We start from the raw sequence: 55,428 nt of genomic DNA, 5'->3' as shown, positions 1-55,428 counted from the left end.
TATTGGCGGGCTTGACGAAGCTGGCGCCCTGACTGGAAAGCTGTTCGCGTACCTTGTCGACGATGTGGGCGCCGATAGGGATGGCCGAGGTCGCGGCAGGAGAAGGCGCGTTACACACGCTGATGCTGCGTTTGGTGTTCACGAACAGGAAGTCGTCGATCAACTTGCCATCCAGCGAAACGGCCTGCGCGCGCACACCGGCCGGGTAGGCGGTAAGGTCGCTCTTGACGATGCTCGGGCAGTACTTCTGTACTTCTTTCAGGTAGCCACCCTTGAACATCGAGTTCTTCATCTCGATCAGGCCCGGGCGCAGGTTCTTCATCAGTACCTTGAGGATGCCCGGGGTCGTCAGGGTTTCGAACAGGTCGGGAATCGAAATGTCGGTCTTGCGATAGCCTTCGCGCTTCATCGCCAGCACCGCGTTCGGCCCGACAGTGACGGTGCCATCGATCATCCGGGTCAGGTGTACGCCGAGGAACGGCATGGACGGGTCCGGGATCGGGTAGATCAGGTGGTTGACGATCTGGTTGTGCTGCTTGGGCAGCAGGTAGTACTCGCCACGGAACGGGCAGATGATGAAGTTCGGCTTGACCCCCAGCATGCGCACCACGCGGTCGGCCATCAGGCCCGAGCAGGTGATCAGGAAGCGTCCGTGGTACTCGTGGCCGTCGGTGCGCACCAGCACTTCATCCGCACGTTCGTCGATGCCGTTCACTTCACTGTTGTAGCGAATTTCGCCACCGGCTGCTTCGAACTCGCGCCCCATGGCAGCGGTCACTTGTGCGTAGTTCACGATGCCGCTGGACGGCACGAAGATACCACCCATGCCGACAATGTTCGGCTCGCGCTCGCGCAGCTCGTCAGCACTCAACCACTCGCGTTTCAAGCCATTGGCTTCGGTGCGGTCCCACAGCGCACTCATGCGCTGCATTTCCAGCTCGTTGGTTGCCACCAGCAGCTTGCCGCACTCGTCATAGCGGATGCCGTGCTTGTCGCAGAACGCCTTGGTGGCCTTGTTGCCTTCCAGGCAGAAGCGCGCCTTCAGGCTGCCGGGGGTGTAATAGACACCGGCATGAATCACGCCACTGTTATGGCCGGTCTGGTGTTTGGCCGGGCCGGATTCTTTTTCCAGCAAAAGGATTTTTGCGTCGGGGTAAACCTGGATCAGTTGCATGGCCGTGGACATACCCACGATGCCGCCACCGATGATAATGAAGTCGTACATAGCCATTAGCCTGCACCCACCTGAATTAGGTTTATTGGAGAGACGACGAAGGCCACCCGGTGGTGGCCTCGTCGCTTCAGCGTGTTGCGCGCATTATTGGCCGCGCTTGTACAGGGTCTTCTGATAGCTGATGTAGCCGCGCTGACGCATCAGCTCACGACGCAGTTCCGGGTGCGGGGTGAAACGATCACGACCGTGCAGCCAGAACATGTTGTTGATCAGTACGAAGCTGCCAACCGGTACCGGTACCGAAAGCTTCTTCTGGCTACCTTCGATCGACTCGGACATGGCGTTCAGCCAGATGCCTTCCTCGAAGTCCTGCGGCTGCACGAACTGGTCGATGTAGCGCATGGTTGGACGGCCCTGGTCGTCATTGTCAAACACCGGGTGGAAGACATCTTCACGCACGTTCTTGCTCGGTGGTGCGGTGAAACGCATCTCACGGCGCGCCAGTGGGTGAGAGAAGTAGTGGTCGATGTCTTCCCAGTCGTCCAGGTGCAGCAGCAGGGTGTTGCCACCGACCATGTTCTGCTCGTCGATCTTCATCATCAGCACGTAGTCGGTGTGCTCTTTGACGAAGGTGCCGTCGTTGTGCAGTTCCATTACACGGTGAGGCTGACGCAGGTAGCTGTCGGAGTTGTCGGTGTTGACTACCACGAAGCGGGCATAGAACTGACCGCTCATGGCATCGAAGTTCGAGCGACCGATCAGGTGCGCGATGGCCGAGGAGAACTTGACCATGTCGTCGGCCTGGGTCACGTCACACAGGCCCTGCGGGGTGACCAGCATGCCGCCGGTAGCGCGGTCCAGGATGGTGTTCAGCAGTACCGGACGCAGTGTGCCTTCACACAGTTCGTCGAGGATCTGGCCGACGCGGAAACGCAGGAACGACTTGTACTCCAGCGCCTGTACCGGCCATTGGGCTACGGCGCTGACGAAGGCATCGACGACTTCCTTGCTGAAGGTCAGTTCCAGCAGGCGTGGGGACTGCTTGGACGGGCTGACGGTAAAGCCCTTGGTCTCTACCGGAAGCGGCATAACGGGGTCTTGAATGTGAGTGAAGGCGTTCATGGAGGCTCCTGGCAGAGGTAGTAAAAGGCGTCTTCCAGCAATGATCTGGATCAGGCAGGAGTAAAATATCGCTACAAATTAAAAATGTCTACATTTTTCAATTTGAGCGACAGAAAATCTTTTTGTCTAATGTTTTTCCGCTGCAAGCGGTTTGGGTATGATTGATTTTTTTGAGTTCAGGAGCAGTACCTTGGAAAGCCTCGCCCCCAGGCATAACTCTGCATTCAGTGGGTACGAGCGGCTTAAGCACGACATCATTCGCGGCGTATTCAAACCAGGTGAAAAGCTGCTAATGAGCGGGCTCAAGGAGCGCTATGACCTGGGCGTCGGCCCGCTACGCGAGGCGCTGTCGCAGCTCGTGGCAGAGCATCTGGTGGTGGTCATCAGCCAGAAGGGCTATCGGGTTGCGTCCATGTCGCTGCAGGAGCTTCAGGATATTTATGATGCTCGCGCGAACCTTGAAGCCATGATCGTGGGCCTCGCCATCGAGCGCGGCGATGATGCGTGGGAAGCGCAGGTCGTGGCCCAGTCCCATACCTTGTCCAAAGTGATGGATGTACAAACCCGCGAAAAAGTCCTCGATGTCTGGGATATGCGGCACAAGGCTTTTCATAGCGCCATCGCCGCAGGCTGCGGTTCCAAGCATTTGTTGCAGGTGCGCACCTACCTGTTCGATCAGGCCGAGCGCTACCGCCATCTGTGGTTGACCCAGACGGTGTTCTCGGAGGAAGCGTTGGAGATCAAGCGCAAGGAGCATGCCGCGCTGGTTGAAGCGATCCTGGCGCGGGACACGGAGCGCGCGACGACCATGATGCGTAACCACCTGATGTCGCCCGTGCCGATCATTCTTGAGGTCATGCAGCGTGAAGGGTTGGGGAAGGCGGTATCGCTTGTCCCGGCGTCCTGACACGCTCGGGCAGTGATGCAGGGGCGCATAGGCGCCCCTGTCGATCAGATGCGGAAGCTGTCCACCAGGCTCTTCAGGCGTTCGGCCTGTTCGTCTAGCGCCTTGCAGGCTTGCAACGTTGCATTGAGGTTGGAGATGCCTTGTTGGTTGAGGCTGTTGATCTCGATGATGTCGACGTTCAGTGACTCGATGACCGAGGTCTGCTCCTCTGTTGCCGCCGCGACGGACTGGTTCATCCCGTCGATTTCCACGATGCGGCCGGTTACGCCATTCAGGTGTTCGCCCGCCTGATTGGCAATCGTCACACTTTCCTCACTGTGTTGCTGGCTTTCCGTCATGGTTGCCACGGCTTCGCGTGCGCCGACCTGCAACTCTTGAATCATCGTCTGGATTTCCTGTGCGGACTCCTGGGTACGATGTGCCAGGCTGCGTACTTCGTCCGCCACCACGGCAAAGCCACGTCCTGCCTCACCCGCCCGAGCCGCTTCGATGGCCGCGTTCAGGGCCAGCAAATTGGTCTGTTCGGAAATGCCCTTGATCACCTCGAGGATTCGACCGATGTCGACGGTACGGTTGTTCAGGGTTTCGATATTGAGGCACGACGCACTGATCTTCGAGGACAACTCGCTCATGGCCTGGAGGGTTCGGGCCACGACCTGGCCGCCGTCCTCGGCTTGCAGGCTGGCACCTGACGCCTGGCGTGACGCATCTGCCGCGTTGCGCGCAATCTCCTGGGCTGCGGCGCCCAGTTCGTTGATGGCCGCGGCGACACTGTTGGTGCGTTGGCTTTGCTCGTCAGAACTGCTCATCGACGACTCTGACGATCGGATCACTTGCTTGACGACGTTGTTGACCTGAGCCGTGGTAGACGCCACCTCGCGGATAGACCCATGGATGCGCTCAACGAAGCGGTTGAAGGCGATGGCCAGTTGGCCGAATTCATCGCGCGATTGCACATCGATTCGCCGGGTCAGGTCGCCTTCGCCTTGGGCAATGTTTTCCATTGCGCGAGAAAGGTTGTTCAGGGGTTTCATGAGCACCTGGATCAGCATCCCCAGCAGGGCGATGATCACCACGACCGCCACAATGCTGGCGATCAGTGCGCTGGCACGAAACTCTCGTTGTTGGCTGTAAGCCATGTCTTTGTCGATTGACAGGCCAATGTACCAGTCGACTGAGGGCAGGCCCTTGATGGGCGTGAAGCTGACGATGCGGGGTTTGCCATTCTCTTCAGCTTCGGCGAAGCGCTGGTCGATACCCGGGGTATGGTTCGGGTACAGATCCTTCAGCGATTTCATGACCAGTTTGCGGTCCTGGTGGACCAGAATCGTACCGTCCCTGCTGACCAGGAAGGCATAGCCGGTGCCATTGAAGTCGAGGGCATTGATCATGTCCGTCATGGTCTTCAGGCTGAGGTCTACACCGGTGATACCGGCCAGGCGCCCGTCGTGCCGCACAGGTGCGGTGATCGACATCACCAGCTCATTGCTCACCAGGTCCATGTAGGGGTTGGTCAGTATGGCCTGGCCTGCAGTCTCGGCCTCTTTGTACCAAGGGCGGACCCGTGGGTCATAGTCTTTGCCCAGGTCCGTCGGCTTGTTGGCCAGGAAGCGGCCATCTGCCTGGGTTCCGATGTAGGCCAGTTCGAATGCCTGACGGATGGCTTTCAATGACATGGCTGCGGTGATTGAGTCATCGCTCAGGTCGCGCTCGATGTTTTGCTGCATCGACTCAAGCAGGGCGACGCGTCCGGAGAGCCAGCTCTGGATGTTCTGTGCGGTGAGTGTTCCGTTGTTCTGCAGGTCACCCCGCAGTTCGTTCTCGATGTAGGCGCCTTGGCGAACATCGTTGTAAACCGAGAACAGCGAGAGAATGGCGATCACCACCAATGAGGCAGCGATCAGGATCTTGTGGCTGAATTTCAGGTTTTGCAGCACGGCGTTTAGTCTCCGACTAAGACCCTGGTGGTGTGAAATGCACGCAGCGAGGCTTTTTATAATGTGTGGTCTGTCAGCGCTTGAGCGAGACAGGGGGCCTGATGTGGCTGGCAGAACTTCGGCATGGCGACGACGGATCAGCAGTTCAGGTCGCCAAGCGGTTAAAAGTATCGCTAAAAGCTAAAAATATCTACGTTTTTGATGGGCGCTGCTGAGGTTTGCGCGTGGCACGCAGCTGCAACGCCTTTGGCAGGCATGAACAAGCACCGTACGTGGGTTCAGGAGATACTCTTGCAGTCACTTGGGAGAGGTCCCTCGGTGGCGACGGCACTATCTTCATTGCGCTATGTTTAGCCGCCAGCCTGGTCGCTGGCGGCTTTTTTTATGTCGGTGACTCGAGGTGTTTGAAACAGGTTGCGCTTCAGCGAAGCACAGCCAGTTTGATGCCAAATCCCAACAGGCATGCGCCTGCCAATTTTTCCAAGGCACTGGATACCTTCGGATTTGCACGCAAACGCTCGGCCAGAAAGTGAGTCAGCAGCACCGCTATCAGGCCATACAGAAACGTGAGCACCGCGATTGTCACGGCCATGAAGGCAAACGTCACCAGCCCTTGGTGGCGTACCGGATCGACGAACAGCGGAAAAAACGCCATGTAGAAGACGATGGCCTTGGGGTTAAGCAGCGTGATCATCAGGGTTTGGCGCAGGTAACGGTTGGGCTTCATCTGCCGGAGAGGGGCTGTACCCGGTTTTGCCAGCAGCATCCGTGCGCCCAGCCAGGCCAGGTAGGCCGCACCGAGCCACTGCACCAGATGGAAGGCTGCCGGGTAGGTGTTCAACAGTGCCGCAACGCCAGCGACCGCCAGCCACAACAACACCTGGTCACCGAAGATGACGCCGAATGTAGCCGCGAGCCCGCCTTTGATTCCGCCCTTGCCGGTCGACGTGATCAAGGCGAAGTTGCCTGGGCCGGGGATGGCCAGCAAGATAATGAAGGCAATGACAAAAGCGCTGTAGTCCGTTACACCAAGCATGAAAATCTCCATCGGTATCTGCCGGCCAGAACAGTGTCTGGTTCAAAAACAGGATACGCCTGTTGGGGGGGTTAATCTGGCTTGCCCCGTACGATTTTTCCTTCTTTGATCTCGTCTGCATAGGCCTTCAGCCTGTCTGAATCCTTGTACAGACGATTCATCAAGTGCAGTACCGCCACGACATCGACGTCTTTGACCCGCTCGGCGAGTTTGCTGATTTCCCCGGCGGTTCGTTCCAGGTTTGATGCAACCGCTTTCAGGTCGCGTTTCAGTTCACTGGTTGATTTCTTGGTGCCCATTCCTACCTCTCAAAACATCGTCAGGTGCTGTCACCTGGCGCTTGCTGGCAGCGGAGTGCCGCCGGTCAGAATACTCAGTCAGGTTTGAATTTTCATCTTCACTTTTGCATCCGCCAGAACAACCCCATTGCTTTGATCGCCTGATGGGATCAGTCCGTCGTTGAACCCTCATTGGGTGTGACGGGCAGCGGTTTCAGATGAAATGTGCACACTGTTGCCCCTCGAACCATGCACGTCAGGTGTTCAACCGTGCTGTGTCCCAGGCTGCCGATCAATGCCAGATCCAGTTCGCAGACCTCGGGGTGGGTTGCGGCCAGGTGATGGAAGACACAGTTGTGCGCGACAATTTCTTTTTCGCCACCGGAACGGAAAAAGACGTTGGCTTCATAGCCTGTGTTGTTCATGTGTTCGACGATTTTTTCTTCTTTAATCGCCTGTTGTTCAAGGTCGGCTGCCATCCTGCTACCCAGATTGCGCATAAGGGTGATCAGGCCGTCATGGCCGACGAGCTTGGCAACCTCACCAATGACCAAGCTGGCCAGCAGGTGGTACTGGCGGGGAAACAGCTCCTTGCCCCGGTCAGTCAGTTGGTGCAACTGCTCGGGTCTTCTGCCGGTTGGTCGCGTTTGCCCGCGTGCGACCAGGCCGTCGCGCTCCAGTGCGGCCAAGTGCTGACGTACTGCGGTGCGTGTGATCGTCAGGGCATGCGCCAGCTCATCGATGCTCATGCCGGAAGGCTGATAGAGCAGGGCGCTGAGCAGGTCCTGTTGGGTGCGGCCCAATCCTTGAAGCATTTAGTTGGATCTCCACTCGATAAGTTCGCGCGAGGCGCCAGAGACACCCCGCGCGGCTTGCTCAGAACTTGTCCGGGAACTGTTTGACCAGTGCAGCGGTGAGGGTGTCGGCCAATGTCAGGATATGTTCGCGCATTGCCATCCAGGTCTTGGCTTCGGCAGCGTAGTCCTTCATGGCCAATTGATCGATCTGGGCTACATGATGCCCGCCATGAGCGCTGAGCATGGCCACCAACGACGCTTCAGGCAGGTTGGGGTTGGCCTTTGCCAGGAACGCGGCGATCGCTTTGGCATTGCTGGTGAGCTCGTTTACGGCGGAGTCCTTGCCCGCGGCATTCTTGCTTATCGTTGCGTCACTGTAGTGTTTCACTGCCCCCCAGTGCCCGGCCAGCAGTTTGAGCAACTGATCAGCGGCGTGTTGGCCGTAGAGCGGTGCCAGGCTGTTGGCAATACGGGTAGCATTTGCGACGACTTCTGTACTGGCGACTGTGGCTTGCTTGTTGTCGCCGGTCTGGTTGGCAATCGCGTAGTTTCTGATCCAGAAGATATGTTCGACCCACAAGTCCCGCAATGCCAAGCGTGTGCTAAGCGCAGCGGGCTCACTGGCGACAGGTTTTGCAGTGTGGTTGGTAGGTTCACCGTATGACGCACTCCAGGCGGGTTGTACGCAGAGCGCGAGCAACAGCATTGCCAGAATCTTGATGTTCATGACGGAGTCCTCGTGGCATGGATGACCTTGCAATATCAATTAAAGCATAAAAATATGCCATTAATAGGTCGAGTGCATTTTTTCCAGCAGGCGCACATTCAGGCAGGATTCTTTTGGGCGGGCAGGCATAAAAAAACCCGCACTGGGCGGGCCAAGGGAGATTCTGTAGGAGCATTGCCAGAATAGGGCGCTCGACGTGAACTGTTTGTGAAGAGGGTGTCGAGAAAATGCAAAACCCGGCGCCAGACCGGGTTTGTGTCACGAGGGATCAATCGTGCTTATGGTGACGCTTGTGCTTGTGTCGCTTGCCACCATCGTTGTTGTCGCCATCGTCACCCAGATGGTTACCCAGTGCGCCACCCGCTGCGCCACCGAGGCCTGCGCCGATAGTGGAACCGGTGGAGCCGCCGATCTGGTGACCGATGATCGAGCCGCCCGCAGAACCGAGCCCACCACCCAGAGCAGCTTCGGTGCGGTTGCCTTTCTTGGCGCCGACAGCACTGCCGGCTGCGCCGCCGACACCGGCACCAATCGCTGCGCCTGTGCTGCCGCCGATTTGCTGGCCGATGACATTACCCAAGGCGCCACCCAGGCCGCCGCCGACTGCGGCAGTACCATCGCCGGCAGCCAACGCGCATTGAGACAAGAGAAGACCTAGAGCAAGGGTAGGCAATGTAAAACGCATGATATGAGCCTCAGAAAAGGGGGCAGTGTTCAAATGGGCAGGTCGTACAACAAACATGTCAGCGAGGGCCTTAGCGGTCCTCGTCCCGGTAGCGATCATCATGTCGGTGATGACGGCGGTGATCCCGGTCTTGCGAGTAGCGGTGGTCCTGATCGCGCCAGCCATCGTCATCCCGGTCATGGTAATGATGGTGATAACAGCCGGAGGACGCCAGGAAAGTGGCGATCAGGGCGAATTGCGAAAGGCGAGTCAGCACTGTTGTTTCCTTGATCCGCAGCGCGGTTTTCTAGTTGCAAGGCTCTGACAGTGTTTTCTGTTATTGGTTTCGGCAGGATGCCGCATTTGTAGGCTGTATGGAGCGGTTAGCCTAAAGGGCTGGATGACTGTTCTGGATGAATCGCAGGCAGCAAAAAGGCGCCTATCAAGGCGCCTTCTCTAATATGGTGCGAGTGGCGGGACTCGAACCCGCAAGGCTCACGCCGGCAGATTTTAAGTCTGCTGTGTATACCAATTCCACCACACTCGCATGCTCGATTTCTTTACTGCGCTACATCAAGCAACTCAAAGCAAGCTACATCAAGCCACTCGGCGCAACTAATCAGTGGCGCAAAATCGAGGCGTCTTTATAACTCATCGTTATATTTGAGTCAACCGGGCAGGGGCTTTGCCCTGTTCAAGCTGTTGCTGCTCAATGCTCTGCGCCACGTCGCGCAGGTCATCTACAGAGGCCTGTAAGCCTGCTATTCGTCCCTGTATATCCGCGGCATCCTGCGTATGTACCGAGTGTTGCAGGTAGAGCGCATGGCCCGCTAACGTTGTCGCAACCTGCTCAAGTTTCTCGGCCGTGTGCTCCAAGTCGTCATGAATTCCCTTCATCCGCATGTCTGATACCAAGACCTTATCCTCTAGTCCCTTATCGGCAGTGGGCTTTGCTATGGCCGCGGGGGGACTATAGCAAGTTACCAGTGCCTGATCAGGTGTTTGCGCAGCGAAGGGAAGGCCGAGGGCCGGTGCGCGGACAATGGCAACTACGGTTTGCCACAGTTCGGCGGGTTGCAGCTTTTCTACTGCTGAACCTGGCAGGTGCGCGGGAATAGTGTTTACGGTCAGTGCTGAAGTCGGTTTGCCCGACGGTCAACGGTTACCGGCATTTGTGGCAGGCACACTTATCACGCCGTTGTGGCTGAATCTGCGTGTTCCAGGACGAAATCCTGAGCAAGAGACGCCTCAATAGTCGGCTATTGGCTTTTCGCTCATGGGGCGGCACGTTGCAGTTGCAGGCGTTGATCGGCGCGCCTGGGCCTCCTGAAAGGCATGCGATCTGCGGTCATGGCCGGTCTTCAGCGACCAAGCGCATCCGTGCGACTCGAGTCATGGGCTGTTAGTGCTGATCGTCTCCTTTCTCTGGTGCTGGGTTGCCAGCCTGGATGCGCTTGAAAATCTCTTCTCGATGCACTTGTACATCTTTGGGTGCATCAATGCCGATCCTCACTTGCATCCCCTTGACGCCGAGAATGGTGACCTTGATGTCATCATCGATAACGATGCTTTCGCCGACCTTTCGGGTGAGTATCAGCATGTATTTCTCCTTGGTAGCTTGAATTGCCTGGCAACGTTGTTGCCCAGGCCGGTCGCGCACTATATGCGCTTCCTCTTTCCTTTATTAAAGACGCATTCGTTGAAAATAAATTCTCCGAGCAAAGATTCTGCTGCGTGTCTTTAGTCGCAGGAGGCGACTGGGCGGATGCAAACGTAGGAACGCACCTTTGCCCGCAGACGCAAGCATAGGGGGGTTCGACGAATATGGGAAATTTCTCTGCTAGGCATGAGCAAAATCTTAATATGCCGTATCCCAACAGCCTAGAATTTTAACGCGTGGCACGTGTGATCAGCCAAGCAAAGCCACCGATTTAATTTGCGCCCAAAGCTGCTGCCCTTCATGGATACCCAATTGGTCGTATGAGAAGCGGGTGATGCGCGCCAGCAATGGTGTGCCACTGGCATCAAGGCTGAGCAGCACGTGGGCGTCATTGTCGGCAATGCGGTGTTGACCAACACGCACGGGCAGGCGATTGAGGATGCTGGAATGGTCGTTTTCGACCAGGCTGAGGCTCACATCGCGCGCGCGGACCTTGACCCGCAGGTACGTTCCAAGCGCCAGCGGCGCATGAGTGACGCGCAGTTGCAACGCTGTGCCGGGCAGATGCAGCCCCAGCAATCGATAGGCCGGGTCATAATGTGCGACGCAGCCTTCGATGATGACCCCGGCATCTTCGTCCTGCGCCAGCGGCAGGTCGATGCGCGCCAGGGTTGGCGCTATGGCACCGCTGGCCAGTACGTTGCCCTGTTCGATGATCACCATGTGATCAGCCAGTTGTGTCACTTCGTCCAGCGCATGGCTGACGTATACCAGGGGAATCTCCAGTTCGTCGTGCAGGCGCTCAAGGTACGGCAGGATCTCGCGCTTGCGCGGTGCATCGAGTGCCGCGAGTGGCTCATCCATCAGCAGCAGCTGCGGGCTGGTCAACAAGGCGCGAGCGATGCCTACGCGTTGCCGTTCGCCGCCAGAGAGCGTATCAGGCTGACGCTCAAGCAGGTGGCCGATGCCAAGCAGTTCGCAGGCCTGCTCAAGCGCCACTTTGCGCTCACGGGGCGGGGTGCGGCGCTGTCCGAACTCCAGATTGCCACGCACCGACAGATGGCTGAACAGGCTGGCTTCCTGGAACACGTAGCCAATGGAACGCTTGTGCGCGGGCAGGAAGTACTGCCGGCGTGAGTCTTGCCAGACCACGCCATTGACCTCGATATACGCTTCTTCCGCTCGCTCGAGGCCTGCCAGGCAACGCAGGCAGGTTGTCTTGCCGGAGCCGGAGTGACCGAACAGGGCGCTGATCCCGCGGCCGGGCAACTGCAGGTCGACGTTCAGTTCAAACGCCTTCCAGGCCACTTTCAAGCGGGCATGAATCATGGGGTGCATGTTTAGCCCCAGCCCGGTTTTTCACGGCGGCTGGCATACAGGGCCAACAACACCACAAATGAGAACACCAGCATGGCGCCCGCCAGCCAGTGTGCTTGCAGGTACTCCATGGCTTCCACATGGTCGTAGATCTGTACCGAAACCACGCGTGTTTTGTCGGGAATATTGCCGCCAATCATCAACACTACGCCGAACTCGCCAACGGTGTGGGCGAATCCAAGAATGCTGGCGGTGATGAAGCCGGGTTTGGCCAGCGGCAGTACTACGCTGAAAAAGGTGTCCCAAGGCCCGGCGCGCAATGTTGCTGCAGCCTCCAGTGGACGCTCGCCGATGGCGCTGAAGGCGTTCTGCAAGGGTTGTACGACAAAGGGCATGGAATAGATCACGGAGCCGATTACCAGGCCGCTGAAGCTGAACACCACAGTGCCCAGGCCCAGTGCCTGGGTGGCCTGGCCGATCAAACCATTGGGGCCCATCGCCAGCAGCAGGTAGAAACCGATGACGGTGGGCGGAAGGACCAAGGGCAGGGCGACGATAGCCCCAACCGGGCCGCGCAGCCACGAACGGGTGCGCGTCAGCCACCAGGCGATGGGGGTGCCAACGATCAGCAGAATCAGCGTGGTCAGGCTGGCCAGTTTGAAGGTCAGCCAGATCGCGGCAAGGTCGTTGGCGTCCAGTGGCATTAGCGTGAGTAACCGTAGGCGGCAATGACGGCAGCGGCCTTTGGCCCCTTGAGGTAGTCAACCAGGGCCTGAGCGGCTGGGTTGTCTTTGCCTTTGGCCAGAATCACGGCGTCCTGACGGATCGGTTCATGCAGTGCTGCTGGCACTACCCAGACTGAGCCGTGGGTGATCTTGCCCTCCTGGTAAATCTGCGACAGCGCCACAAAGCCCAGTTCCGCATTGCCGGTGGCGACGAACTGATAGGCCTGGGTGATGTTCTGGCCCTCCACGAGCTTGGCCCGGGTTGCATCGGTCAGGTTCAGCTTCTGCAGTACCTGAGTGGCGGCAAGGCCATAAGGTGCGGCCTTGGGGTTGGCGATGGCCAAGTGCTGGAACTGGTTCTGTTTCAGCACGCTGCCTTCGGCATCGACATAGCCGTCTTTGGCTGACCACAGCGCGAGCGTGCCGATTGCATAGGTAAAGCGCGAGCCCTTGACGGTATCGCCCTCGGCTTCGAGTTTGACTGGTGTGGTGTCGTCTGCGGCGAGGAACACCTCGAAGGGTGCGCCGTTCTTGATTTGTGCATAGAACTGCCCGGTGGCACCGAAGGCCGTGACCAGCCTGTGGCCAGTGTCTTTCTCGAATTCTTTGGCGATGGCCTGAATGGGCGCAGTGAAGTTGGCTGCCACGGCAACCTGCACGTCATCGGCCCAAGCGCTGCTGGTCACAACGGCGCCCAGGAGGGCCAGGGCGAAACGGGGGGCTTTCATACGCATGAAACACGGCTCCGTGTGCTGAAGGGGTATCGCTATGTACGTAAATATATAGCGATACGCAGGTACACCGGAAGGATTGTTTCAGCGTGCGAGGAGCGCCAGGGCCTTGTTCGCCAACTGTTGGGTGAGTTGTGCAGCCGGCAGTTCAACGCCCAGCCTCAGCGCCTGGCCGGACCACAGGTTGCTGAAATCGGTATTGCCCTGGGGCTCGCTGATCGCCCGCAGTGGCATCAAGGCACCACCTGCCAGTGGAAAGGCGGGTGCGGCGGGGTTCATCGGGCCAAGTTCACGCATGATGCGGGTAGTAATCCCGCGGGCCGGGCGCCCGGTGAACAGGTTGGTCAGTGCCGTATCGCTCTCCGCATGGGTGTGCAGGGCCTGGCGATGGGCGGCCGAGATCTTGGCTTCCGGGCAGAACAAGTAGGCGGTTCCCATCTGTACGGCTGAAGCACCCAGTGCAAACGCTGCAACGATGCCGCGTGCGTCGCCAATACCGCCAGCGGCAATGACCGGGACCTGCACGGCATCAACAACCTGGGGGACCAGCGCCAGGGTGCCGACCTGGGTATTCAGGTCGCTGCTGAGAAACATGCCGCGGTGCCCGCCGGCTTCGTACCCCATGGCAATGATCGCATCGCAACCCTGTTGCTCCAGCCACACGGCTTCAGCGACGGTCGTTGCGCTCGACAACACCTTGGCCCCCGTTGCCTTGACCCGTTTTACCAGCTCGGCGTCTGGCAGGCCAAAGTGGAAGCTGACAACCGCCGGGCGGAAGGCTTCTACCAGTTCGCAGGCTGCGGCATCAAAAGGGGCGCGGTTTGAAACCGGTGTAGGCGCCTCGAAATCGGCGCCCAAGGCGTCGTAATACGGTTTTAATGCCTGTTTCCAGCGCGCATCGCGTTCACTGTCGGGTGTTGGCGATCGGTGGCAGAAAAAATTGACGTTAAGCGGGCGTTGGCTTGCCTGGGAAAACGCCTGCAGCTCCTGGCGCATCTGCTCGATGCTCAGGGTTGCGCAGGGCAGGGAGCCCAGGCCGCCAGCGTTACTGACGGCAATGGCCATGGCGGACCCCGTAGAGCCGGCCATCGGTGCCTGGATAATGGGCAGTTCTATGCCCAGCAAATCGAGGATACGGCTGTCTGGCCAGCGGCTCATTGCCCGGTTCTCCTTGTGGCGTAATGTGCAGTCCTGCGGTTAAAGCGCTCGGGTGACGCGAATTTCAGTGATGCGTTCGGCGTCTTCGCCGTGCATCGCCTTGAGTGCGGCTTGAGCTTGTTCGAGCGAATCATCAGTCAGCTGGGCAAAGTCCCAGCGGCGTTGATCGTCGAGTTTGTAATGGATGACGTACTTGCGTGTGTCGCTCATGTTCAGCTCAGCTTTGAAGAAGATCGACGGATGATCTTGATGGAATGGGTGAACGTCGTCTTGCGTGAGGCGGCATTGTTCAGGCGCGGGCCGGCGGTATCGATGGTGATGTTCCAGAAGCCGGAACTGGGTACCGTGATTTTTGCCGGGAACCGGTCGAAAGCGCCACCGTGGTAGGTATGGCGACCACCATTCTTGAAGCTGCGGAAGTTGGCATCGCTCATCAGGCGAATATTGCAGCGCTGGGAACACTCGATAACGACAATGTCGTCCTCATTGAGATGTTCGCGCCGATGTACAAATTTCATGTGACTCTCCGCAACGGAACTTTTCGCAAATCAAAACGATACCACGATGTCGGTTACACTGTCGGCCTTCGCGCCAGACCTAGGAGAAATCTGCCAATCAAGGGAGCAAATCTGTCGGCGCGTGGTCAGAACTTTTTTCGATGGAGTGGTATCGATGAGATGGCTTGTCCCAGCGTTGGCAGTAACGCTGACTGGTTGTGCGAGTGTGGCAGAGCTTGAGCAAACCCCCGAGACCCTGGATGTTATTTCAGGCAAGTCGCCCCAGGCGTATGCCCATTGTGTCCAGCAAGCGCTGGCCGACAGTCGCGCACCTTTGCAACTGGAAGAGCGCCATGATGGGGTTCGCTTGATCGTGCCGCAAAAACTTTCCGCTGGGCCTGCAGCGGTATTCGATATTGAAAAACGTGGCAGTGGCAGCAGCATCAAGTTGTATGAACGCCTGAACAACTTCCCAATGCGTTTGGGGGATGTGAAAACCGCAGCCACGCACTGTATCTCGGGCTGAGGCCGGTGTTTCGATGATGGCCTCCAGATAGAACGATTCAGCGCGGTATCCCTCCTTTTCCAGTGTTGGCGCAATGTTTGTAGCGGGCGGTATATAGGCCTACTATCCATAGGCTTATATTTTATGTGCCTAAGCTAATAACTAGAAAATGGAGTTCGTGATGATCCCACTGGATCGAATCCTGGCGAGCGGCGCATTGCTGCTCTCGCTTCAGGTCGCGCAGGCTACGGAAGGTCAAAACGTTTTCACTCAAGGCGGCCAGAACCCCGCCGCCATGGCATGCATGGGCTGTCACGGCGCTGATGGCATGGGCATGGCAGCGGCCGGGTTCCCACGGTTGGCAGGCTTGCCTGCCGGCTACCTGAGCAAGCAACTGGCCGACTTTCGTAGTGGCAGCCGCAAGAACCCGATCATGGAGCCGTTGGCCAAGGCCCTGAGCGCCTCGGAAATCCAGGCAGTCAGCGCTGCCCTGGCAGCCATGCCCACGCCGAAAACCCCGCTTGTCCGCCGTCAGCAGATGGCGAGCAGCCCAGATGAGAAGCTGGCGCTGTACGGCGATTGGGCGCGCAGCATTCCTGGCTGTGTCCAGTGCCATGGCCCCGGAGGCGTGGGCGTCGGCGAGCATTTTCCGCCACTGGTGCATCAGCCGGCCACCTATCTGGCGGCACAGCTCAACGCGTGGCGAGACGGCACTCGCAGCAACGATTCCAACCAGCTCATGGTTGGCGTAGCCAAGGCATTGAGTGACGACGAGGTCAAGGCGGTAGCGGAGTACTTTGCCAACCTTGGCAGCCAGGAGGGCAAACAATGACGCGCTTTATCTTGGCTTCGCTGGCATTGTCCATCAGCAGTGTTCACGCTGCACAGGTTGTCATGGAGGACCAGTCCCAGTTGAACGTGCCACCTGCCAGCACGGCAAGTGGCTTCGTTCCTCCTGCCGAACGTGAACTGCCGGACAACGCGTTCGGCAAGATGGTCCGTGATGGCTACGCCCTGTTCGTCGATACTCGGCGGCTGATGCCGAACTACGTCGGCAATGGTCTCAATTGCAGTAACTGCCACCTTGATCAGGGGCGCCTGGCCAACTCGGCCCCGCTGTGGGGGGCGTACCCCATGTACCCGGCCTATCGCAAGAAAAACGACAAGGTCAACACCTTCGCCGAGCGTATCCAAGGGTGTTTTCAGTTCAGCATGAATGGCAAGCCGCCTGCAGCGGATAGCCCGGAAATGACCGCCTTGTCGGTCTACGCCTACTGGTTGGCCAGCAAGGCGCCGATTGGCGTCGAGACACCCGGGCGTGGTTACCCGGACGTACCGGAACCTGCTCAGGGTTACGATTTCAGCCGGGGCGAGCAGGTGTACAAGGATCAGTGCGCGGTGTGTCATGGCAACAACGGTGAAGGCCAGAAGGTTGCCAGCGACTATGTGATGCCGCCACTTTGGGGCAAGGACTCCTATAACTGGGGCGCGGGCATGCACCGGATCAATACGGCCACCTCGTTCATCAAGCACAATATGCCCTTGGGCAAGCCCGGCAGCCTCTCGGACCAGCAAGCCTGGGACGTGGCGGCTTACATCAACAAACACGAGCGCCCTCAGGATCCACGGCTGATCGAAGGCTCCATCGAGAAGACCCGTCTGAAGTTCCACGCCAATGATGGCGTGAACCTGTATGGGCAAAAGGTCGAGGGTGTCTTGATTGGTCAAGGCACTGAGTAAGCTCAGCCCCTGCCATTTTGTGCCTGTCGAGGGTGATCGGCAGGTGCAATATTTACCTGGCCAGGGAACTATCTACACTGGTATTTCTCTATTTGGCATCGGCTAACCGTGGGTGGGGCATTGTAAGGTGACCGCCGCCTGATTAGACTGCGCCGAATTTCGTACGCACAGCCCTTGTTAAGGACTTTTATGATCAAAAAATGCTTGTTCCCGGCAGCCGGTTACGGCACTCGCTTCCTGCCAGCAACCAAAGCCATGCCCAAGGAAATGCTGCCGGTGGTGAACAAGCCACTGATCCAGTACGGCGTTGAAGAGGCGCTGGAGGCAGGTCTGAACGAGATCTCCATCGTTACCGGTCGTGGCAAGCGTGCTCTGGAAGACCATTTCGACATCAGCTACGAGCTGGAAAACCAGATCAAGGGCACCGACAAGGAAAAGTACCTGGTCGGTATTCGCCGCCTGCTCGACGAGTGCTCGTTCTCCTACACCCGTCAGACCGAAATGAAAGGCCTGGGCCACGCGATCCTGACCGGTCGTCCGCTGATCGGCGACGAGCCGTTTGCCGTAGTACTGGCCGACGACCTGTGCGTCAACCTGGAAGGCGATGGCGTGCTGACCCAGATGGTCAAGCTGTACAAGCAGTTCCGCTGCTCGATCGTGGCCATCCAGGAAGTCGATCCTTCGGAAACCAACAAGTACGGCGTGATTGCCGGCGAGATGATCCGTGACGACATTTACCGCGTCCATAGCATGGTCGAGAAGCCAAAGCCTGAAGATGCGCCGTCGAACCTGGCCATCATTGGTCGCTACATCCTGACGCCGGACATCTTCGACCTGATCGAGCAGACCGAGCCAGGCAAGGGTGGCGAGATCCAGATCACCGACGCCCTGATGAAGCAGGCGCAGAACGGCTGCGTAATGGCCTACAAATTCAAGGGCAAGCGTTTTGACTGCGGTGGTGCCGAAGGCTACATCGACGCCACGAACTTCTGCTTCGAAAACTTCTACAAGACCGGCAAGGCCTACTGATTTGTTGGCGTAACCGTTGAAGTCGAAAAAGCCACCTTCGGGTGGCTTTTTTGTTCCTGGCTGCCGCCGGGGTTATGCTGATGGCCTGCCAAGGAGACCTGAGATGGCCTACGATTTTGATCTGTTCGTGATTGGTGCCGGTTCCGGCGGTGTGCGTGCGGCACGCTTTGCCGCGGGCTTCGGTGCAAAGGTGGCGGTTGCCGAAAGCCGTTACCTGGGGGGGACCTGCGTAAACGTTGGCTGCGTGCCGAAAAAACTGCTGGTCTACGGCGCTCATTTCGCCGATGACTTTGAGCAAGCCAGTGGTTTTGGCTGGTCACTGGAAGATGCACAGTTCGATTGGGGGCAATTGATCGCCAACAAGAACCGTGAAATCGAGCGGCTCAATGGTATCTATCGCAACCTGCTGCTGAACAGCGGCGTGACCTTGCTTGAGGGGCATGCGCGGCTGACCGGGGCCCATGAAGTGGAGGTCGACGGGCAGCGTTACAGCGCCGAGCACATTCTGATCGCTACCGGTGGCTGGCCGCAGACTCCGGACATCCCGGGTAAAGAGTTGGCCATCAGTTCCAACGAAGCTTTCTACCTGAAGGACCTGCCCAAGCGCGTGCTGGTGGTGGGTGGCGGTTACATCGCGGTAGAGTTTGCCGGTATTTTCCAAGGGCTCGGTGCCAAAACTTCGCTGCTCTACCGAGGGGACCTGTTCCTGCGCGGCTTCGACGGTGCCGTGCGTGAGCACCTGAAGGAGGAACTGGAAAAGCGCGGCATGGACCTGCAGTTCAATACTGAAATTCGCAGTATCGAGAAACAGGCGGACGGAAGCCTCAAGGCCACCCTCAACGATGGCCGTGAACTGATCGCCGATTGCGTGTTTTACGCCACTGGGCGTCGTCCGATGCTGGATAACCTGGGCCTGGAAAACACCGGTGTCGAACTTGATTCGCGCGGCTTCATCCGCGTCGACGAACTGTTTCAGACCACTGATCCATCGATTCTGGCGATTGGTGATGTGATCGGGCGTGTGCAATTGACCCCGGTGGCGCTGGCCGAGGGTATGGCCGTGGTGCGGCGCCTGTTCAAGCCTGAGCAGTACCGTAAGGTTGACTACCAGAACATACCGACAGCGGTGTTCAGTCAGCCGCCGATTGGCACTGTTGGCCTGAGCGAAGAGCAGGCGGTCGCGCAGGGCTATGAGGTGAGTATTTTTGAAAGCCGTTTCCGGCCAATGAAACTGACCCTCACCGAGTGTCAGGAACGTACCTTGATGAAGCTGGTAGTCGATGCCAAGACGGACCGCGTCCTTGGCTGCCATATGGTTGGCCCGGATGCTGGCGAGATCATCCAGGGGCTGGGTATTGCACTGAAGGCGGGTGCAACCAAACAGCAATTCGACGAAACCATCGGTGTGCATCCAACGGCTGCCGAAGAGTTTGTGACCATGCGCACGCCGGTTCGCTAATCGTCGCCCGTTGCAGGCACCTGTGTTGGAGCAGCTTTTGTTGGAGCTGGCTTGCCTGCGATGGCGTCGGCGGGGTGGCAGTAAGTGCGCGGCGGCTGCATCGCGGGCAAGACCCGCTCCTACAGGCTGTTTAGCTTTTGTTGGAGCTGGCTTGCCTGCGATGGCGTCGGCGGGGTGGCAGTAAGTGCGCGGCGTCTGCATCGCGGGCAAGCCCCGCTCCTACAGGCTGTTTAGCTTTTGTTGGAGCTGGCTTGCCTGCGATGGCGTCGGCGGGGTGGCAGTAAGTGCGCGGCGGCTGCATCGCGGGCAAGCCCTGCTCCTACAGGCTGTTTAGCTTTTGTTGGCGCTGGCTTGCTTGCGATGGCGTCGGCGGGGTGGCAGTGAGTGCGCGGCGGCTGCATCGCGGGCAAGACCCGCTCCTACAGGCTGTTTAGCTTTTGTTGGAGCAGGCTTGCCTGCGATGGCGTCGGCGGGGTGGCAGTGAGTGCGCGGCGGCTGCATCGCGGGCAAGACCCGCTCCTACAGGCTGTTTAGCTTTTGTTGGAGCTGGCTTGCCTGCGATACAAACAGAAATCTTCTATTAATCACTTCGGCTTATAGCCAAAACCAATCGGCGGCATCAGCTTTGCCAATGAGCGATTTTTTCGATAAGTGACTAGGATTCTCTCCATCAGATTTCTCAACCCCTGAAGGAGCGTCACTCATGCCTATCATCAATAGCCAGGTCAAACCGTTCAACGCTACCGCTTACCACAACGGCAAGTTCGTCGAGGTGTCGGAAGCTGACCTGAAGGGCAAATGGTCTGTAGTATTTTTCTACCCGGCCGACTTCACCTTCGTCTGCCCAACCGAGCTGGGCGACCTGGCCGACAACTACGCCGAATTCCAGAAGCTGGGCGTAGAGATCTATGGCGTGTCCACCGACACCCACTTCACCCACAAAGCGTGGCACGACACCTCGGACACCATCGGCAAGATCCAGTACCCGCTGATCGGTGACCCAACCCACGTCATCTCCCGCAACTTCGACGTGCTGATCGAAGAAGCCGGTCTGGCTGACCGCGGTACTTTCGTGATCAACCCGCAAGGCCAGATCAAAATCGTCGAGCTGAATGACGGCGGTGTCGGTCGTGATGCCAGTGAGCTGCTGCGCAAGGTCAAGGCCGCCCAGTACGTTGCCGCCCACCCAGGCGAAGTCTGCCCGGCCAAGTGGAAAGAAGGCGAAGCCACCCTGGCGCCATCGCTGGACCTGGTCGGCAAGATCTAAGTCCGTGAACCAGCCGAGGGCGGTCTACCGCACCTGACGTTGTCACCGCCCCGCAAAACGCCCGGGCGCTTTCGCCCGGGCGTTGTTTTTTCTACTGTTTAAAAAGGAATCGCCCGTATGTTGGACGCCACGCTTAAAACTCAGTTGAAGTCCTACCTGGAGCGGGTTACTCAGCCGATCGAGATCGTTGCTTCCCTCGACGACGGCGCGAAGTCCCGTGAATTGCACGACCTGCTGCGCGAAATCGCCAGCCTGTCGAACCTGATTACCTTGCGTGAGGATGGCAGTGACGCCCGTCGCCCGTCGTTCTCGCTCAATCGCCCTGGCGCCGATATCAGCCTGCGTTTCGCGGGTATCCCCCTGGGGCACGAATTCACCTCGTTGGTGCTGGCGCTGCTGCAGGTCGGCGGTCATCCGTCCAAGGCCGGCGCCGAAGTGATCGAGCAGATTGGTGCGCTCAAGGGTGAGTTCAACTTTGAAACCTACTTCTCGCTGTCCTGCCAGAACTGCCCGGATGTGGTCCAGGCGCTTAACCTGATGGCGGTACTCAATCCGAGCGTGCGCCACGTCGCGATCGACGGCGCGCTGTTCCAGGATGAAGTCGAGTCGCGCAAGGTCATGGCCGTGCCAAGTGTGTACCTCAATGGTGAGGTCTTCGGTCAGGGCCGCATGGGGCTGGAGGAGATCCTCGGCAAACTCGACACCAGCGCCGGTGAGCGTCAGGCCGAGAAGATCAATGCCAAGGACGCGTTCGACGTGCTGGTGGTCGGTGGTGGCCCGGCCGGTGCTGCAGCGGCCATTTATGCAGCGCGCAAGGGTATTCGTACCGGTGTTGCTGCTGAGCGTTTTGGCGGTCAGGTACTCGATACCATGGCAATCGAGAACTTTATCTCGGTGCAGGAAACCGAAGGGCCGAAGCTGGCTACGGCGCTGGAGGAGCACGTCAAGCAGTACGACGTCGACATCATGAACCTGCAGCGTGCCGACGCGCTGATTCCAGGAACCGATGGTGGCCTGCACGAGGTGCGCCTGGCCAGTGGTGCGTCGCTCAAGGCCAAGACCGTCATTCTTGCTACCGGTGCGCGCTGGCGTGAAATGAACGTCCCGGGGGAGAAGGAGTACCGCAGCCGCGGTGTCGCCTATTGCCCGCACTGCGATGGCCCGCTGTTCAAAGGCAAGCGCGTGGCGGTGATCGGTGGTGGCAACTCCGGTGTGGAAGCGGCTATCGACCTGGCGGGTATCGTTGCTCAGGTCACCCTGATCGAGTTTGACAGCCAACTGCGTGCCGATGCGGTACTGCAACGCAAGCTGCACAGCTTGCCCAACGTCAAGGTCATCACCAGCGCCTTGACGACTGAAGTCCTGGGCGATGGGCAGAAGGTCAGCGGCTTGCGCTATAAGGACCGCACGACTGAAGTGGTGCATGATCTGGCGCTGGAAGGGATCTTTGTACAGATCGGCTTGCTGCCCAATACCGATTGGCTCAAGGGCACCGTCGAACTGTCCGCGCGTGGCGAGATTGTGGTCGATGCCCGCGGTCAGACCAGCCTGCCAGGTGTTTTTGCCGCCGGTGACGTGACCACTGTGCCGTACAAGCAGATTGTCATTGCGGTCGGTGAGGGCGCCAAAGCATCACTGGCAGCCTTTGATCACCTGATTCGTACCTCGGCGCCAGCCTGAGGCCTAGCCTGACCATTACCGAAAGCGCTTCTACCCCAGGAGGGTGGAAGCGCTTTCGGCTGTCTGTGCCCCTGTGACGCAAGCGCCCGGGGCATGGCTTAGAATTCAGTAGGCTGAATGATCTCGACCCAGTAATCGTCCGGGTCCTTGATGAAGGCCAGATGCTTCATGCGGCCATCGCTCAGGCGCTTCTGGAAGGTGACACCCAGTGCTTCAAAGCGTTCGCAGGCCGCGCGGATGTCCGGTACCGAAATGCAGATATGGCCAAAGCCGCGCGGATCGGTGTTGCCATTGTGATAGGCGAACGCAGGATCATTCTCGGTGCCGTGGTTGTGTGTCAATTCAAGGATGCCAGGAATCGACTTCATCCACGTGTTACGTGCTGCTGGATCGCTGGGGATCTGCGCCTTGTCGACCAGGGCGAGGAAGTACAGGCTGAATTCAGCTTCCGGGAAATCGCGCTTTTCCACCAGGCTGAAGCCCAGTACACGGGTGTAGAAGTCCAGGGATTTGGCGACATCCTTGACCCGCAACATGGTGTGGTTGAACACGAAGTTTTGGGTCGCAGCGTCCGGTTGTGCAGTGACGCCAGGAAGTGTGTCGAGATGTTGCAAGCTCATGGGCTCTCCGCAGAAAAGGCTGGCACGGTGGTGCCAGTGAAACGGTCAGACGGCCATGATACGGAAGTGAAGCGATTGCGCAAACGGTTTGCGCCCTGCAGACGGGGTCGGCAGGGCGCAATCAAATAAGTAGCCCGCCGGAGCGGGCAAATGGGGCGCTAGTCCTTTAGCAGCTTTCATCCTGGAAGAGATGATGTGAAAAATATGTGAAGTAAAAGGGCGTTTTTCAGTGGCGTACCCAGCTCTCGACCGTCTGCGCACCGTACTGTTGTTTCCAGGCTTTCAGGCCACGGTGATTGCCCCCTTTGGTTTCGATCAACTCGCCGGTGTGGGGGTTTTCGTAGACTTTTACCACGCGTGGACGACGTTGCCGGACAGTGGCGGGCGATGTCTTTTCGGCTGCTTTGGGATCGAGTATTTCGATCACATCGCGCAGGCTCTTGCCATAGCTGTTCATCAGGCCGACAAGTTTCTGCTCGAACTCTATTTCACGTTTTAGGCCGGCATCCTTTTTCAAGGCCTCCAGTTGAGCAAGCTGTTCCTGGAGCGCTCTTTCGGCAGCACGAAACTCAGCAAGTCGGGACACAATCATTACTCCTCTTTATCTGCAATGGCGTTGTATGCACGGCCATCATTAGCGTATTGAAAAGCACAGCGGTCGCAGGGGGCATGGCGTCATAGTAATAATCAGTGTAGTCAATAAATAACGCGCCGCGGTTAGGCTTTTATAATGACGGTGTGCAGAACTATTGAACTACAGCGCTTTCCGCTATTTGAGGATTAGTCGAGCGACCGAGGTGTCTAGACCAAGGTCCAATGGCCCGTTCTAGAGCGGTTTGGTGATAATTTAAGGTCGCCGCAGGTGGTATGTCGGTGCATGTGGCCGGTGCCAGGAAGGGCGCCGGTTGGTTCTTTGCCTTTATTCGGATTGTCGTAACTCATGTTCCCCCCCTCTCCATTTGTCCAAGGGCGCCATCTGGCGGGCCTAGTGGCCCTGTTTGCCGGTTTTTCGGCCCAGGCCGCCGGTTTTCTTGACGACACCAGTGCCAAAGTCGAGGCACGTAATGTCTATTTCAATCGCGACTTTCGCGATGGTCACACCAGCTCGCAACAGGGGGGCTCAAAACGTGAAGAGTGGGCTCAGGGCTTTATCCTGAATGTGCAATCCGGTTATACCGAAGGGCCTGTCGGGTTTGGCGTTGATGCACTGGGCATGTTCGGTTTCAAGCTCGACTCCAGCCCCGGCGACAGTAACAGTGGACTGTTGCCTTCCAGTGGCCACAACCCCCGGCATTCTGCGGACCAGTACGCAAAGTTGGGCGTAGCGGGGAAAGTGCGCTACTCGAACACCGTGCTCAAGTACGGTGCAATGATGCCCGATGTGCCGTTGCTCAAATACAACGATGGCCGTTTGTTGCCAACCATGTTCCACGGCACCCAGTTGACCTCTGAAGAGGTCAAGGACCTCAAGTTCATGGCGGCGCGCCTGGATCGCTACACCGCGCGGGATTCGACCGATGCACAAGAGATTCGCGTACATTGCAAGAACAAGCGCTACGCCTGCGATACCAAGGCCGATCACTTTGACATGGCTGGGGTCGACTACCGTTTCAATGAGCGGCTCACGGGTCAGTACCAGGTTGCGACCCTGGACGACATCTACCGTCAGCACTTCCTGGGCGTGCTCGCCAGCCAGCCCCTGAGCGTGGGCAGCCTGTCGGCAGACCTGCGGCTTATCAAGAGTGACGACATCGGCGCAGCCAAGGCTGGCAGTATCGATCACCGTGCGTTCAGCGGCATGCTGGGCTACGGCCTCGGCGGGCACAAGTTCAGTGCTGGCTGGCAGCGCATGTATGGCGAAAACGCCATGCCGTACCTCGATGGCAGTAATCCGTACCTGGTCAACTATTCTCAGGTCAACGACTTTGCCGCCGCACAGGAGCGTTCCTGGCAACTGCGCTACGACTATGACTTCAAGGCACTGGGTGTTCCGGGGCTGACCTTCTTCACCCGCTACATCAACGGCGACAGTATCAAAGTGCCGGGTAGCCAGGCCGAAGGCAAGGAATGGGAGCGCGACACCGAGTTCAAGTACCAGGTACAGAGCGGTACGTTCAAGGATGTCAGTGTGCGCCTGCGTAACGCTACCTACCGCAGCAACTACGAAAAATTTGCCCGCGACATGGACGAAACCCGGGTGATTGTCAGCTACAACTTCTCGTTGCTGTAAACGGCTTTGCCAGGAATACGCGGCCGTTCGACAATGACCGTGTATTCCTGGGAGCGACAGTGATGAAACACCTGCTGCTGATCGGCATCGGCCCGGGCAATCCCCGACAGATCACGCTGGAAGCCATTGATGCACTGAACCGCGCCGACGTCTTTTTCCTGCTGGACAAGGGGGCGGGCAAGGATGACTTGCTGCGTTCTCGCATGGAGTTGCTTGAGCAGCATGTGCATCGGCCTTACCGGGTGGTTGTGGTTGATGACCCGCTGCGTGACGCCGGGGCACCGGATTATGTCGAGGCCGTACAGTGCTGGCACCGCCTGCGCGCGTGTTTGTATGCGCGACTGCTGGTAGATGAACTGCAGCAGGGGGAATGCGGCGCTTTCCTGCTATGGGGCGACCCTGGGCTGTATGACAGTACATTGCGCATTCTCGATCTGATCGAAGCGCGGCACTTTTCCCTTGAGGTCATTCCCGGTATCAGCAGTGTCCAGGCGCTGGCCGCGCGTCATTGCATCCCCTTGAACCGCATTGGCGAGCCCTTGCAGATACTGCCCGGTCGGCGTTTGGCTGATGTGTCGCCAATTGAAAACGTGGTGGTGATGCTCGACGCCCAGTCGGTCTTTGCCACGCTGGACGATCCGCAGTTGCACATCTATTGGGGCGCTTATCTGGGAACGGATGATGAAATCCTGATCCAGGGGCCGTTGCTGGAGGTCAAGGCACAGATCCTTTCCCGGCGCGAGCAGGCCAGGGCCAGCAAAGGCTGGATCATGGACACCTATTTGCTGCGACGGCTGTACTAAAACAGGCCACACAATTCTGTTTAGCGACGCGTCTGGCGCAGAGTTCAGACGCATCCTACATCCTTCTGAAAACACCCCTGCTAGCGTCAAATCCCTTCGTATGTGGGGTGCTCATGCTTGCACGAGCGCCTCGCCCATCACCGTCGCGATAGGGACAAGGGATGTTCTCAGCCGCCAATCACGCGCACTTCAGCCTGACGATCGATGACCTTCAGCACGACCTTCAGGTGCTGTCATTCACCGGCACGGAAGCCATCAGCACACCCTTTGCCTTTGACGTGGCCTTGGTCAGCGAACGCGCAGACCTTGAGCTTGAAACCTTGCTGCACAAGCAGGCTTTCCTGGCGTTCAACGCGCAGGGCGCCGGCATTCACGGGCAGGTTTACCGCGTTTCGCAGGGCGATGCGGGCAAGCGCCTGACCCGCTACAACCTGAGGCTGGTGCCGCAACTGGCCTACCTCGGGCTGCGCCGCAACCACCGGATTTTCCAGCAGCGCACGCTGGCGCAGATCATCGCCCAGGTGCTTGAGGAACACGGCATCCTCAGCGATGCCTACCAACTGCACCTGGAAAAGACCAGTACCCCACGGGAGTATTGCGTGCAGTACGGCGAGTCCGACCTGCACTTTCTGCAGCGCCTGTGTTTCGAGGAGGGCGTCAGTTATACCTTCCGGCACAGCCGCACCGGGCACACGGTGGTGTTCAGTGACCACCAGACCTTTTTCCCCAAACTCGGCCAGCCCACCCCCTACCAACAGGACAGTGGCCTGGTGGCCGACGAGCCGGTAATCAGCCGTTTCAACCTGCGCGTGGAAGCGCGCACCCGGCGCACGTTCTGGCGTGACTACGACTTCGAGAAATCCAGCTTCGTGCTCGAGGCCGAGCTTCAGGCCGATACGGCCTACCCGGAGCCGAACCCGGAGGATTACACCTACCCCGGTGGTTTTCTGCAGGGCGAGGAGGGCAAGCGACTCAGCCAGCGCGCCCTGGAACGCCACCGGGCCGAGCACCGAGTAGCGGAGGGCCGAAGCGACCAGCCGAGCCTGGTGACGGGCCATCTGCTGGAGCTGTCCGACCACCCGTGCCAGGCCTTGAACGACCTGTGGCTGCTGACCGAGATTCAGCATCAAGGCAAGCAGCCGCAAGTGCTGGAGGAGAGCATGACTGCCGACTGCGCGGCGGCGGATGACGGCTTCTCGCAGGGCTATCGCAACCACTTTAGCGCCACCCCCTGGGACGTGTTCTACCGTCCGCAGCAGGCGTACCACAAGCCCCGTGTGCTGGGCAGCCAGACGGCCCGGGTTACCGGCCCGAAAGGCGAAGAGGTCTATTGCGACGCTTATGGCCGGGTCAAGGTGCAGTTCCACTGGGACCGCGAGGGCCAGCACAACGACCAGAGCAGTTGCTGGCTGCGGGTCGCCTCGGGCTGGGCCGGCAATGGCCACGGTAGCGTCAGCATTCCACGGGTGGGCATGGAGGTATTGGTGGTCTTTCTGGAGGGCGACCCGGACCGTCCGCTGGTCAGCGGTTGCCTACCCAATAGCCTCAACCCGGTGCCCCATGCCTTGCCGGCGAACAAGACCCGCAGCGTGTTTCGCAGCCGCAGCACACCGGGTGGTGGTGGCTACAACGAACTGCATGTGGAGGACCGCAAAGGTCACGAACTGATCTACCTGCGCGCCCAGCGAGACCTGGAGCAGAAGGTCGAGCGTGACAGCCGGCTGGAGGTGGGCGGTGAGTACTCGGCCCGGGTCGCGGGCAACAGCACCACGGTACTGGAAGCAGAAGAGCATTTCACGGTACTGGCGGATCGCAAGGTTCAGCTCAAGGCCAGTGAGTACCTGGACGTGGGGGCCAGCAGCCACACCCGGATCGGGCAGACGCTGGTGGTGGAGGCGGGGCAACAGATACACCTGAGCTCCGGGTTGAAGGTAGTGCTTGAGGCCGGGGCCAGCCTCACCTTGAGGGCGGGAGGCCACCACCTCGTCATCAGCGCCGGAGGGATATTCAGCAGTACGGAAATTCAACTGGGCGGTGCACCCATGACCGGCACGGCTGCAGCCTCGGTGCCGGTAAGACTGCCGATTTACCAACCGCATGCAGTGCTGGGAGCCTTGTCACCACCCGAAGTCTGTAGTTGCGGCGGCAAGGGTGAGTGCCCAGTTCATCAATCAGGGAAGCCAGCATGATCACATCCATTACTTCGCCGTTCGAGGCACCTGTTGCGTCGGGAACCCTGTGCGTCATCCTCGACGCCTGTTTCGACATGAACCTGCCGACCACCCTCAAGCATGCCTATGGCTACACCCCCGCCTGCTGCGTGCCATTGTTCGAGGGCACGCCCTACGCCGGGCTGCAAGCCGCTGGCCCCTATGTGCTGCGTTGCCCGGCCCATGGCGAACTCGCCGACTACGCCCGTGGCCTGCTGGAGCGGGCCGATGCCGGTTATGTGGCGTACCTGGCGGACGACGCCACCCTTGCGCAGGCCGTGGAGCATTGGCGCAGCCTGCTGACGATGCGCACCGACACCTCCCTGCGGATGCTGCGTTTTTTCGATCCACGCTGGCTCGAACCGTTGCTAACCAGTTTCGACGAGCGTGAGCGGGCGCATTTCATCGGCCCCTGCACTGACCTGGCCTGGCGCAACGAACTTGGCTGGCGTCACTGCGCCAACCCTTACCCCGAGTGGGACGGCGAACTGCGTGCGCCGGGTTGGCTGTACCTGAGCCAGGCGCATCAGGCAGGTCTGGAACAGCGACAACTTGAGGTACTGGCGCAACGCCTGGCTCAGGATTATCAGCGGGCGTTACCCATGCCTGAACCGGTCGAGTTTGTGCTTCGACAACTGCTGGGCGCCCGGCAGGCGGGGTATTCGCACAGGCTTGATATGGAGCGCTGGTTACGGATAGCGCTGGTCAAGGGCGACCACTTCTGGCGTAACACGCCACACGCTGAATATCTGGTGCGTGATGACCTTGCCAGTGCGGACAAGCTCAGCGCGCTTGAACGCCTCTAACTGTAATAACGTACAAGGACGACAAACAGATGCTGGTTAACACCTACACCGTCAAAGCCGGCGACACGCTAGTGCTCATCGCCCAGCAGAATGGGTCTAGCGTGCCAGAGGTACTGGCGCTCAACCCGATCATCAAGGATCCCGATGTGATCAAGGTGGGCTGGCAACTGAACCTGCCTGCTACGCCGTCACAGATACCGTTGCCGCCCCTCAGCTTTGCCAATGACCAGACCTGCCTTTCCATTGAAGGCAGTATCGAATGCAAGGAAGAGCTGGTTGATGTGGTCCATGTGACAGGCTCGCCGCACCTGTGCGTGTTGACCGCCCCGCAGGCCAAGGCCCTGAAACAGGAAGTCGTCTTCGTTCGCGAACTGATGGACGAACTGCACGAAACGCTGGCAGCCGCCCAGCCTGTCAGCCACTGCGCCCGCATCGAAGTGCCTTATGCCGCGTGCAGTTGCACCCGTTGCGTCAAGGAGGACTGGATGCTCAAGGCCGAAGCCGCAGGCGTGCTCACCCGTGAGGCGCCGGTCGAACCTGCTGAGCCGAGCACACCAACGCCGACGACCGAGGAAGATCTGTCCGGGCAACTCCATACCCTGCAGGAAGCCCGCGACTGGTACCAACGCTATGAGCCCAGCCTGTTCTCGGGCAGCCGCAGCGAAAGCAACTGGGAACAACTGCAGCAGCAGAAAGTGCAGGATATCGACGCGAAAATCACCGAACTGCGCACGAAATTGGCGGCCCAGCGCAAGGGCGAAGCCGAAGCCAGCAGCACCCGCTCCACGGCGGCCATGCCCGACCTCAAACACGGTAAAGGCCGTGAGCGCAGAGCAGAACAAGGGCATCAACAGCGCACCGGCATCCATGTGGTGGAAGTGATCCTGTTCAGCGACCCGAGCCGTCGCTACTACATTCGAACAGTGTTTCATGAGCGCATCGACTGGAAAGTGCGCATCAGCACGCAGACTCTTGCCAGTAAACCCTTCAACAAGCAGTTGGCCGGTGAGCTGATCAAGGACATTCAGTCGGCGATCAGCACCAGCCGTAAATCAGGGCCACTGGGTAGCCTGGAGGCCAAGCTGGCCTCGTGGAGCAGTGACAAGGACAACCTGCTCAATACCCTGCACCAGGAAGTCTCCTGGACCTCCAACGCCACCGACGCGACCCGCTACGCCGTCTCGGCCGACGCCCAGGCCCTGCGCTTCGCCGCCAGCGCCAGTGCCGGTATCAATAGCTGGAACCCGGCGCAGGGGTTGATCGACGTCGGGGTCAAGGGCACGGCCGAATTTTCCCTGGCCGACGCCGCGGTGTCCTTCAACAGCTACTTCCCCAGCCAGGGCGGCTACCTGGCCAGCATCACCTACCGCAACGGCGAGGGTAAGACCGTGCGCCACCCCCTGGGCGTGTTCCGCCTGAGCGGCCGGCTGGAGCTGAGCTGCTTTGTGGGCACGCAGTTACAGGGGGAAGCGGCAACAAAGACACAGTACAAACCCCGCGAGCAGCCCGCGGGCGCAACGGCCTTGCTCGGCACGCCAACCCTGGACGTCGGCAAAAGCGGCTACATCGGGGTCAAAGGCACCGCGTTTGCCGGCGCCCAAACCGGTGGTGCCCTGACCGGCAACTTTCAGTGGATCGAACCCGATCTGCAAGGCATTGGCAACATCGAGCCCGGTCAGGCGAATGCCAGCAGCAACTGGGTGGATTTGGCGCAGATCAAGGCGGAGGGGAATGTTGCGTTGGGGGCTGGGCTCAGCGGTGAGTTTGGGATCGAGATTGCCGATAACCGATTGGCGATCCGTTGTAAGGGGGCGATAGTACTGGGACCGGGTGCTGGTGGTGGTTTTACCACTGTGGTGGATTTAGAGCTGGTCGGAAAGCTGGCTCGATTGCTTTGTAAGGCATTGGCTGAGGTGGATTATCGGTATTTGTTGGATGTAACGGAGGGGGCTTTCAATTACTTAACCTCTGGGTTGTTTCGGGCGGCAAGTAGTTCCATGAGTGAGACAAAAGAAGCGTTTCATGAAGGTTTCTATGAAATGTCTATCTGGTGGAAAAAAAGGAACGCCAGCAAGCTCGATGCCGATAGACTCACAACTCACCTGCTTGAGCATCATGCTATCGTGATAAATGGGCAACGTGTTCCATTAGACTTGCTACCACCCGAGACAATGGGCCCCATGGTCCATCTCTTGTCAGAGAGTCTTGTCTGGAGCTTTAACGAGCTCCGGGAGCGTGCATTGATTATGCTGCTTTCCGGTGTGCGCAGTTGGCGGCACTTTATCGAGGTGTTGGAGCACTGTGATCCCAAAGCCCAAAAAGTAAATGCCATGGAGAGTCTGGAACGAATCAATTCGTTACTCGATGCACGCGAGCAACGCCTCTTCAATCGCTTTATTGATGGACTAGCCGTCAATTCGAAAACCGAACGTAGTGAAGAGCGCATGGCCTGGACGCCGAGCTCTTTTAGCACCAAACAGGGAGTTCTATTGGCTGCGCAACGCAGCGGTAGGTTTACAGGGTTGGCGTAATCGCTGAGTTTGACAAGGGCGGATCATTGTGCGCTTGTTTGCTACTGAGATTTAGAGTGGTTGATCGGACTGTATGGAACAGCGGAAACCGAATCCTGGCAAGTATCCACTTTTGACAGGCACATCAGGAAAGCGTCTGACGGTGTTTGCAGTGAGAAGCGGACTCTCTCCAAAACCTGAGCCCCTATGGATGCGTAATGTGCCAGTCTCTGGGCCAGTTGGGTTCTCCAGTGGAGAGTTATGGTAATAATCCTCACTATACCAATCATTAACCCAGTCAACGGCGTTGCCAGATAGGTTGTAAATACCCAGGGGGTTGGGTACGAAGCGATCTACAGCAAAGGTGTGAGTTTCATCGGGGTGAGGAAAATTTCGCCCATACTCCAAACCACCGTTATCGGTAGCAAAAAAAACATACTGACCACGGTTGCGAGCAGCATATTCCCACTGTGCTTCGCTGGGTAAATCGACTGGGTAACCACTCAGCTTGCCCAGCCAATTGCAGTAATCTTTTGCTTCATCCCAGCTTTTGGGGGGAGCAGGATTATTGGGTGTGTACAGGAACTGTATGTCCTCACGCTTACGATCTTCCGCGTCATACAGCGGTTTGCCTTGGGCAATAAAAAACAGATCGAAATCGCGTATCGTGGTCTGGAATTTCGAAAAATAGTAACCGCTCAACTTTACCGGATGAACAAAGTCATCATTGTTGCGAAAGCTGATCGGGCACAACCGCTCTGGCTCAACCCCACACGGCCATTCACACATATTGCTCGGGTCATAGTCACACTTCCACCCAAAATCCCCCATCTGAAACTCACCGCCTTCGACAAACACCATATTGTCCAGCGACTGCACCACGGTGTTGAGCAGTTGGGCGCGTACGTCGGTGGACTGCTTCGGGTAGGTCTGGTCGATGGTCGTTGCGATCTGCCCGACTTTTTCTGCGGAGAGTTTTTCGCTTTTGGGCAATGGCAGGGATTGAGCCTGGCAGCCGGTCAGTAACAGCAGTGCGCAGGCGGGCAGAAGTACGCGAACAGCGGGCAGGTAGAACATGGCAGCATCCCTGTGGGCCAAGCGTCAGAAAAACGTGGACGCTAGCAGATCCTGCTACTGGTTGGATGTAGGACCTTTCCCAAACTGCATTACCAGCGAATGTGCATGCATGGATAGCGAAGGTAACTATAGGCGCATGGTTTTAGAGAGGCTGATGGGACTGTACGGAGCAGCGAAAACCAGTTCCTGGAAAGTAGCCTCTTCTGACAGGATCATAAGGGAAGCGACGCACCGTGCTGGCGTTCAGCAATGGACTTTCCCCTACATCGCTGCCTCTAAGGATTTTTTGGATTCCAACATCAGGTCCTTTGGGGTCTTCCAGGGGCGAATTTCGGTAATAGTCTTCATCGAACCAGTCATTGACCCAGTCAGTAGCGTTTCCTGACATGTTGTAGAGACCGAGCGGGTTGGGTACATAACTGTCCACGGCAAACGTATGACGCTCGCGCGGTTCTGGAAAGTTACGCCCATAGTCCAAGCCGCCATTGTCAGTAGGAAAAAACACGTACTGGCCGCGACTGCGTGCAGCGTATTCCCATTGCGCTTCGGTGGGTAAATCTACCGGATATCCACTGAGCTTTGCGAGCCAACCACAATAGTCTTTGGCCTCCTGCCAGCGTTGAGTGGGTGCAGGCAAGTCGGGTTTGTACAGGAACTGTATATCCTCACGCTTGCGATTTTCTGCGTCATACAGCGGCTTGCCTTGGGCAATAAAAAACAGATCGAAATCGCGTATCGTGGTCTGAAATTTTGAAAGGTAGTAGCTGCTCAACTTTACCGGATGAACAAAATCATCATTGTTGCGAAAGCTGATCGGGCACAACCGCTCTGGCTCAACGCCACACGGCCATTCACACATATTGCTCTGGTCATAGTCACACTTCCAGCCAAAATCCCCCATCTGAAACTCGCCGCCTTCGACAAACACCATATTGTCCAGCGACTGCACCACGGTGTTGAGCAGTTGGGTACGTACATCGGTGGACAGCTTCGGGTAGGTCTGGTCGATGGTCGTCGCAATCTGCGCGACTTTTTCTGCGGAGAGTTTTTCGCTTTTGGGCAATGGCAGGGATTGGGCCTGGCAGCCGGTCAGTAACAGCAGGACCGCAACTGGAAACAGCATTTGAGTCGTTGGCAGGCAGAACACGGCAGCATCCCCAAGGGCCTCAAGGCCAGAGGCTTGGACGCTAGCAGATTGGACCGACGACTGGTTGTAGGACCTTTCCGAAAAGGCGATCGCTGTGAAGGGGCTCAGTGATCGCCTTGGGGCCTGTCGCTGCGCGACGGTTATGAGGCCTGTGTCGGGAAGCGGTTTTTCGCTTCGATCCACTGGGCCATGTACTGGGTGCTTTTGTGCTGGTGATGACGAAGCATGGCGCCGGTGAAGTTGTTCAGGCGTTGTTGTGGCAGGTCGGCCAGGGTTTGTTCGATCCGTTCGACCAGCGCGGTCGCGTGGATGCGCCGGTTGAAGCGCGTCGCGATGAGCGGCGTGCATGCCTGTTGTGCCGCGTTCCAGCGGGCTTCGTCCTGGTAAAGCTGCACGGCCGCTTCGGCCAGCGCTTCGGCGGTCACTTCAACAGCGCCAGGCCAGGGCAGGGCACCGTGCATGGCTTCGGCCCCTATCGGGGTGGTGACGCTGGGGGTGCCGCAGAGCATGGCATCGGTCAGTTTGCCCTTGATCCCGGCGCCGAAGCGCAGAGGCGCCAGGCACAGGCGTGCGGCGCTCATGACCTCCAGGGCATCTTCGGCCCAGTTCAGTACATGAAAGCCCTGCGCCGGGTTGTGCAATGCGGTGGCTTTGGGCGGGGTGTAGGCGCCGTAGACATGCAGTTGGGCCTGCGGCAGTTGTCGACGGATCATCGGCCACAGGCTGTGCTTCATCCAGAGCACGGCGTCCCAGTTCGGGGCGTGGCGGAAGTTGCCGATGCTGAGAAAGTGCGCGCGTTCGGCAAAACCTCGTACAGGGGGTGCCGGCTGGTCAAGCATCAGCGGGCACCAGTGCAGCAGCGCGGGTGGAACACCGAAATGCGCGGTCAACAGGTCGATTTCTACATCCGAGATCATCAGGCTCAGGTCGCTGCGGTAGATCGCGGCCACTTCACGTTGGGGCAGGTCGGCGTTGGCCATCTGGCGGTAAAGGGTCGCGCTCGGGGTGGCAAACAGCTCGCTGAAGTCGTTGCTGTCCAGGCCCTCGATCAAGCGGCGGCGCAAAAGCTGTTGACGGGCATCGCGCAGGCTTTGAAGGTCGGAGGTTTCCAGCACGCGCAGCGCCGCAGGGCAGTGTTTCTCGACACGCCAGCCAAACTGCTCCTCCATCATGAAGCGGTCGAACAGCACGACATCGGGTGCCAGTTCCGCGACAAAATGGTCGAAACTGCTGCAATTGAGCACGATGGCCTGTTCGGCAATGCCCAGTGCGGCAAGGTCCGCCTTGTGCTCGCCAACGGTGGCCGGGCTGCTGAAGGTGATTTGCCAGCCGCGTTCAAGAAAACTCTCGAGGATCTGCATCATGTGCCCGCCAGCGGCTGACGAGCGCGGTTCCGGCCAGACATAACCAATAACGAGAACCTTGAGCGGTGATGCGAGCATGAGCGATCGGCCTTCAGCGAAAAGTGCGTATTTAACCACAGTGCAGCCTGCCGACGTGGGCACGCAGCGATTGTCGGTAATCTGTCTGAAAGGCACGCTTTCTATGCTGCTCAAGGGTTCTAGCGGTTAGACTCCAGCCCTGGCGAGTGCGTTGCGTTACAGCACGATTGCAAAAATGGAACTATTACTCGAGAGAACGCCAGACTCTCTTGTCCTGATACACCGTTACGGGGGCTTTTTAAGGATGATTCAGCCAACCGCAATCGACCAACGGAGTTTTCGCAAGCTCCTGGGTCGTAATATCAGCTTGCCGTTGGGTGTTGGATTGCTCAGCGCGGTGGTGTTTGTTGCCGTCATCAGCTACTTGCTGTCAGTGATTCAGTGGGTGGGGCATACCGATCGGGTGATCAACAGTGCCAATGAGTCGATCAAGCTGTCCATCGACATGGAAACCGGGCTGCGGGGGTTCCTGATTGCCGGTGATGAGCATTTTCTCGACCCTTACAGCGTGGCCAGGCCCCGCATAGACGCCGACCTGAGCGCTTTGCAGGTGCTGGTCGCGGACAACCCTCTGCAGTCCGAACGGGTTGGGCGGATGAAGGCCTTGCAGCTCGAGTGGAATCGTTTCGCCGAGAACATGATCAACCTGCGTCGCAGCGGAGGTGCTTATGTCGAGGCGATGCGGGCGGGTCACGGCAAGCGCCTGACCGACCAGATCCGCCAGGAGTATGAGGCCTTCGTGTCCACCGAGCAGCAACTGCGCCAAGCGCGCAGCGATCGCGTGCAGAGCACGACGGTGGCCTCGATTTCGCTGTACCTGGGCTTCGTTGTGTTGCTCAGTGGCATGCTGGCCTATTTTGGTCGGCGCGATCTGTTGGGGTTGTCCAGCAGTTACAACAGTAACCTCGAAGCTCAACAACGCAGTGCTTTGAGCCTGCAGCAAGAGGCCTGGCTGCGCACGGGCCAGACCCGCCTGGCCGAACAACTGCTGGGGCAGTTGAGCTTGCCGTTGTTGGGACGCAATGCCCTGCAGTTTTTTGCCGAGTATCTGGGGACGGTGGTCGCGGCGCTGTATGTTCGTGATGCTCAGGGCCACTTGCGTCGCGTGGCGTCCTATGGCCTGCCCCGAGAGCAAGAACAGCAGGAGCAACTGATCGGCAGCAATGAGGGCATGGTGGCCCAGGCGGTGCTGCAGGAACGCGTGTTGCGTCTGGACGACTTGCCGGGTGACTACCTGCGGGTCAGCTCCGGGCTGGGTGAAGGTTCGCCACACAGCGTTCTGGTAGCCCCGACCCGCAATGATGGGCAGATCAATGGTGTCGTCGAACTGGGCTTCCTGCGTCCGCTGGAGTCGCGTGATGTCGAGTTGCTGGAGCGGGTGGCCAATAACCTGGGCATTTCGATCGAGAGCGCCCGATATCGACAGCGCTTGCAGGAAGTGCTGGCTGAAACCCAGTTGCTCAATGAGGAGCTGCAGGTTCAGCAGGAAGAACTGAAATCCGCCAACGAGGAACTGGAAGAACAGTCACGTGTGCTCAAGGAGTCACAGGCGTATTTGGAGGCCCAGCAGGCAGAGTTGGAGCAAACCAATGAGCAACTGGCGGAGCGCACCGAAGCGCTTGCCCGGCAGCGCGACACGCTGGACCGCAAGAACGCTGAGCTGAACGAGGCTCAGATCGAACTGGAGCAACGTGCCGAAGCGCTGCAGCGTTCAAGCCAGTACAAATCCGAGTTTCTTGCCAACATGTCCCATGAGCTGCGCACGCCATTGAACAGTTCGCTGATTCTGGCCCGGTTGCTGGCTGAGAACGAACAGGGAAACCTCAGCGAAGAACAGGTGAAGTTTGCCGAGTCGATCTACTCGGCCGGTAATGATCTGCTCAATTTGATCAATGACATCCTCGACATTGCCAAGGTCGAGGCCGGCAAGCTTGAGGTGCGCCCGGAGACCACTCAGGTCGAGGGACTGACCGAGCGCTTGCGCCAGCTGTTCGAGCCGCTGGCTGAGCACAAGGGCTTGGGCTTCAGTATCAACGTCGACGCCACGGCCCCAAAAGCTCTTTACACCGACCACCAACGCCTGGAGCAGATCCTCAAGAACCTGCTGTCCAATGCGGTGAAGTTCACCGAACATGGCGAGGTCAACCTGAGCATTGCTCGACAGTCGGGCAAGGGGATTGTTTTTCGTGTCCGCGACAGTGGTATCGGTATTGCGGCCCATCAACAGCAGACCATCTTTGAGGCCTTTCACCAGGCCGATGGCACCACCAACCGGCGCTACGGCGGCACGGGCCTAGGGCTTTCGATTTCCCGCGACCTGGCCCAGTTGCTGGGTGGCCAGATCAGCGTCGAAAGCCGTTTGGGGGAGGGCAGTGAGTTCGCCCTGATCCTTCCGGAGCGCTACGAGCCGATTGTCGAGCAAACCGTTTCGCCGGTTATCATTCGTTCATCCGTTGCGCCGGTTCAGGCTGATTGTGCGGCGCCAGAGGCAGTGCCGCGCGCCCCAGGTTTTGCTGATGACCGCCAGCTAGCGCCATTCAGCAAACGCTGCATTCTGGTGATTGAGGACGATCCGGACTTCGCTCGCATCCTCTTCGACCTGGCCCATGAACTGGGCTACAGCTGCCTGGTGGCGCACGCGGCCGATGAAGGGTTCGACCTGGCCGTCAGTTATGTGCCCGATGCCATATTGCTGGACATGCGCCTGCCGGATCACTCCGGGTTGACGGTGTTGCAACGGCTCAAGGAGCAGGCGCTCACCCGGCATATCCCGGTTCATGTGATCTCGGTGGAGGACCGCGTCGAGGCGGCGCTGCACATGGGGGCGATTGGTTATGCGGTAAAACCGGCCAGTCGAGAACAGCTCAAGGCGGTGTTTGGCCGGCTGGAGGCCACGCTGACCCAGAAGCTCAAGCACATCCTGCTGGTCGAAGATGACGACCTGCAACGTGACAGCATTGCCCGACTGATCGGCGATGAGGATATCGAAATCACGGCGGTCGGCATGGCCCAGGACGCCCTCGAATTGCTGCGCGAGCAGGTCTACGATTGCATGATCATCGACCTCAAGTTGCCTGACATGCAGGGCAATGAGCTGCTGCAGCGCATGGCCGAGGACAGTATCCGGGCCTTCCCGCCGGTGATCGTCTATACCGGGCGCAACCTGAGCCGCGATGAAGAGGCCAACCTGCTCAAGTACTCGCGCTCGATCATCATCAAGGGCGCACGTTCTCCAGAGCGCCTGCTCGACGAAGTGACGCTGTTTCTGCACAAGGTCGAATCGCAACTGTCCCACGAGCGCCAGCGCATGCTCAAGACCGCGCGCAGCCGCGACCGGGTGTTCGAGGGGCGCACGGTGCTTCTGGTTGACGACGACGTTCGCAATATTTTCGCCTTGACCAGTGCATTGGAGCAGAAGGGGGCCATTGTCGAGGTCGGCCGTAATGGCCGCGAGGCCATCGACAGGCTTGAGCAGAACGAGGCTATCGATCTGGTCTTGATGGACGTGATGATGCCGGAAATGGATGGCTATGAGGCAACCCGATTGATTCGCAAAGACCCACGTTGGCGCAAGTTGCCGATCATCGCCGTGACGGCCAAGGCGATGAAGGATGATCAGCAACGCTGCCTGCAGGCCGGTGCCAACGACTACCTGGCCAAGCCGATAGAGCTGGAGCGCCTATTTTCGCTGATTCGCGTGTGGTTGCCGCATCTGGAGCGCATTTGACCAGTGAGTGCAGTGCCGATATCGAGATTCAAGGGCTGATCGAGGCGATTTACCTCACGTACAGCTATGACTTTCGCAACTACTCTGGCGCCTCTATCACGCGTCGGATACAGCACGCGTTGCGTCAGCTCGGCTGTGCGACCGTAGCGGCCTTGCAGGCGCGCGTATTGCAGGACCCCGCGGCCTTCATGGCGTTATTGCAATACTTGACCATTCCGGTCAGTGAGATGTTCCGTGATCCGGAGCACGTCCTTGCATTGCGCCGGGAGGTGGTGCCGTTGTTGCGTACCTGGCCGTCGATCAAACTCTGGATCGCCGGTTGCAGTACGGGTGAGGAGGTGTATTCCATGGCCATCCTGTTGCGTGAGGAGGGGCTGCTGGAACGCTCGATCATCTACGCAACCGACATCAACCCGTATTCACTGGAGCGGGCCAGGCAGGGTATCTACTCGATGCAGGCGATGGAGCGGTATGCGCGCAACTATGAAAAGGCAGGAGGCCTGCAGAGGCTCAGTGATTACTACACGGCGGCCTACGGCAGCGCGATACTCGACAGTAGCCTGCGTGAGAAGGTGACCTTCGCCGATCATAGCCTGGCGACTGACAGCGTATTTTCCGAGACCCACTTGATCTCGTGCCGGAATGTGTTGATCTACTTCAACAAGCCGTTGCAGGACCGGGCACTGGGTTTGTTCCACGAGTCATTGTGCCACCGTGGTTTTCTGGTCTTGGGCAGCAAGGAAACCCTGAGCTTTTCGGGCTATAGCGAGCGTTTCGAGGCGTTGGTCAAAGCCGAACGAATCTACCGCAAGTCCTGAACCGTGTGGTGGCAAGGGGTATCGACGTACAGGAGTGCAGGCAAGGGGCTGACCTTTGCGGTACGCTTACAGGTGGCACGCCACGTGCAGGAAATTGACCGGCAGCAGGCAACCTCTGCCTGACGCTGGGGTCGGATAGCGATTGAATTGAAAAACAAGGCGTTGATATGAGTGAAGATGCACAAGATGTCGTGCTGATCGTCGAGGATGAGCCGGCGATCCGCAGGGTGCTGCACGATTATCTGGCCAGGGAAGGTTACCGGGTACTGGTGGCCGAAGATGGTGCGCAGGCGTTTGAAATGCTTGCCAGCAAACCGCACCTGGACCTGATGGTCACGGATTTTCGTCTGCCGGGCGGGATCTCGGGGGTCGATATTGCCGAGCCCGCGGTGAAGTTGCGGCCCGAGCTGAAAGTGATCTTCATCAGTGGCTACCCCGAAGAAATTCTGGAGTCCGGCAGTGCCATTGCGCGCAAGGCGCCGATCCTGACCAAGCCCTTCGACCTCGATACGCTGGGCGAGCGCATTCAACAGTTGCTCGCCTGAGTGCTTCAGGCAGCGCACACCTGAGCGCTATCGTGCAGCGTCCGCTCGATGGCGCCCAACAGCAGGTTCTGCATCAACGTCAGGCGCTGGGCTTCGGGCAATTCACTCGACTGTAGCCAGCCTGGCAAACTGTTGAGCAGTGTCGCGATGGCATGGCCGGCCGCCTGTCGTGCCGCCTTCGACAGCGCCGCCGTCGGTGCGATTAGGCGCAGCAACTGGCATTCGTAGTCATCGCGCAGGTGCTTGATCCGGGCCTGTTGCTCGTCGGTCAGGCAGCACAGGTCACGCTCGGCCAGACGAAACTGTAGCGGACGTTCGCGGTGCAACTGCCAGTGCGCATCGATGACGCTCGTCAGCCAGTCCTCGCTGCTGCCACGGCTGCGCCGTGGCGGTTGCAGCGTGGCCAGCAACTCCTCGAACAGCTCTTCGATCAGGTCGAACAGCAGGTGCTGCTTGCTCGGGAAGTGGTGGTACAGCGAGCCTGCGGTCAGGCCCAGGTGGCTGGCCAGTTCGCGCATGCTGACCTGGCCGAAGCCCTTGACTGCAAGGAGTTCGAGCGCCTTGTCGCGCCGCTCTTCATAGTAGCCACCGCGTTCGGCACAGGTCATTGGCATGGTGATAGCCTCAGTAGGTGTAGAAACCGCGACCGCTCTTACGGCCCAGGTAGCCAGCGGCGACCATTTCCTTGAGCAGTGCGGCCGGGCGATATTTGCTGTCGTTGAAACCGTCGTAGAAGGCTTCGAGGATCGCCAGCAAGGTGTCCAGGCCAATCAGGTCAGCCAGGGCCAGCGGGCCGATCGGCTGGTTGCAGCCCAGGCGCATGCCGGTGTCGATGTCTTCCGGGCTGGCAAGACCTTCCTGCAGCACCATGATCGCTTCGTTGATCATCGGAACCAGAATCCGGTTGACCACAAAGCCCGGACGGTTGCCGGCGCTGATGGCGGTCTTGCCCAGCGCTTCGGTCAGGGCCAGCGCTGCTGCGTGAGTCGCGTCGCTGGTCTGCAGGCCACGGATCACCTCCACCAGGGCCATCATGGGCACCGGGTTGAAGAAATGCACCCCAATGAAGCGCTCTGGCAGGCTGATGGTCGCGCCCAGCTGGGTGATCGACAGCGACGAGGTGTTGGTCGCGATGATGCAGGTGTCGCTGACACTGGCTGCGACCTGGCCGAGAATGTGCTGCTTGAGCTCAAGGTTCTCGGTAGCCGCTTCGATGACCAGTTGCGCGCTCTTGAGCTGGGCGTAGTCGGTGCTGGTGCTGATTCTTTGCAGCGCCGCCTCGGCCTGTGCGGCATCCAGCGTTTGCTTGTTGACCTGACGCTCGAGGTTCTTGCGCAGGGTGGCTACGCCACGCTCAAGGGCAGCGTCGGAAATGTCGATCAGGGTGACCTGGAAGCCGGCCACGGCACAGACCTGAGCAATACCGTTGCCCATGGTCCCGGCGCCGATCACGGCGATGTTGTTGATTGTCACGGTATAAAACTCCTTTGGGCTCAAGTGCGTTCGAACAGTACGGCGATACCTTGGCCGCCGCCGATGCACATGGTCGCCAGGGCATAACGGCCCTGGATGCGGTGCAATTCATGAATGGCCTTGGTCGCGATGATCGCGCCGGTCGCACCCACTGGATGGCCGAGCGAGATACCGGAGCCGTTGGGGTTGACCTTCTCAGGGTCCAAGCCCAGTTCGCGGGCAACGGCGCAAGCCTGGGCGGCGAAGGCTTCGTTGGACTCGATCACATCCAGGTCAGCGACGGTCAGACCGGCCTTTTCCAGCACCTTGCGGCTGGCCGGAATCGGCCCCAGGCCCATGAGTTCCGGCTCAACCCCGGCATGGGCATAGCCCACCAGGCGGGCGAGCGGCTTGAGCCCTTGGCGGCGTACCGTATCGCCAGTGGCCAGCACCAAGGCCCCGGCACCGTCGTTCAGGCCGCTGGCGTTACCGGCGGTGACCGTACCGTCCTTCTTGAATACGGTTTTCATGCCGGCCAGTTGCTCAAGGCTGACCTCGCCGCGCACGTGTTCATCGATGCTGAACTGCTGTGGCCCTTTGCGCCCAGGGACTTCGACCGTAACGATCTGCCCGGCGAAGCGGCCCTCGGCAATGGCGCGGGCTGCGCGGCGCTGGCTGGTCAGGGCCAGTTCGTCCTGCATTTGGCGGCTGATGCCCAGTTTGGCCGCGACGTTTTCGGCGGTGATGCCCATATGGAAGTGTTCAAAGGGGTCATGCAGGACGCCGACCATATAGTCGATACCCTGCAGGTCGCCCATGCGCGCGCCCCAACGGGCCTGTGGCAGCAGGTAAGGGCCACGGCTCATGGATTCGGCGCCGGTGGCCAGTGCGACTTCGGCATCGCCCAGCATCAGGCTTTGTGCGGCGGAGACGATTGCCTGCAGGCCCGAACCGCACAGGCGGTTGACGTTGAAGGCCGGGGTTTCCTTTGGAATGCCGGCATTCATCGCCGCCACGCGGCCCAGGTAGGCGTCGCGCGCTTCGGTTGGAATCACGGTGCCCATGACCACATGGCCGATCTGGGCCGGGTCGATGCCGGCGCGCTCGATGCCGGCGCGGCAGACTTGAGTGGCCAGATCCGCCAGCGGCAGGTCCTTCAGCGAGCCGCCAAATGTACCAATGGCCGAGCGTACGGCGCTGACTACATAGATTTCGTGGTTGTTCATCGTCGACTCCAGAGTGCGAAAGCGTGGCGTGGCAGTGTTCGGCTCTGCGAGAATGCCGGGCACCAGCTTCAGGATGCAGACGAGTCTAGGCAAAGGGACGCTGTCGTCCTATGCCATAACTGTCCAGACGAGCTGGCATTTTTTGCCATACCAGTGCGTGTTACAGCGGAACCAGCCATGCGGGAAAACGATTCGGTCGCGGTGTATTTTGTTCATGTCATGCTTCATGGCTTGCGTGATCAGCCTGCGCGCGCGGCTGCGCTGCTGGAGCAGGCCGGCATCGCTGTTGAGCTGCTTGACGAGCCGGGCGCCCGGGTGCCGGCGAAGGCCTTCGCCCGGCTCTGGCTTATCCTGATTCACGAACTGGATGACGAGTTCTTCCACCTCGACAGCCACGGCATGCCATTGGGCAGTTTTGCCTTGATCTGCCGTGGCCTGATCCAGGAGCCCAACCTGGAAAAAGCCTTGCGCCAGTGTTTGAGTTACTTTGCGCTGTTCCTGCGTGATCTGAAGGGGGTATTGACCCTCAAGGGGCAGCGCGCGGTGATCCGCCTGGAGTCGACGATGGCCGATGCACAAACCCGGGTCTATGCCGAGGAAACCTTCCTGGTGCTGGTGATCAGCCTGTTGTGCTGGCTGAGTGGACGGCGCATCGGCATCGACCGCACGGAGCTGGCCGACTCCCGTGCCCCGCTGGATGATGACGCGCTGCTGTGGGGGCCGAACCTGCAGTTGGGGGCTGGGCATACCGAAATCGAGTTTGCTGCCGATTACCTGCGCCTGCCGGTGGTTCAGGACCTGGGGGCACTGAAGACCTTCCTGCACAGTGCGCCGCAGTGGCTGGTGATTCGCTACCGTAATCAGAATGGCCTGGCAGCAAGGGTTTATCGGCATTTGCGTGCACGGCAGTACGGGCAATGGCCGACATTGTTGGCCATGGCCGAGGGGGAAGGCTTGAGCCCCAGCAGTTTTCGTCGGCAGTTGGAGCGTGAGGGCTGTTCGTTCCAGCAGATCAAGGACGAAGTGCGCCGGGCGATGGCGTTCGAGTGCCTGCGTGGCAGCGAACTGAGTGTTGCGGAAATTGCCGAGCAGACGGGTTTTCAGGAGCCCAGTGCCTTTCACCGGGCCTTCAAGAAATGGACGGGTGAGAGCCCTGGAAGCTATCGGTTGCGGTTGGCCACGACGCGCTGAGCGCAGCAGGGCCAACCGCAAGCACTCAACGCAGGTCGCCGACCATCGGCGCTAGCGTATCCAGCACCGCACTGGCCAGCGCTTTGGAGCGCTGCCCAGACCAGCCGGTAATGGCATTGGGTGCGTCGTCGTGGTCTTTGAACGGCATTTCGAGGGTCAGTGCCAGGCAGCCATAGGCCTGCGCAACGCTGTTACAGGCCAGGGTCAGGTTCGCCTGCCCAGGTTTGTCGCGCGGGTAGCCATGCACTTGCTGGAAGTCCGCGGTCAGGCGGCACAAGCGCTCACGGAACGCGCTTTCCAGTTGTTCGATACGGGGTGTGTAGCCTGGTGTACCTTCGCTGCCTGCGGTGAAGACGTGGGGGATTTCTTCATCGCCGTGAATGTCGAGGAACAGGTCGACACCCTGCAGTTTCATTTGTTGCTGTGCAAAGAACACTTCCGGACTGTGTTCGACACTGGCGTCCTGCCAGGCGCGGTTGAGGTCCTTGCCCTGAGCATTGGTGCGCAGGTGCCCGTGGAAGGCACCATCGGGGTTCATGTTCGGGATCAGGTACAGGTCGGCCACCTTCAGCAGCGCCTGAACCGTTGGATCGTTGGCCTGCAGGCGATCAATCACGCCCTCCATGAACCACTCTGCCATGTGCTCGCCGGGATGCTGCTGGGCGATGATCCACAGCTTGCGTTTGCCTGCTGCGCCGTTGCCTGCGCGCAGTAGCGGGATGTCGCGCCCTTCGACGCTGCGCCCTGTGGCCAGCAGTTCCACGCCAGGCAGGCTGATCGCCCGTTCAATCAGTTGGTTGTGGCGGGCGCGGGAGTAGGGTTCAAAGTAGGCAAACCAGGCCTCTTGTTCGCCGGCCTCAAGCTGGAAGTGCAGCGCCTGGCCGTCGAACTGGGTCGGTACCCGAAACCAGTGTTGCTGATCATAAGAGGCAACCGCCTGATAGCCGTCCCATGCCTGGTTATAGGAGGATTGCCCAGCGTTCTCCAGGGTGAAGCGGTGTGTGTGCCCTGGGGTCAGCCCGCTGGCCTTGAAGTGAAACCACTGGAAATGATCGCTGCGGGTATCGGGACGGATCGCCAGGCGCACCTGAGAGGGCTCTCTGGCATCGCGAACCACGATGTTACCGGAATCGAAATCGCAAGTGATGTGCAGGGGGGACAGCGTCACGCTCATTACCAGGCTCCTTCAGCGTTGTTGTGCCCTTTACTCTACACCCCTGCGTCAGGCGCAGAAACCGAGTGTCAGCAGCGTACCGAGCAGTACGGCAATGGCGACCGAGCAACCACCCAGGGACAGTACCGGACGAACCCGACGGTAGCCGCGGCCATCGCCCAGTACCTGCGCGGGTGCGAGCAGGCTGCGCCAGCGCAGCTCAGTGGCATGGAAGGCGGTCAGGTGGGCGGGTGCGCTGTCCAGCCAGCGGCGAAAGTCGATACGTTCGCTGGCGGTAATCTGCGGGTTTTGCAGGCGCACATACCAGTACCCGGCCTCACGGGCTAGCGGGTCAGTGGCGGGTTGCACGCTTTGCAGCACCTGGTTCATGTACCGCTCCACCGTGCTTGGAGGGACGGCCAGGTGTTCGGCGATCATGGCAAACGACCATTGATCGAGGCGACTGAGCAGGAACACCTGTTGAGCGCGGCGCGGGAGTTTTTTCAGGCGCTGCAGCAGTGCCTGATCACCAGGGGCGGCGAGGGCAGGGGATTCAAGGGGCAGCAACAGAGGGGTCATGGTAGCGGGCTCCTTGCAAGAAAACGGGTGGGGCATGGTGCTTGAATGCGACCATTCGGACGGGACAAAACGCAAAAAAAAGACCCGGCAAAAAGCCGGGTCAAAAACCGTGATTAGCCTGATGAGGAGATAACCTGAGAGTCCGACCTATGAGCTTTCAGTTTATCCAACCAGTCTCGCGACCAGTTGCTGCCAATAATAATCGTTATCATTTACAGGTCAAGTGAATTTTCTGTCATGGCAGAAAATAGGTTTCTCGGTGTGTCTGTTTTCCCGCGTGATGACCCATTCGGGCCATTACTGACCCGCCGGGTCAGGTGCTTTCGATTCCTGGCGGCAAGCCAGTTCGCTCGCCCAGGCTGTGCTCCACCAGAGCCAATGCCATGTTGATGATGTGCACCACTGACAGCGCCATGTCGCGCCGTGTCCCTTTGAGGTCGTCTGCCATTTCATAGGTGGTTGCCGACGCACAGCGCAGCAGGCTGCAGGCGTGTTCGCTGGCTTTCAGGCGGCCAAGATCGGGGCGCGGGACAAAAAACGGTGCCTCCATTTCTGCGGCGCGCTGTGGGGGGTTGAGGTAGTAGTCCAATGCACGTCGGGCGGCGTCGCTGCTGCTCAGCGATTCGCTGTCCAGTTTGGCATCCAGTGCATCCGGTGAATGTGAGCTCATGGGGGCTGCCTGTGGCGATTGTGGGTGGGTGTATTAACGATAAGTACGATATGTATTTATTTCGACGTTTTAAATACTACAATTTGTGTATTGAGAGCTTCGGGGCAGTCCGTATCGTGCCAGCAATGGATAAATGGATTGCCCTGGTCAGGGCCAGAATGTGTGAGCTGAAGATCACGCAGGAAAAGTTGGGTGAGCGCATTGGGGTGACCCAAGGCGCCGTCGGGCATTGGTTGCGCAACGAGCGCCGGCCAAAACTGGAGACGATGAACCAGATTCTGGTGGTGCTCGGATTGCCGCCGATGGAGTTCGCGCTGGTTACCGAACTCGCCGAATCCTCCGGTTCCTATGGTGACGATCAGAATTCGGCTACAGATGCCGAAGGACGTATCCCACAGCACAATCTGTATTTTCGCTACCCGGTCACGCACTGGGAAAACCTCGGGGCGCAAGACCCTGAGCCACGTTTTGAAGCCACCGATTATTACGCCCAGGGTTCGGCGTTCTGGCTGGAAGTGCAGGGTGATGCGATGACGGCGCCGGTGGGCTTGAGTGTGCCCGCCGGGATGCTGATTCTGGTGGATGCGGGGCTATCGGCACTGCCCGGCAAACTGGTGATTGCCCGCTTGCCCACGAGTGCGACGCCGGTCTTCCGGCAGTTGATCGAGGAAGGCGGGCAGCGTTATCTGCGCCCGCTCAACCCGACCTATCCCAAGGTTGTATGCGATGACGCGTGTGAAATGATCGGTGTGGTGGTGCAGGCCACGATGAAGTTCTGATCGGCACCCTTCGCTCGGCGCCAGCAGCCGGTCTCCCAGGCTACTGGCGTCGCAGGTGGTATTACGCGTCGCTGCCTTCCAGCTCGACCAGTACGCTGCCCTCGCTGACCATGTCGCCTTCCTGGCAGAACAAGGCTTTCACCGTACCGTTTTGCGGTGCACGGATGCTGTGTTCCATCTTCATGGCTTCCAGCACCACCAGTGGCGTACCGGCTTCGACAACCTGGCCGACTTCCACCATGACCCGCACAATGCTGCCGTTCATGGGCGCGCCCAAGCCGCCTTGATGGCTGTGGCTGGCATCGGCTTCGGCAATCGGGTCGAGCTGAGTGATTGCCTGCAGTTCGCCATTCCAGTGCAGATACAGCGTATTGCCACGGCGGATCGCCAGGTGCTGGCGACGCAAGCCGTTGTGCTCATGGACCAACTGCTCACCGCGCAGCGTCAGGGTTGAGGGCGCGCTGTGGTCAAGGCTGACGGCCTGTTCTTCGGTATTGCAGCGCAGGTGCAGGCTGATATGCGCTGGCACGCCCAGGCGCAAGCCGCTGTGGGTGGCCCATGGCGAATGCCGGTCGTCATCGCGTTGTACCAGCGGTTCACTCTGGATAAAGGCTTCGGCAGCCGCTTGCCAGAACTCGGCAGGTAGCGTGTCGGCTTCAGGCAACAGTTGCGCCTGATAGCGTGGAATGAACCCGGTATCCAGTTCGGCGTCGGCAAACGCCGGGTGCGCGAGAATGCGCCGCAGGAAGGCAATGTTGGTTTTCAGGCCACCGATGGCGAACTCATCGAGCATCGCCAGCAGGCGCAGGCGTGCCTGCTCACGGTTTTCGCCCCAGGCAATCAGCTTGCCGAGCATTGGGTCGTAGTAGGGCGAAATGCTGTCGCCTTCGCTGACACCGCTGTCGACCCGACGCCCAGCACCGGGAGCCGACTCGCGGTACAGCGTCAGCGTCCCAGTCGCTGGGAGGAAATCGTTGGCCGGATCCTCGGCGTACAAGCGCACTTCGATGGCGTGACCGTTGAGCGGTACCTGTGCCTGGGTGATCGGCAACGGCTCACGGCAGGCAACACGGATCTGCCAGGCGACCAGGTCGAGGCCGGTAATGGCTTCGGTGACCGGGTGTTCGACCTGCAGGCGGGTGTTCATCTCCATGAAGAAGAATTCGCCCCGGGCGTCGAGCAGGAACTCTACGGTACCGGCCCCCACATAACCGATGGCTTGAGCCGCGCGCACAGCGGCTTCACCCATCGCCTGACGTTGTTGCACACTCAAACCGGGCGCTGGCGCTTCCTCGACGACCTTCTGGTGGCGCCGCTGAATGGAGCAGTCACGCTCGTTCAGGTACAGGCAGTTGCCGTGTTGGTCGGCAAACACCTGGATTTCCACGTGGCGGGGCTTGAGCACGTATTTTTCCACCAGCATGCGGGCATCGCCGAACGACGACAGCGCCTCACGCTGGGCCGACGCCAGGGCTTCGCCCAACTGGCTTTCCTGTTCGACCACTTTCATGCCTTTGCCGCCACCACCGGCTGTCGCCTTGAGCAGTACCGGGTAACCGATCTTTTCGGCGGCCGCGCGGAAGGTTTCCAGGTCCTGGGCTTCACCGTGATAGCCCGGTACCAGTGGCACACCGGCGGTTTCCATCAGGGCTTTGGCCGCCGACTTGCTGCCCATGGCCTCGATGGCCGAAGCCGGTGGGCCGAGGAATATCAGGCCGGCCTCTTCGATGGCGCGGGCAAAGCCGGCGTTTTCCGAAAGGAAGCCGTAGCCGGGGTGAATGGCCTGGGCACCGCTGGCCTTGGCCGCAGCAATCAACTTCGCGACATCCAGGTAGCTTTCAGCGGCTTTTGCTCCGCCCAGGTCAACGCGGATATCGGCTTCGCGGCTATGCCGGGCCTCGCGGTCCACAGCACTGTGAACGGCCACGGTGGTCAGGCCAAGGGCTTTGGCGGTGCGCATGACGCGGCAGGCAATTTCGCCACGGTTGGCAACCAGCAGGGTGGTCAGCGTGGGACGGCTCATGGGCGCGGTTCCTTCTTGTTGGGTTCGACGTGCCAGTTCGGCGTGCGTTTTTCCAGAAAGGCGCGCAGGCCTTCCTGGCCTTCGGCGCTGACCCGGATTCGGGCTATGGCGGTTTCGCAATAGCGGCGCAGGGCAGGGGTGAGCTCGCCATGGCCGACTTCACGCAATAGCTCTTTGCTGGTGCGCATCGCCTGCGGGCTGTTCTGCAGCAGATTGGTGACCCATAGCTCGACCTGCTGTTCCAGTTCGGCCAAGGGGTAGGCTTCGGCCAGCAAACCCAGGTCACGGGCACGCAGGCCGCTGAAACGCTCGGCGGTCAGTGCATAGCGGCGTGCGGCACGCTCCCCCATGGCTTGAACCACGAACGGGCTGATCACCGCAGGGGCGAGGCCGATACGTACTTCCGACAGGCACAGTTGGGCATCTTCGCTGCCAATGGCCATGTCGCAGCAACTGATCAACCCCAGCGCGCCCCCGAAGGCGGCGCCTTGCACCACTGCCAGGGTCGGTAGCTTGAGCTTGGCCAGGTTGTACATCAGCTCGGCCAGTTCGCGAGCATCGTCCAGGTTGGTGTTGTAGTCCAGTTGTGCCGATTGTTGCATCCAGGCCAGGTCTGCCCCGGCGCTGAAGTGCCGTCCGCGTCCGCGCAGCAGCAAGAAGCGCAGGCTGGCATCGTTGCCGACGGCGTCGATGGCCAGGATCAACTCGCGGATCATCTGCGCGTTGAAGGCGTTGTTCTTGTCCTCGCGACTCAGCCACAGTGTGGCGAAACCGCGTGGGTCCTTGATCAGTTCGAGGGTCGTGAAGTCGCTCATCGGTCACATCCGGAAAATGCCGAAACGGCTTTGCTCGATCGGTGCGTTGAGTGCCGCCGACAAGGCCAGGCCCAAGACATCGCGGGTCTGTGCCGGGTCAATGACGCCGTCGTCCCAGAGCCGGGCACTGGAGTAGTAGGGATGGCCCTGGTGCTCGTACTGGTCAAGGATTGGTTGCTTGAGCCGCGCTTCGTCATCGGCGCTGAATGGCTGGCCGCTGCGTTCGCTCTGCTCGCGCTTGACCTGGGCCAGTACCCCGGCCGCCTGTTCGGCACCCATCACGCCGATTCGGGCGTTCGGCCACATCCACAGGAAACGTGGGTCGTAGGCCCGGCCGCACATCCCGTAGTTGCCCGCACCGAAGCTGCCGCCGATGATCACGGTGAACTTCGGTACCTGGGCGCAGGCCACGGCGGTGACCAGCTTGGCGCCGTGCTTGGCGATGCCGCCGGCTTCGTACTTCTGGCCGACCATGAAGCCGGTGATGTTCTGCAGGAACAGCAACGGAATGCCACGTTGGCACGCCAGTTCGATGAAGTGCGCACCTTTTTGCGCCGCTTCGGCAAACAGGATGCCGTTGTTGGCCAGGATCGCAATCGGGTAGCCGTGCAGGTGGGCGAAGCCGCACACCAGGGTGGTACCAAACAGTGCCTTGAACTCATCAAACACCGAGCCGTCGACCAGGCGGGCGATCACTTCACGCACATCGAACGGCTGTTTGGCATCGGCCGGAACCACGCCATAGAGTTCCTCAGCGTCATACAGCGGCGCGATTGGCATGCGCTGCTGCAAGGTGCCGAGTTTGTGCCAGTTCAGGTTGGCCACGCAGCGCCGGGCAATCGCCAGGGCGTGTTCGTCGTTGTCAGCGTAGTGGTCGGCGACGCCACTGGTCTTGCAGTGTACGTCGGCACCGCCGAGGTCTTCGGCGCTTACCACTTCGCCGGTGGCCGCTTTCACCAACGGTGGGCCGGCAAGGAAGATGGTCGCTTGCTGGCGAACCATGATGGCTTCATCGGCCATGGCCGGCACATAGGCGCCGCCAGCGGTGCAGGAGCCCATCACCACCGCGATCTGTGGAATGCCGATGGCGCTCATGTTGGCCTGGTTGAAGAAGATCCGCCCGAAATGTTCGCGGTCGGGGAATACTTCGTCCTGACGCGGCAGGTTGGCTCCGCCTGAGTCCACCAGGTAAATGCAGGGCAGACGGTTCTGCAGGGCAATCGCCTGGGCGCGCAGATGTTTTTTCACCGTCAATGGGTAGTAGGAGCCGCCTTTGACCGTGGCATCGTTGGCCACGATCATGCATTCGACGCCTTCGATACGGCCGATGCCAGCGATTACCCCGGCCGCCGGAACGTCCTCGCCATACACCGCATGGGCGGCCAGTTGGCCGATTTCGAGAAACGGTGAGCCGGGGTCAAGCAGCCGGTCGATGCGCTCGCGCGGCAGCAGTTTGCCACGAGAGGTATGCCGCTCCTGTGCCTTGGCGCCGCCGCCCTGGTGAACCTGGGCGAGCAGGGTGCGCAAGGCCTGAACCTGTTCGAGCATGGCCGCGCTGTTGTGGGCGAACTCCGCCGAGCGCGGGTTGATCTGGGAGTGCAGGATAGCCATGGGCGCCTTTTCCTTATCGCAGCTCAGCGGGATTCGTTGAACAGTTCGCGACCGATCAGCATCCGGCGAATCTCGCTGGTGCCGGCACCGATCTCGTACAGCTTCGCGTCGCGCAACAGGCGGCCGGCAGGGAATTCATTGATGTAGCCATTGCCGCCGAGAATCTGGATGGCGTCCAGGGCCATCTGTGTGGCGCGTTCGGCGCTGTACAGGATCACCCCGGCAGCGTCCTTGCGGGTCGTCTCGCGGCGGTCGCAGGCCTGGGCCACGGCATACAGGTAGGCACGGCTGGCGTTGAGCTGGGTGTACATGTCAGCCACTTTGCCCTGGATCAGCTGGAACTCGCCGATGCTCTGGCCGAACTGCTTGCGGTCATGGATGTACGGCACGACGATGTCCATGCAGGCTTGCATGATCCCGGTCGGGCCGCCGGACAGTACCACGCGCTCGTAGTCCAGGCCGCTCATCAGCACTTTGACGCCACCGTTGAGGCTGCCGAGGATGTTTTCTTCCGGCACCTCGACGTCGTCGAAGAACAGCTCGCAGGTGTTGGAGCCGCGCATGCCCAGCTTGTCGAACTTGTTGCTGCGGGTGAAGCCTTTCCAGTCACGCTCGACAATAAAGGCGGTGATGCCGTGCGCCCCTTTCTCCAGATCGGTCTTCGCGTAGATCACGTAGGTGTTGGCGTCCGGGCCGTTGGTGATCCAGGTCTTGCTGCCATTGAGTACATAGTGGTCGCCGCGCTTGTCAGCGCGCAGCTTCATCGAGACCACGTCGGAACCGGCGTTGGGTTCGCTCATGGCCAGTGCGCCGATGTGTTCGCCGCTGATCAGTTTCGGCAGGTACTTGGTTTTCTGGTCGTGGGTGCCGTTACGGTTGATCTGGTTCACGCACAGGTTGGAGTGCGCACCGTAGGAGAGGGCGACCGAGGCCGAGCCACGGCTGATTTCTTCCATGCTTACCACGTGGGCCAGGTAGCCCAGGCCAGCACCGCCATATTCTTCCGGTACGGTGATGCCGAGCAGGCCCATGTCACCGAACTTGCGCCACATATCGACGGGGAACAGGTTGTCGTGGTCGATTTGCGCGGCGCGTGGCGCCAGTTCCGCCGCAACGAAGGCCTGGACCTGGTCGCGGAGCATGTCGATGGTTTCGCCAAGGGCAAAGTTCAGGGTCGGATAACGCATGCTGGCACCTTTAATGGTTGTTCTTGGGAGGTGTGTTCTATGAGGTCCGTGTCGCAGGCTTTCAGCGACTGGCCAGTACCGTGGCCGTTCATTTCTAACCTTTACGTTAACGTAAACCTGCCGCTGTTAACTGTCAATCGCACCATGACCTTTACGTTAACGTAAATTTGCGCCAGAGTAAGAGCCGCTTGAATCCGCTCCCAGAACAAACACAAAAAGGGACCGCCATGAATCAACCGAGCTACACCCAGGGCCGCCAGGACAAACCCTTGCTGGCCAAGACCATCGGCCAGGCTTTCGATCACACGGCCTCACGCTTTGCTGATCGTGAGGCCCTGGTGGTGCGTCACCAGCAGATACGTTACACCTGGCAGCAACTGGCTGACAGTGTCGACCAGCATGCCAAAGCGTTTATGGCGCTGGGCATGAAAACCGGTGATCGACTGGGTATCTGGGCGCCGAACTGCGCTCAATGGTGCATTGCCCAGTTCGCCAGTGCCAAGGTCGGTGTGATCCTGGTCAACATCAACCCGGCCTACCGCACCAGTGAGCTGGAGTATGTACTCAGGCAGTCAGGCTGCCAGTGGCTGATCTGTGCCGATGCGTTCAAAACCTCGAACTACCATGAGATGCTCGGCGAGCTGTTGCCTGACCTGGCACATCAGGCACCTGGTCAGTTGAACAGTGAGCGTCTGCCGGATCTGCACGGCGTGATCAGCCTTGCGGCACAACCGCCGGGCGGTTTTCTCGCCTGGGGTAATCTGGCTGCGTTGGCCGAGGGTGTCAGTGAGCAGGAGTACCTGGCCCGTCAGCACAGCCTGCAGTTCGATCAGCCGGTGAACATCCAGTACACCTCCGGCACCACCGGCTTCCCGAAAGGCGCGACGCTGAGCCATTACAACATCCTCAACAATGGCTACATGGTGGGTGAAAGCCTGGGGCTTACCGAGCACGACCGTATGGTGATCCCGGTGCCGCTGTACCATTGCTTCGGCATGGTCATGGGTAACCTGGGCTGCGTCACCCATGGCAGCACCATGATTTACCCCAACGATGCCTTCGACCCATTGCTGACCCTGAGTACGGTCAGTGAAGAGCGGGCCACGGCGTTGTATGGCGTACCGACCATGTTCATTGCCTTGCTCGATCACCCGCAACGTGGTGAGTTCGATCTCTCCAGCCTGCGCACGGGGATCATGGCTGGTGCGACCTGTCCGATTGAAGTGATGCGCCGGGTCATCAATGAGATGCACATGAGTGAAGTGCAGATCGCCTATGGCATGACCGAGACCAGCCCGGTGTCGTTGCAGACCGGGCCGGACGATGAGCTGGAGCTGCGGGTGACCACGGTAGGGCGCACCCAGCCGCAACTGGAAAGCAAGATCATCGATGAGCACGGCTGCGTCGTTCCGCGTGGGCAGATTGGTGAACTCTGTACCCGGGGCTACAGCGTCATGCTCGGTTACTGGGGCAACCCGTCGGCAACCAGTGATGCCATCGACCCGGCAGGCTGGATGCATACCGGTGACCTGGCGACGATGGATGAGCGGGGGTATGTGTGCATAGCCGGGCGCAACAAGGACATGATCATCCGCGGCGGGGAGAACATCTACCCACGCGAACTGGAAGAGTTCTTCTTCACCCATCCCGCGGTGGCCGATGTGCAGGTCATTGGCATTCCGGACGACCGCTATGGCGAGGAAATCGTGGCCTGGATCAAGTTCCACCCGGGCCACAGCGCCAGCGATGTCGAGCTGCAGCAGTGGTGCAAGAGCCGTATTGCGCACTTCAAGACACCGCGTTACTTCCGCTTTGTCGACGAGTTCCCGATGACCGTTACCGGGAAAGTGCAGAAGTTCCGCATGCGCGAAATCAGTATCGAGGAGCTGCGCACGCGTCAGGGCAACAACGGGTAAATCAACGTCGATCAGCAGACGCCACCAAGGAGCGATGCAATGTCGCCTCCCGGTGGCGTTTTGCTTGCCATACACTATATAAAATAATAGATTGTTATTGTCTTAATTGAATAGCCCGCCTGACATGAATAGCCACGTGCAGCCCCTCGATATCCAGCAACTGCATGCCAATGCCGACCAGGCCAGTCAGTTGCTCAAGGCCCTGGCCAACCCGGATCGTCTGCTGTTGCTGTGCCAACTGACCGAGGGCGAGCGCAATGTCAGTGAATTGGAGGCACTGCTGGGCATTCAACAGCCGACGCTGTCGCAACAGCTCGCGGTGTTGCGTCGCGAGGGCTTGGTTGCCACCCGCCGTGAAGGCAAGCAGATCTATTACCGGATCAGCAGCCCGGCGGCGCTGGCGGTGATCAATACGCTGTATCAACTGTTCTGTGCAGGAGAGTCTTCGTGAACATCGACTGGTTACATTTCACACCAGGCT

The 55,428-nt window shown here is 59.4% G+C and carries 54 protein-coding genes, 1 tRNA gene and 1 pseudogene (2 of these 56 cut by a window edge); 22 read left to right on the top strand and 34 right to left on the bottom strand.

Annotated elements, in window-relative coordinates:
* Both lhgO and glaH read right to left on the bottom strand, forming a co-directional pair.
* Positions 1–1,225, bottom strand: the 5' portion of a protein-coding gene (gene lhgO / locus ACZ9H3_RS05795) for an L-2-hydroxyglutarate oxidase (RefSeq protein WP_065761768.1). Its footprint begins 44 nt before the window's first position; only the first 1,225 of its 1,269 coding nucleotides appear in the window; it begins with the start codon at positions 1,223–1,225; its stop codon lies off the left edge, out of view.
* A gap of 93 nt (positions 1,226–1,318) precedes the next feature.
* Positions 1,319–2,296 carry a glutarate dioxygenase GlaH gene (gene glaH, locus ACZ9H3_RS05790; protein WP_102051488.1) on the bottom strand — a complete coding sequence of 326 codons (978 nt, stop codon included), beginning with the start codon at positions 2,294–2,296 and terminating at the stop codon, positions 1,319–1,321.
* A 190-nt stretch (positions 2,297–2,486) separates the two neighbouring features.
* On the opposite strand from glaH, the gene csiR reads away from it, so the two are divergent.
* Entirely contained in the window at positions 2,487–3,203 is a 717-nt protein-coding gene (gene csiR, locus ACZ9H3_RS05785; RefSeq protein ID WP_245704411.1) for a DNA-binding transcriptional regulator CsiR, read from the top strand.
* 44 nt (positions 3,204–3,247) lie between these two features.
* Here the strand turns inward: csiR and ACZ9H3_RS05780 are convergent, their stop codons facing one another.
* From ACZ9H3_RS05780 to ACZ9H3_RS05755, 6 genes and pseudogenes are all read right to left on the bottom strand, one after another.
* Positions 3,248–4,012, bottom strand: a complete 765-nt coding sequence (locus ACZ9H3_RS05780; protein ID WP_371917173.1) for a methyl-accepting chemotaxis protein — start codon at positions 4,010–4,012, stop codon at positions 3,248–3,250.
* Positions 4,013–4,105: 93 nt separating this feature from the next.
* Positions 4,106–5,086: pseudogene (locus tag ACZ9H3_RS05775) on the bottom strand (HAMP domain-containing protein); the annotation flags it as partial.
* 475 nt (positions 5,087–5,561) lie between these two features.
* Positions 5,562–6,176, bottom strand: coding sequence for a LysE family transporter (locus ACZ9H3_RS05770; RefSeq protein ID WP_099775117.1), 615 nt, complete (start codon positions 6,174–6,176; stop codon positions 5,562–5,564).
* A gap of 71 nt (positions 6,177–6,247) precedes the next feature.
* The gene (locus ACZ9H3_RS05765; RefSeq protein WP_330523927.1) at positions 6,248–6,475 is read right to left on the bottom strand and encodes a hypothetical protein; all 228 of its coding nucleotides are present in this window, start codon (positions 6,473–6,475) and stop codon (positions 6,248–6,250) included.
* 149 nt (positions 6,476–6,624) lie between these two features.
* On the bottom strand, positions 6,625–7,269 hold the full coding sequence (locus ACZ9H3_RS05760; RefSeq protein WP_102051490.1) for a helix-turn-helix transcriptional regulator: 645 nt from the start codon (positions 7,267–7,269) through the stop codon (positions 6,625–6,627).
* Positions 7,270–7,330: 61 nt separating this feature from the next.
* Positions 7,331–7,978, bottom strand: a complete 648-nt coding sequence (locus ACZ9H3_RS05755; RefSeq protein ID WP_102051491.1) for a hypothetical protein — start codon at positions 7,976–7,978, stop codon at positions 7,331–7,333.
* 12 nt (positions 7,979–7,990) lie between these two features.
* Between ACZ9H3_RS05755 and ACZ9H3_RS05750 the strand changes: the two genes are divergently transcribed.
* The gene (locus ACZ9H3_RS05750; protein WP_330523928.1) at positions 7,991–8,164 is read left to right on the top strand and encodes a hypothetical protein; all 174 of its coding nucleotides are present in this window, start codon (positions 7,991–7,993) and stop codon (positions 8,162–8,164) included.
* 82 nt (positions 8,165–8,246) lie between these two features.
* On the opposite strand, the gene ACZ9H3_RS05745 is transcribed toward ACZ9H3_RS05750, so the two are convergent.
* From ACZ9H3_RS05745 to ACZ9H3_RS05695, 11 genes are all read right to left on the bottom strand, one after another.
* On the bottom strand, positions 8,247–8,663 hold the full coding sequence (locus ACZ9H3_RS05745) for a glycine zipper domain-containing protein (protein WP_065761789.1): 417 nt from the start codon (positions 8,661–8,663) through the stop codon (positions 8,247–8,249).
* Positions 8,664–8,733: 70 nt separating this feature from the next.
* The gene (locus ACZ9H3_RS05740; RefSeq protein ID WP_256587490.1) at positions 8,734–8,919 is read right to left on the bottom strand and encodes a hypothetical protein; all 186 of its coding nucleotides are present in this window, start codon (positions 8,917–8,919) and stop codon (positions 8,734–8,736) included.
* A gap of 185 nt (positions 8,920–9,104) precedes the next feature.
* A tRNA-Leu gene (locus ACZ9H3_RS05735) sits at positions 9,105–9,189 on the bottom strand.
* Between the two features lie 110 nt (positions 9,190–9,299).
* On the bottom strand, positions 9,300–9,539 hold the full coding sequence (locus ACZ9H3_RS05730) for a hypothetical protein (RefSeq protein WP_102051645.1): 240 nt from the start codon (positions 9,537–9,539) through the stop codon (positions 9,300–9,302).
* Between the two features lie 505 nt (positions 9,540–10,044).
* The gene (gene csrA / locus ACZ9H3_RS05725; protein WP_065761791.1) at positions 10,045–10,242 is read right to left on the bottom strand and encodes a carbon storage regulator CsrA; all 198 of its coding nucleotides are present in this window, start codon (positions 10,240–10,242) and stop codon (positions 10,045–10,047) included.
* 309 nt (positions 10,243–10,551) lie between these two features.
* Positions 10,552–11,640 (bottom strand): molybdenum ABC transporter ATP-binding protein, encoded by a 1,089-nt coding sequence (modC, locus tag ACZ9H3_RS05720; RefSeq protein ID WP_476220085.1) that lies wholly within the window; start codon positions 11,638–11,640, stop codon positions 10,552–10,554.
* A gap of 2 nt (positions 11,641–11,642) precedes the next feature.
* Positions 11,643–12,323 (bottom strand): molybdate ABC transporter permease subunit, encoded by a 681-nt coding sequence (gene modB / locus ACZ9H3_RS05715; protein WP_330523930.1) that lies wholly within the window; start codon positions 12,321–12,323, stop codon positions 11,643–11,645.
* Positions 12,323–13,078 (bottom strand): molybdate ABC transporter substrate-binding protein, encoded by a 756-nt coding sequence (gene modA / locus ACZ9H3_RS05710; RefSeq protein ID WP_476220082.1) that lies wholly within the window; start codon positions 13,076–13,078, stop codon positions 12,323–12,325. Before modA ends, modB begins: the two co-directional genes overlap by 1 nt.
* Positions 13,079–13,159: 81 nt before the next feature.
* Positions 13,160–14,233: an NAD(P)H-dependent flavin oxidoreductase gene (locus ACZ9H3_RS05705; RefSeq protein WP_102051494.1), complete on the bottom strand. Its 1,074-nt coding sequence runs from the start codon at positions 14,231–14,233 to the stop codon at positions 13,160–13,162.
* A gap of 39 nt (positions 14,234–14,272) precedes the next feature.
* Positions 14,273–14,443, bottom strand: coding sequence for a hypothetical protein (locus ACZ9H3_RS05700; RefSeq protein ID WP_176717480.1), 171 nt, complete (start codon positions 14,441–14,443; stop codon positions 14,273–14,275).
* Positions 14,444–14,445: 2 nt separating this feature from the next.
* A complete protein-coding gene (locus tag ACZ9H3_RS05695) occupies positions 14,446–14,751 on the bottom strand; it encodes a DUF1883 domain-containing protein (protein ID WP_065761796.1) in 306 nt (101 codons plus the stop codon).
* 154 nt (positions 14,752–14,905) lie between these two features.
* On the opposite strand from ACZ9H3_RS05695, the gene ACZ9H3_RS05690 reads away from it, so the two are divergent.
* The 7 genes from ACZ9H3_RS05690 to ahpF all read left to right on the top strand — a co-directional run bounded on the left by ACZ9H3_RS05690 (position 14,906) and on the right by ahpF (position 22,410).
* Positions 14,906–15,256 (top strand): hypothetical protein, encoded by a 351-nt coding sequence (locus ACZ9H3_RS05690; protein WP_065761840.1) that lies wholly within the window; start codon positions 14,906–14,908, stop codon positions 15,254–15,256.
* A gap of 160 nt (positions 15,257–15,416) precedes the next feature.
* On the top strand, positions 15,417–16,067 hold the full coding sequence (locus ACZ9H3_RS05685; RefSeq protein WP_065761839.1) for a c-type cytochrome: 651 nt from the start codon (positions 15,417–15,419) through the stop codon (positions 16,065–16,067).
* A complete protein-coding gene (locus ACZ9H3_RS05680; protein ID WP_476220077.1) occupies positions 16,064–16,975 on the top strand; it encodes a c-type cytochrome in 912 nt (303 codons plus the stop codon). Before ACZ9H3_RS05685 ends, ACZ9H3_RS05680 begins: the two co-directional genes overlap by 4 nt.
* A 189-nt stretch (positions 16,976–17,164) precedes the next feature.
* A complete protein-coding gene (galU, locus tag ACZ9H3_RS05675) occupies positions 17,165–18,004 on the top strand; it encodes a UTP--glucose-1-phosphate uridylyltransferase GalU (RefSeq protein WP_065761837.1) in 840 nt (279 codons plus the stop codon).
* Between the two features lie 103 nt (positions 18,005–18,107).
* Positions 18,108–19,463 (top strand): glutathione-disulfide reductase, encoded by a 1,356-nt coding sequence (gene gorA / locus ACZ9H3_RS05670; protein WP_065761836.1) that lies wholly within the window; start codon positions 18,108–18,110, stop codon positions 19,461–19,463.
* 703 nt (positions 19,464–20,166) lie between these two features.
* Positions 20,167–20,730, top strand: coding sequence for an alkyl hydroperoxide reductase subunit C (gene ahpC / locus ACZ9H3_RS05665; protein ID WP_099775108.1), 564 nt, complete (start codon positions 20,167–20,169; stop codon positions 20,728–20,730).
* Between the two features lie 117 nt (positions 20,731–20,847).
* Positions 20,848–22,410 carry an alkyl hydroperoxide reductase subunit F gene (gene ahpF / locus ACZ9H3_RS05660; protein WP_476220074.1) on the top strand — a complete coding sequence of 521 codons (1,563 nt, stop codon included), beginning with the start codon at positions 20,848–20,850 and terminating at the stop codon, positions 22,408–22,410.
* A gap of 98 nt (positions 22,411–22,508) precedes the next feature.
* Here ahpF and gloA read toward each other — a convergent pair whose 3' ends face one another.
* Positions 22,509–23,030 (bottom strand): lactoylglutathione lyase, encoded by a 522-nt coding sequence (gene gloA, locus ACZ9H3_RS05655; protein WP_065762010.1) that lies wholly within the window; start codon positions 23,028–23,030, stop codon positions 22,509–22,511.
* Between the two features lie 226 nt (positions 23,031–23,256).
* Entirely contained in the window at positions 23,257–23,616 is a 360-nt protein-coding gene (locus tag ACZ9H3_RS05650; RefSeq protein ID WP_099776696.1) for a histone-like nucleoid-structuring protein, MvaT/MvaU family, read from the bottom strand.
* A 354-nt stretch (positions 23,617–23,970) separates the two neighbouring features.
* Here ACZ9H3_RS05650 and ACZ9H3_RS05645 point away from each other — a divergent pair, with 354 nt between their 5' ends.
* From ACZ9H3_RS05645 to ACZ9H3_RS05625, 5 genes are all read left to right on the top strand, one after another.
* Positions 23,971–25,260, top strand: a complete 1,290-nt coding sequence (locus ACZ9H3_RS05645; RefSeq protein ID WP_099775105.1) for an OprD family porin — start codon at positions 23,971–23,973, stop codon at positions 25,258–25,260.
* 62 nt (positions 25,261–25,322) lie between these two features.
* Positions 25,323–26,063 (top strand): precorrin-6A synthase (deacetylating), encoded by a 741-nt coding sequence (gene cobF / locus ACZ9H3_RS05640; protein ID WP_099775104.1) that lies wholly within the window; start codon positions 25,323–25,325, stop codon positions 26,061–26,063.
* A gap of 161 nt (positions 26,064–26,224) precedes the next feature.
* On the top strand, positions 26,225–28,252 hold the full coding sequence (locus tag ACZ9H3_RS05635; RefSeq protein ID WP_476220070.1) for a type VI secretion system Vgr family protein: 2,028 nt from the start codon (positions 26,225–26,227) through the stop codon (positions 28,250–28,252).
* Positions 28,249–29,079 (top strand): DUF4123 domain-containing protein, encoded by an 831-nt coding sequence (locus ACZ9H3_RS05630; RefSeq protein WP_476220068.1) that lies wholly within the window; start codon positions 28,249–28,251, stop codon positions 29,077–29,079. The genes ACZ9H3_RS05635 and ACZ9H3_RS05630 overlap by 4 nt, the downstream gene beginning before the upstream one ends.
* Positions 29,080–29,108: 29 nt before the next feature.
* A complete protein-coding gene (locus ACZ9H3_RS05625) occupies positions 29,109–31,610 on the top strand; it encodes a LysM peptidoglycan-binding domain-containing protein (RefSeq protein ID WP_476220066.1) in 2,502 nt (833 codons plus the stop codon).
* A 51-nt stretch (positions 31,611–31,661) separates the two neighbouring features.
* On the opposite strand, the gene ACZ9H3_RS05620 is transcribed toward ACZ9H3_RS05625, so the two are convergent.
* The 3 genes from ACZ9H3_RS05620 to ACZ9H3_RS05610 all read right to left on the bottom strand — a co-directional run bounded on the left by ACZ9H3_RS05620 (position 31,662) and on the right by ACZ9H3_RS05610 (position 35,255).
* The gene (locus tag ACZ9H3_RS05620) at positions 31,662–32,666 is read right to left on the bottom strand and encodes a formylglycine-generating enzyme family protein (protein ID WP_476220064.1); all 1,005 of its coding nucleotides are present in this window, start codon (positions 32,664–32,666) and stop codon (positions 31,662–31,664) included.
* Between the two features lie 142 nt (positions 32,667–32,808).
* A complete protein-coding gene (locus ACZ9H3_RS05615; protein ID WP_476220062.1) occupies positions 32,809–33,813 on the bottom strand; it encodes a formylglycine-generating enzyme family protein in 1,005 nt (334 codons plus the stop codon).
* Between the two features lie 140 nt (positions 33,814–33,953).
* The gene (locus ACZ9H3_RS05610; protein ID WP_476220060.1) at positions 33,954–35,255 is read right to left on the bottom strand and encodes a glycosyltransferase; all 1,302 of its coding nucleotides are present in this window, start codon (positions 35,253–35,255) and stop codon (positions 33,954–33,956) included.
* Between the two features lie 244 nt (positions 35,256–35,499).
* Between ACZ9H3_RS05610 and ACZ9H3_RS05605 the strand changes: the two genes are divergently transcribed.
* The 3 genes from ACZ9H3_RS05605 to ACZ9H3_RS05595 all read left to right on the top strand — a co-directional run bounded on the left by ACZ9H3_RS05605 (position 35,500) and on the right by ACZ9H3_RS05595 (position 40,345).
* Positions 35,500–38,982 carry a response regulator gene (locus ACZ9H3_RS05605; protein ID WP_476220058.1) on the top strand — a complete coding sequence of 1,161 codons (3,483 nt, stop codon included), beginning with the start codon at positions 35,500–35,502 and terminating at the stop codon, positions 38,980–38,982.
* Positions 38,979–39,800, top strand: coding sequence for a CheR family methyltransferase (locus tag ACZ9H3_RS05600; RefSeq protein WP_454241738.1), 822 nt, complete (start codon positions 38,979–38,981; stop codon positions 39,798–39,800). Before ACZ9H3_RS05605 ends, ACZ9H3_RS05600 begins: the two co-directional genes overlap by 4 nt.
* A 167-nt stretch (positions 39,801–39,967) precedes the next feature.
* On the top strand, positions 39,968–40,345 hold the full coding sequence (locus ACZ9H3_RS05595) for a response regulator (RefSeq protein WP_099775095.1): 378 nt from the start codon (positions 39,968–39,970) through the stop codon (positions 40,343–40,345).
* A gap of 5 nt (positions 40,346–40,350) precedes the next feature.
* Here the strand turns inward: ACZ9H3_RS05595 and ACZ9H3_RS05590 are convergent, their stop codons facing one another.
* Genes ACZ9H3_RS05590 through ACZ9H3_RS05580 form a run of 3 tightly spaced genes read right to left on the bottom strand, consistent with a single transcriptional unit; the run spans position 40,351 to position 43,023 of the window.
* On the bottom strand, positions 40,351–40,959 hold the full coding sequence (locus tag ACZ9H3_RS05590) for a TetR/AcrR family transcriptional regulator (RefSeq protein WP_065757686.1): 609 nt from the start codon (positions 40,957–40,959) through the stop codon (positions 40,351–40,353).
* 10 nt (positions 40,960–40,969) lie between these two features.
* Positions 40,970–41,818, bottom strand: a complete 849-nt coding sequence (locus ACZ9H3_RS05585; protein WP_476220055.1) for a 3-hydroxybutyryl-CoA dehydrogenase — start codon at positions 41,816–41,818, stop codon at positions 40,970–40,972.
* Positions 41,819–41,838: 20 nt separating this feature from the next.
* Positions 41,839–43,023 (bottom strand): acetyl-CoA C-acyltransferase family protein, encoded by a 1,185-nt coding sequence (locus tag ACZ9H3_RS05580; protein WP_476220053.1) that lies wholly within the window; start codon positions 43,021–43,023, stop codon positions 41,839–41,841.
* A gap of 177 nt (positions 43,024–43,200) precedes the next feature.
* Between ACZ9H3_RS05580 and ACZ9H3_RS05575 the strand changes: the two genes are divergently transcribed.
* Complete coding sequence (locus ACZ9H3_RS05575) at positions 43,201–44,214, top strand: AraC family transcriptional regulator (RefSeq protein WP_099775092.1); 1,014 nt, start codon at positions 43,201–43,203, stop codon at positions 44,212–44,214.
* Between the two features lie 25 nt (positions 44,215–44,239).
* On the opposite strand, the gene ACZ9H3_RS05570 is transcribed toward ACZ9H3_RS05575, so the two are convergent.
* The 3 genes from ACZ9H3_RS05570 to ACZ9H3_RS05560 form a co-directional block, all read right to left on the bottom strand.
* Complete coding sequence (locus ACZ9H3_RS05570; protein ID WP_476220051.1) at positions 44,240–45,388, bottom strand: M14 family metallopeptidase; 1,149 nt, start codon at positions 45,386–45,388, stop codon at positions 44,240–44,242.
* 48 nt (positions 45,389–45,436) lie between these two features.
* The gene (locus ACZ9H3_RS05565; RefSeq protein ID WP_476220049.1) at positions 45,437–45,946 is read right to left on the bottom strand and encodes a sigma factor-like helix-turn-helix DNA-binding protein; all 510 of its coding nucleotides are present in this window, start codon (positions 45,944–45,946) and stop codon (positions 45,437–45,439) included.
* Positions 45,947–46,259: 313 nt separating this feature from the next.
* On the bottom strand, positions 46,260–46,616 hold the full coding sequence (locus tag ACZ9H3_RS05560; RefSeq protein WP_065757681.1) for a DUF6124 family protein: 357 nt from the start codon (positions 46,614–46,616) through the stop codon (positions 46,260–46,262).
* Positions 46,617–46,741: 125 nt separating this feature from the next.
* Here ACZ9H3_RS05560 and ACZ9H3_RS05555 point away from each other — a divergent pair, with 125 nt between their 5' ends.
* Positions 46,742–47,395: a LexA family protein gene (locus ACZ9H3_RS05555; protein WP_065757680.1), complete on the top strand. Its 654-nt coding sequence runs from the start codon at positions 46,742–46,744 to the stop codon at positions 47,393–47,395.
* A gap of 61 nt (positions 47,396–47,456) precedes the next feature.
* On the opposite strand, the gene ACZ9H3_RS05550 is transcribed toward ACZ9H3_RS05555, so the two are convergent.
* From ACZ9H3_RS05550 to ACZ9H3_RS05535, 4 genes are read right to left on the bottom strand one after another with little or no spacing between them, the layout of a single operon-like run.
* Positions 47,457–49,418 (bottom strand): acetyl/propionyl/methylcrotonyl-CoA carboxylase subunit alpha, encoded by a 1,962-nt coding sequence (locus tag ACZ9H3_RS05550; RefSeq protein WP_476220046.1) that lies wholly within the window; start codon positions 49,416–49,418, stop codon positions 47,457–47,459.
* Positions 49,415–50,233 (bottom strand): gamma-carboxygeranoyl-CoA hydratase, encoded by an 819-nt coding sequence (locus ACZ9H3_RS05545; protein WP_065757678.1) that lies wholly within the window; start codon positions 50,231–50,233, stop codon positions 49,415–49,417. Before ACZ9H3_RS05545 ends, ACZ9H3_RS05550 begins: the two co-directional genes overlap by 4 nt.
* A 3-nt stretch (positions 50,234–50,236) precedes the next feature.
* Positions 50,237–51,844, bottom strand: a complete 1,608-nt coding sequence (locus ACZ9H3_RS05540) for a carboxyl transferase domain-containing protein (RefSeq protein ID WP_065757677.1) — start codon at positions 51,842–51,844, stop codon at positions 50,237–50,239.
* 23 nt (positions 51,845–51,867) lie between these two features.
* Positions 51,868–53,031: an isovaleryl-CoA dehydrogenase gene (locus ACZ9H3_RS05535; protein WP_065757676.1), complete on the bottom strand. Its 1,164-nt coding sequence runs from the start codon at positions 53,029–53,031 to the stop codon at positions 51,868–51,870.
* Between the two features lie 227 nt (positions 53,032–53,258).
* On the opposite strand from ACZ9H3_RS05535, the gene ACZ9H3_RS05530 reads away from it, so the two are divergent.
* From ACZ9H3_RS05530 to ACZ9H3_RS05520, 3 genes are all read left to right on the top strand, one after another.
* The gene (locus ACZ9H3_RS05530; RefSeq protein WP_065757675.1) at positions 53,259–54,947 is read left to right on the top strand and encodes an AMP-binding protein; all 1,689 of its coding nucleotides are present in this window, start codon (positions 53,259–53,261) and stop codon (positions 54,945–54,947) included.
* Between the two features lie 124 nt (positions 54,948–55,071).
* Positions 55,072–55,398, top strand: a complete 327-nt coding sequence (locus tag ACZ9H3_RS05525) for an ArsR/SmtB family transcription factor (protein WP_476220043.1) — start codon at positions 55,072–55,074, stop codon at positions 55,396–55,398.
* Positions 55,395–55,428, top strand: partial view of a YeeE/YedE family protein gene (locus ACZ9H3_RS05520; protein ID WP_065757673.1) — the 5' portion only. 401 nt of this gene lie beyond the right edge of the window; the window shows 34 of its 435 coding nt (coding positions 1–34); the start codon lies at positions 55,395–55,397; the stop codon falls past the right edge of the window. The genes ACZ9H3_RS05525 and ACZ9H3_RS05520 overlap by 4 nt, the downstream gene beginning before the upstream one ends.

The sequence above is a fragment of the Pseudomonas sp. TE3910 genome (genome assembly GCF_056279025.1).
This window is presented reverse-complemented; position numbering and strand designations above follow the sequence as displayed.

What these genes read in the sequence shown, in the direction of transcription:
- csrA (WP_065761791.1), bottom strand. Translation starts at nt 10,242, where the DNA reads ATGCTGATACTCACCCGAAAGGTCGGCGAAAGCATCGTTATCGATGAT.
- ACZ9H3_RS05645 (WP_099775105.1), top strand. Translation starts at nt 23,971, where the DNA reads ATGTTCCCCCCCTCTCCATTTGTCCAAGGGCGCCATCTGGCGGGCCTA.
- ACZ9H3_RS05530 (WP_065757675.1), top strand. Translation starts at nt 53,259, where the DNA reads ATGAATCAACCGAGCTACACCCAGGGCCGCCAGGACAAACCCTTGCTG.
- ACZ9H3_RS05695 (WP_065761796.1), bottom strand. Translation starts at nt 14,751, where the DNA reads ATGAAATTTGTACATCGGCGCGAACATCTCAATGAGGACGACATTGTC.
- ACZ9H3_RS05590 (WP_065757686.1), bottom strand. Translation starts at nt 40,959, where the DNA reads ATGCCAATGACCTGTGCCGAACGCGGTGGCTACTATGAAGAGCGGCGC.
- ACZ9H3_RS05595 (WP_099775095.1), top strand. Translation starts at nt 39,968, where the DNA reads ATGAGTGAAGATGCACAAGATGTCGTGCTGATCGTCGAGGATGAGCCG.
- glaH (WP_102051488.1), bottom strand. Translation starts at nt 2,296, where the DNA reads ATGAACGCCTTCACTCACATTCAAGACCCCGTTATGCCGCTTCCGGTA.
- ACZ9H3_RS05550 (WP_476220046.1), bottom strand. Translation starts at nt 49,418, where the DNA reads ATGAGCCGTCCCACGCTGACCACCCTGCTGGTTGCCAACCGTGGCGAA.
- ahpF (WP_476220074.1), top strand. Translation starts at nt 20,848, where the DNA reads ATGTTGGACGCCACGCTTAAAACTCAGTTGAAGTCCTACCTGGAGCGG.
- galU (WP_065761837.1), top strand. Translation starts at nt 17,165, where the DNA reads ATGATCAAAAAATGCTTGTTCCCGGCAGCCGGTTACGGCACTCGCTTC.
- ACZ9H3_RS05760 (WP_102051490.1), bottom strand. Translation starts at nt 7,269, where the DNA reads ATGCTTCAAGGATTGGGCCGCACCCAACAGGACCTGCTCAGCGCCCTG.
- ACZ9H3_RS05730 (WP_102051645.1), bottom strand. Translation starts at nt 9,539, where the DNA reads ATGAAGGGAATTCATGACGACTTGGAGCACACGGCCGAGAAACTTGAG.
- ACZ9H3_RS05575 (WP_099775092.1), top strand. Translation starts at nt 43,201, where the DNA reads ATGCGGGAAAACGATTCGGTCGCGGTGTATTTTGTTCATGTCATGCTT.
- cobF (WP_099775104.1), top strand. Translation starts at nt 25,323, where the DNA reads ATGAAACACCTGCTGCTGATCGGCATCGGCCCGGGCAATCCCCGACAG.
- modA (WP_476220082.1), bottom strand. Translation starts at nt 13,078, where the DNA reads ATGCGTATGAAAGCCCCCCGTTTCGCCCTGGCCCTCCTGGGCGCCGTT.
- ACZ9H3_RS05565 (WP_476220049.1), bottom strand. Translation starts at nt 45,946, where the DNA reads ATGACCCCTCTGTTGCTGCCCCTTGAATCCCCTGCCCTCGCCGCCCCT.
- ACZ9H3_RS05635 (WP_476220070.1), top strand. Translation starts at nt 26,225, where the DNA reads ATGTTCTCAGCCGCCAATCACGCGCACTTCAGCCTGACGATCGATGAC.
- gloA (WP_065762010.1), bottom strand. Translation starts at nt 23,030, where the DNA reads ATGAGCTTGCAACATCTCGACACACTTCCTGGCGTCACTGCACAACCG.
- ACZ9H3_RS05580 (WP_476220053.1), bottom strand. Translation starts at nt 43,023, where the DNA reads ATGAACAACCACGAAATCTATGTAGTCAGCGCCGTACGCTCGGCCATT.
- modC (WP_476220085.1), bottom strand. Translation starts at nt 11,640, where the DNA reads ATGCACCCCATGATTCATGCCCGCTTGAAAGTGGCCTGGAAGGCGTTT.
- ACZ9H3_RS05630 (WP_476220068.1), top strand. Translation starts at nt 28,249, where the DNA reads ATGATCACATCCATTACTTCGCCGTTCGAGGCACCTGTTGCGTCGGGA.
- ACZ9H3_RS05625 (WP_476220066.1), top strand. Translation starts at nt 29,109, where the DNA reads ATGCTGGTTAACACCTACACCGTCAAAGCCGGCGACACGCTAGTGCTC.
- ACZ9H3_RS05610 (WP_476220060.1), bottom strand. Translation starts at nt 35,255, where the DNA reads ATGCTCGCATCACCGCTCAAGGTTCTCGTTATTGGTTATGTCTGGCCG.
- ACZ9H3_RS05690 (WP_065761840.1), top strand. Translation starts at nt 14,906, where the DNA reads ATGAGATGGCTTGTCCCAGCGTTGGCAGTAACGCTGACTGGTTGTGCG.
- ACZ9H3_RS05745 (WP_065761789.1), bottom strand. Translation starts at nt 8,663, where the DNA reads ATGCGTTTTACATTGCCTACCCTTGCTCTAGGTCTTCTCTTGTCTCAA.
- gorA (WP_065761836.1), top strand. Translation starts at nt 18,108, where the DNA reads ATGGCCTACGATTTTGATCTGTTCGTGATTGGTGCCGGTTCCGGCGGT.
- ACZ9H3_RS05620 (WP_476220064.1), bottom strand. Translation starts at nt 32,666, where the DNA reads ATGTTCTACCTGCCCGCTGTTCGCGTACTTCTGCCCGCCTGCGCACTG.
- ACZ9H3_RS05685 (WP_065761839.1), top strand. Translation starts at nt 15,417, where the DNA reads ATGATCCCACTGGATCGAATCCTGGCGAGCGGCGCATTGCTGCTCTCG.
- ACZ9H3_RS05700 (WP_176717480.1), bottom strand. Translation starts at nt 14,443, where the DNA reads ATGAGCGACACACGCAAGTACGTCATCCATTACAAACTCGACGATCAA.
- ACZ9H3_RS05535 (WP_065757676.1), bottom strand. Translation starts at nt 53,031, where the DNA reads ATGCGTTATCCGACCCTGAACTTTGCCCTTGGCGAAACCATCGACATG.
- modB (WP_330523930.1), bottom strand. Translation starts at nt 12,323, where the DNA reads ATGCCACTGGACGCCAACGACCTTGCCGCGATCTGGCTGACCTTCAAA.
- ACZ9H3_RS05765 (WP_330523927.1), bottom strand. Translation starts at nt 6,475, where the DNA reads ATGGGCACCAAGAAATCAACCAGTGAACTGAAACGCGACCTGAAAGCG.
- ACZ9H3_RS05525 (WP_476220043.1), top strand. Translation starts at nt 55,072, where the DNA reads ATGAATAGCCACGTGCAGCCCCTCGATATCCAGCAACTGCATGCCAAT.
- ahpC (WP_099775108.1), top strand. Translation starts at nt 20,167, where the DNA reads ATGCCTATCATCAATAGCCAGGTCAAACCGTTCAACGCTACCGCTTAC.
- ACZ9H3_RS05770 (WP_099775117.1), bottom strand. Translation starts at nt 6,176, where the DNA reads ATGCTTGGTGTAACGGACTACAGCGCTTTTGTCATTGCCTTCATTATC.
- ACZ9H3_RS05555 (WP_065757680.1), top strand. Translation starts at nt 46,742, where the DNA reads ATGGATAAATGGATTGCCCTGGTCAGGGCCAGAATGTGTGAGCTGAAG.
- ACZ9H3_RS05560 (WP_065757681.1), bottom strand. Translation starts at nt 46,616, where the DNA reads ATGAGCTCACATTCACCGGATGCACTGGATGCCAAACTGGACAGCGAA.
- ACZ9H3_RS05705 (WP_102051494.1), bottom strand. Translation starts at nt 14,233, where the DNA reads ATGAGCCGCTGGCCAGACAGCCGTATCCTCGATTTGCTGGGCATAGAA.
- ACZ9H3_RS05780 (WP_371917173.1), bottom strand. Translation starts at nt 4,012, where the DNA reads ATGAGCAGTTCTGACGAGCAAAGCCAACGCACCAACAGTGTCGCCGCG.
- ACZ9H3_RS05680 (WP_476220077.1), top strand. Translation starts at nt 16,064, where the DNA reads ATGACGCGCTTTATCTTGGCTTCGCTGGCATTGTCCATCAGCAGTGTT.
- ACZ9H3_RS05570 (WP_476220051.1), bottom strand. Translation starts at nt 45,388, where the DNA reads ATGAGCGTGACGCTGTCCCCCCTGCACATCACTTGCGATTTCGATTCC.
- ACZ9H3_RS05545 (WP_065757678.1), bottom strand. Translation starts at nt 50,233, where the DNA reads ATGAGCGACTTCACGACCCTCGAACTGATCAAGGACCCACGCGGTTTC.
- ACZ9H3_RS05540 (WP_065757677.1), bottom strand. Translation starts at nt 51,844, where the DNA reads ATGGCTATCCTGCACTCCCAGATCAACCCGCGCTCGGCGGAGTTCGCC.
- ACZ9H3_RS05755 (WP_102051491.1), bottom strand. Translation starts at nt 7,978, where the DNA reads ATGAACATCAAGATTCTGGCAATGCTGTTGCTCGCGCTCTGCGTACAA.
- ACZ9H3_RS05605 (WP_476220058.1), top strand. Translation starts at nt 35,500, where the DNA reads ATGATTCAGCCAACCGCAATCGACCAACGGAGTTTTCGCAAGCTCCTG.